Raw genomic sequence first — 57,671 nt, forward strand, 5'->3', positions numbered from 1 at the left:
AATGCCCATTCCCGGCAAAGGAGGGCGGTTTTTCGGGTGGAGGGGTTCATGGGCGATGGGGTTGGTTCTGGATATAACGCGCGACGGGGTCCGGCACCAGACCTTTGATCGGCAGACGACGGCGCAGCCGCTCGCGTATCCGGGTGGCAGATATGTCGTAACGCGAAGGCAGGATGTGAAGTGCCATCCCGCGGCGAGGCCGCGGCACTTCGGTCCGGGGAAAGACGGCGAAATGAACGACCGCCGCCAGACGATCGGGGTGCTTCCAGCGGGGCAGGGCCTCCCACTGGTCTGAGCCCATGATCCAGAACAACTCCGCCCCGGGATAAAGGCCGGAAAAGGCTTCCGCCGTCAGATAGGAATAACAGACCCCGGGACGATCCATGTCCCAGCGTGAAATTTCCGCCCATTTTTCACCCCGCAGCATGGCCTTGAGCATGCGAAGACGACCTGCGGCTGGGGTGGGGCGGGTGCCGGATTTGTGGGGAGAAAGCCTACAGGGCAGAAAAATCACCCGGTCGAGAGAGAGCGCTTCCAAGGCATCCCGGGCGGCAAGGTAGTGTCCCCAGTGCGGAGGATCAAAGGTTCCCCCAAACAGGCCGAGGCGGACCTTGGAGAAGGCAGACGTGTGCGCAGGCATGCGCTAAAAAATACTGCGGTCGACTTGGATGATGTCGTCCGGCAGCAAAGGCACATCTTTGGAGGGATCTTTGAGAACTTCCACCGCATTGATGAGCATGATTTCCTTGCCCCGCAGCAGCTTGACCGCCCGCTTGTTTGAATAGTCGGTGAATCCGCCACAGGTGGCGATCGCGCCCATGACGGTCAGGTCCTTTGCGTAGAAAATACGCTGGGGCGAGCGCACATCCCCGGTGACATTGATGAAGCGGGACTGCTGGCTTGTGACCGTGACGTTCGGGGTGGTGTAAAACCGGCCAAGTTTGTAGAGAGTTTCGATGCGTTCCTTGACCATGACAGTCGTCATGCCCGTGACTTTGATCCCGCCGATGTAGGGCAGGGAGATCGAGCCGCTTTCGTCCACCTTCATCTGCTGGACATAGGCTTCCTCGGCCGGCACACCACTGAGTTGGACTGAGAGCGAGTCCCCGACGCGGAGAAGATCGTTGCCCTCGGAGTCCTGGCCGACTGTAGGCGTGACGGTAGGGAAACTTGAGCTCGAGTCCCGGGATGCACCGCCGCCGAGCCCGGCGCAGCCAGAGAACAGCACCATCAGCAAAACCCAAGCGATACCAAGGGGAGGTTTCATGAGTATTAAAAATCTTCGTTAACCGTGCCACCGGGTGCGGGAGCAGGCGGGCTATCGCCGGAGGCTGGAGGCTCGACGGCGGAAGCTTGGTTCTTTTTGACCTTCTTCTCCAACTGCCGTTTGTTTTCTCTGGCCTTCTTCTTGGCCTCACCGCGTGATCCTGACTTGTAATAACCGTAGTAGCCGTAGTAGCTGGTGTAGTAATAGTAGGAATCGTCGCTCCGGAGGTGGACCTTGTTCAGGATAACCCCGCCGAAACGCCCCCCGACTTCTTCAACCACTTTCTTGGCCCGCCAGGAGATGTTTCGGGGATAGCGGCGGTGCTGGATGGCAAGCAAGGTGGTGTCGACTTCATGTACGATGACCGCGGCGTCCGAAATGCCCAGGATCGGGGGGGCGTCGAAGAGGATGACGTCGTAGTGCGGCTTGAGGGTCTCGACGACCTCCGACATCTTGGCCGGACTGAGCGCACCCATGCATTGGGGCGGCAGCTTGCCCGCGCTGATGACATGCAGGTTGGGGATCTCGGTGGCACGGATGTATTCATGCAGCGGGCCGTAGCCGAGGAGAAAGTCCGCCAGACCCTGGTCGTTGGAGATACCCAGGATCGAATTGAGGGAATGACGCCGGAAGTCGGTGTCCACAATCAGGGTGTTGATGCCGCTGTAGGCACAGACATAGGCCAGATTGAAGAGCGTGGTCGTCTTTCCCTCGCCGGGCCCCCCGCTGACGACGGTGAGGGTGTGGGCCCCATCCGGTTTGGCCTTGAGGTCGATTTTTGCACGTAAGATACGATAGGCTTCGGCATTGGGAGAATCCGGCCCCTCCAAGTTGAGGGCGCTGACCCCTTCGGGCACCACGCCCACCACGGTCGTGTTGAGGTAGCGTTCGACGTCGTCGAGCGACTTCACACTGGTGTCGAGGTATTCGATGAAGAAAGCCAGGGACACGCCCAGGACCAAACCGACCAGCGCGGCCAGGGAAATGTTGAGGGTGAGATTGGGGCGGATCGGTCGCAGATTTTCCTCGGCGGCGTTGACCAGGGTCACCGGACGGGAGGTGATCTGGGCATCGACCGATTCCTGCTTGTAACGGGCCACCAGCAGGGAATAGAGCGAGCTTTGTGTCTCCATCTCGCGAATGGCGTCCTCATAGGGAGCCAGCTTTTCGGAACGGTTGCTTCGGCTGTTGTCGCGCAGTTTCAACACCTCGGCCTCGACACCAGCCACCTTGGCCTCCGAGACACCCAGATCAATCTCGAGGGAGCGCTTCACCCCAACCAAAAGATCATCCAATTGGTTGCGCAGTTTTTTGATCTGGGCCAGGGTGGATTTGATCCTTGGGTGCTCCGATTCGAAGCCCTGCTTTTCCAAGGATTTCAAGTAGGTTTCGTTGGCGTAGAGGTTTTGCTTGGTTTGGGAAATGGTGCCATCTTCCAGACCGAGAGAAGCGATGACCGACTCCATTTCCTGGGGGCTGAGGTCCTTGATTTTATCCAAACGGACCTTGCGCGCCAGCACATCGGACTTCATCTCGCTGAGCATTGCCTCTTTGCGCTGGAGTTCCATGTCCTGCATGGTGGCGACATCGTTGGTGTTGGACATGCCGCCGGGTATATAAGAGTCGGGACCGAGTTCCTTGCGGAGTTTTTCGACTTTGGCCTTGGCCCGGTCGAATTCGGCCTTTTGCTTGTCCATTTCATTCTTGAGCGAGGACAGGCCGGACTCCGAACGTATTTGGATCTCCTCCAGCCGGTAGACCTCGTATTCGTCAGCGATCGTATTGGCGATGAGCTTGCAAAGGGCGGGGTCGGTGCTGTTAACGGCAATTTCGATCAGCTTGGTGTTGCGGTAGGGCTGAACTGCCAGCATACCCCTGCGGAGCATGACGTAAGTCTGGTCCTCCGTCATGAGTTGGTCACCGGTCATGCCGTTCATCTGCGAGAACTTGCGCTGGAGGTCGAGTCGCTTGATGATGCGGTTGAGGACTTTTTTGGATTGGATGAGCTCGAATTCCGTCTGGAAGAAAATGGCGTCGAAGCCCTGCATGCTCGCGCCAAAGACACTCATGTCCTTGTTCTCCATGTCGACCTTGATGACGGACGAGGAGGTGTAGATCTTCGGGAGGGTCTTGGTGTAGAAATAGGCCGTCGTGACCACGAGAACGAAGATGGTCAGGATGATGGGCCAGCGGTTTTTGACGACGCGCCAGTAATCACTGAAATGGAGATTTACCTCCGGGGTCTCGGCCATGTTTTATGTTCGCACCGGCACCACCGGTTGTAAAATAGATAAGTTCGGGACAGGAACGGGGAGCAGGAAGTTCCGGAAGGACGAAGCCGGGAATCAGTATTTGCCGGTGATCCCAAAATAGATCTGATTTCTCCAGTATTCCCGGGAGGCGTCATCAGAATCAACCCCCGATAGGGTGTATCCGACATTGGCGGAGAGGTAGTTGGTGATGGTGTAGCTCAAGCCAAGCGAGGTGGTATAGCTGGTTTCATCGATGGCATCCGAATTAACAGCGCCAAGAGCGCTGGATCGGTCCAGACTTTGAAATTGGCCACGGACGGAACCCGTTGCGGTTAGCTTGGGCGTGATGGCGTGCTGAATTTCCAAGGCCAGGGTGTGTCCGGTGCTGGTACCGGATTGGGCATCATCCGTCAGGTTGGTTGCGTAATTGTAGCTGGCACGGAGGCGGCTACCGGGCAGATAGGTCCAGGCCGTGCTGAGGTCCACGTAGGGGTTGGCCCCATCACTCAGCGCGGTATTGGCACGGTCGACGTATTCACCCCCGAATCGTCCGGTGATCAGCCAGTTGGTGAGGATGTAATGATCGGCCCCAACCGTCCCGCGGTAGACGTCGAAATCACGAGTACCCAAGATATTTCCATCCGTGTAATCGGTGGTGCTGTAATTGAAAGCCGCCACAGCAGTGGTGGTCGGCAAGACAGAAAACTGGAAATCCTGCCTCACACCGTGGGTCATCTGGTCGTTGACCAGATTGATGGAGGAGTCGTCATAGCGGTCAAGGGTATTGGAATAGCCGGTCACGGTCGAAAACCGGTCTGTCCATTTGGCGGTGCCATCGATGCTTGCACTGTTGGAGAAGCCATCACCAAGGAAGCGCTGAATGGCGGTGCCGGAGCGACCCTCAGCTTCCTGGGCGAAGCGGAACTGTTCGCGCAAATCTAACTGAAAGCGGTCGGAAAAATTGTGGCTCACACGGCCCGTGAAAAGTTGGTTGTAATCGAAATCATCGCCAGGACGGTCCCAGTAAAAGATAAGCCCGAAATCGGCGCCGAAGGAGATGGAAGTGTTTTCCATGGGGTAATTGAAAACCACGGAGGGATTGACGATGGTTTTCCATGATCCCTGCTCGTTGTTAGACGAGGTAAAAATGTTGTCGTCATATTCCTGCCTCAGACCCACTGAGATCGTGTAAGGCTTGCCAGAGCCCTCCACGCCCGCACGCAGATTCGCCTGGGCATTCGCCTCACACAGGTCGATCAGCAGCAAAACGAGCAGCGCGAAAAGAGCAGAAAGTCTGTTCATGGAGGTTTAGTATGGCGAAAGTTTCAAAATTCGTAAGTTACGATTGTGCAATTAAAGAATTTAAGTGACATGCACCTAATAAGTCAACCGGGAATTTATTCCACTTAAGTCTCAGAATCATAGCACTTAACAGTTCTTTTTAAGTCCAAAACCATAAGAAAAGATCAACGCCAGCGAATCTTGTCGGAGAAATACATGTAGTCGTCCTTGTTGGGCGGCAGGACGGTGACCTGGGGAAGAGGCAATTCACGGAAATCGGAGCGGCGGATCAGGGGCGCCCAATCACGGAACTCTCCGGTATTGACCTCGGAATAGAGTTTTTTCTCAGAGCTATACGGGGTCAAAAGCATGGCGGAGATTTTCACAGTGAAATCGTTCAACGCGAAGAAATCCTCGCGTTTCAGGGGCAACCATATCGTGGTCCGGTTGGAATACCAAGCCCCGGCCCAAGGGACATCCATGGCTTGGATTTCTTTTTCATCCAGCCATGAACCGACGAGGACAAAAACCGGCGGAAAGTACGGTGGGTAAGAGTATGGAGGCGCGGGTCGCTGGATCAACCTCACTCCCAGCGGGATAATCTGCAGGAGGCAAACCACGGCAAAGATCGGAATCACCAGAATGGTCGAGGGAAGCTGCAGCCTGTTGATCATGACAAAAAGAAAGGCCACGCCGTAGCCGGCCAACACGGGCAGAAAGACCAGGAGCAGGTTGAGATGAAGATGTTCTTCGACAGGGCGCAACTTGATGATGGCGGCATTGCAAAGAATCACGGCAGTGAGTGACGCCACCCAGAACCAGCGAGATTGTTGGCAATGGGATCTGCGGAAAACATGGATCAACCCGGCCAAGAAAAGACACGGAATCACAGCACCTCCAAAAAAGGCGGAAAAGTTCGTGGAAATGTTGGCCAACCCGAGGGCCAAAGCCCGAAGTAATGGCTTCAATCCGTAGGCCCGGGATGGATCTTCCCCAAAAACCCGCCAAATCGAGTCCCCAGGCATGGATCCGTTGTCGACAAAAATTTCGACCCAGGCAAAACCGAACGGATTTCCGGTCAGGTTGATGTTCCGGATGATCCAGGGTATACAGACAAGCACGGGCAGCACCAGGGCAATGGCCACCATGAGGTTGCGGCGCACAAAAACCAAGAAGGCGAAACCCACCATGGCCGGAACGAGCACGAGCATGGGGTAACTGGTCATACCCATGCCCGAAACGGCCAGCGCTGCCGTCGCCCACCATGCGGCCGCTGACGTCTGGGCATCGCTTTCCTCGGCAAGGAGGGATTCGTTGATGCAAAAACCCGCCAAGCACAACAGGAACATCAGAGGAGCAAGAGGTAGGCCGGAAATGGTCAGATCCCATACGAGATCGGAAGCAACGAGCAGACCGCAGGAGATGATGGCCACGCGGTCGTCAAAAGAACGCAACATCCACAAGTAGAAAACAACCACCGCCAGCACCAAAAACAGGATATTGGTGAAAATGATGACTTTCTCGGGCGGATAGACCGAAAAATCCTTGAGTTCGGTGATTTTGACAGAGAAGTCCGTGCCGGTCAACTTAAAGGCCCCACCAAGGAGATAGGGATACAGTGGTGCGTGGATGACATCAGGAGAACGCTGGATATCGCTCGGGATTGCCAGGTTTTTTTTCTCCTTGTTTTCCTTGATGATCATCGGACGGAGGAACTGGGTGCTGAAGCCGTGTCCGAGCGCGATCTGGCGGCCGATCTGGGCCAGGTCCATGGCCATGGGTTCACTCAGGCCATTGAACTGCCGGACCATGTAAAAGATCCCCAGTCCGGCCAGCAATATGATGACGGCCAATCGTAAGATCCAGCGGCGGAGGTTGCCCACCTCGAGTGCGTAAACAATGTCCTGTAGTCCCGGCATATCAGTCCCCGATTTGGTATTCGTTCAATTTGCGATGCAACGTGCGGCGGCTGATGCCCAGCAGGCGGGCCGCTTCGGTACGGTTCCCCGAGCAGGTCTGTAGTGCCTGCTGGATGGAGTGTTTTTCAATCACTTGCAGGTTGAGCGTTTCCACGGACGGGGAATTGTGTTCCATCACGGCCGAACGCAGGTCGGGAGGCAGGTCACCGGGAAGGATTTCTCTTCCACGGCACATCACCACCCCATGTTCCACGGCGGCACGCAACTGGCGCACGTTACCGGGCCAGGTGTATTGCACAAGCATATCTTCCACCCGGGGGCTGAAGTGCAGCCCGGGCTTCCCGTTCTCACGCGCGAATTCCTCCAGAAACGTCCTGGCCAGGAGGGCGATGTCGCCGGTCCGTTCGCGCAAAGGCGGGAGGTCGATGCGGACGACATTGATGCGGTAATACAGGTCCTCCCGGAAGGTCCCTTCCTTGACCATGGCCGCAAGGTCCCGGTTGGTCGCGGCAATCACCCGGACATCGACCTGGATGCGCTTGTTCCCACCGACCCTTTCAAAAGAACGCTCGCCCAGGACCCGGAGCAACTTGACCTGGATCGTGGCGTCAATTTCCCCGATCTCATCCAGGAAGATCGTGCCACCGTCCGCCTCCTCGAAGCGCCCGGTCCTCCGTTCCATCGCCCCGGTAAAGGCCCCTTTTTCGTGGCCAAAAAGCTCACTCTCCAGCAACTGGGCGGACAAGGCCGCGCAATGCACCGCCAGAAACGGGCGGGCTTTGCGCGAGCTGAGTTGGTGGAGGGCCTGGGCCACCAATTCCTTGCCTGTGCCACTCTCGCCCTGCACCAGGACAGTGGCCCGGGTGTCGGCCACCTGACGCAGGGTCTCAAAGATTTCCACCATCCGCGGCGAGCGTCCGACAAACCGTTCCAAACCGTGCTCTTTCTCGATCCGGTCGCGCAGGCGGCGGTTTTCCACCTCCACACGGCGGCCGCGCAGGGCCCGCAAGAGCATCATTTCCAGTTTGTCGATGTTGACCGGCTTGGTCACATAATCCTGCGCTCCGCGTCGCATGGCCTCGACCGCATTCTCCACCGATCCGTAGGCGGTCATCATGAAACAGACCGGTTGGTGCGGCAGGTTCTGGCACCGCTTCAACACGTCCATGCCGCTGTCCGAACCCAGTCGCAGGTCGGTCAGGACCAGGTCCACCGTCTCGGTGGTGAGCACGTTCTCCGCACCCGCCAGGTCCGGGGCCAGATAAACCTCGAAGTGGTCCGCCAAGGCACGGCGCAGCCCCTCGCGGGTGTGTTTTTCATCCTCGACGATCAACAGGGTCGGCTTCAATCCACTCATCCGTTTTTGCCCTTTCTGCCTTCCGCACGGGCCTTGTCCGGGGTGCTTTCCAGCAACCGGACTTGTCGACCGCCGGCCGGGAACTTCAGTCGCACCGCCGTACCGCGGCCCGGATGGCTCTCGATTTCCATCTCACCCCCGTGCTCCCTGACAATCCGTTGGACAATCATCAACCCCAGCCCGGACCCACCCTCCTTGGTGGTGTAATAGGCCTCGGTCACTCGCGGCAAGTCCTCGACCGAGATCCCACAGCCGTTGTCCCGGAAGACCACCACCACCCATTCATCCTGCCTGGCCACTGTGATGTTGAGCAGCCCCTGGGCTCCCATGGCCTGGAAAGCGTTTCGGGAAAGATTGTATATCACCTGCTTGACCTGCACCGGATCGAGCAAAAGATCGGGCAGGTCGGACGCAATGTCAGTTTCCACCAGAACGCCGCGGTCCCGGATCTCCGCATCCAAGGTTTCCAAGGTCTCGCGGATGAGCAGTCCGAGCTGCAGGGGCTGGAAATCCGGCACGGTGGGACGGATGGCCCTGAGAAATTGCTGGATGATGGCATCCAAGCGGTCGATTTCCCGACGGGCGATGCCGATCGACTCTTTCAAGGGGGCCGCCACGTCGGGTTCTAGGCGGCGCAAATCGCGCTGCATCAATTGGAGATGGATGTTCAGACTGTTGATCGGGTTGCCCAACTCATGCGCCACACCCGCCGCCAGCAAGGTCAGGGCCTGCATCCGCTCGGATTCGATCGCCTCACGGGCCGTCGACTCCCGTTCGGTGATGTCATGGAAAATCGCCACCCGCATCCCCTCCCATGCCCCCTCGGTCACTTCCATCGGCAACAGGACCAACTCGACCACCTTCGGCTCGGGGTAATGAATCGACAGCCGCCGGGTCACCCCTTGGGGCTCGTCCAGCCATTCTTTCCATGGCACGTCGCGCAAATAGCGCTCCACGGGCTGGCCCGAGGCCGTTTCGCGCGGAAAAGGCAGGAGCCGCGTGGCTGCACGATTGGTGTATTGGATCACGCCTTTCCCATCCAGGACCACGATGGCGTCCTGGAGCGTGTTGAAGAGGGTTTCCAAATAACCGTGCTCCCGGGCCAGGCGCACCAAATAGCGCTGCAGCTGTTCCGGCTCCAACTGGTCCACCCGTTCCAGCAATTTCCCTAGAAAAGACGCTTTCACAGAGACAAAATGTCTCTTATCCCCTCATTTTCGACAAGAGCGAATTTTGCTGACAAAATGACGCAAATACCCTCGCCTGTCACGATGTCACTGCAGAGGCTTCAAAACCACTTCTTGCGCTTGAGCCAGATGGCCATTCCGATCACGCCCAGGATGTTGAGCAAAAAAGCCATCGGATAGGAAGACGCCCACTTCAACTCCGGCATCTGCTCGAAATTCATCCCGTACCAACTCCCGATCACCACCGGGGGCAGGGTCAAGGCGGTCAGGGCGGTCAGAACTTTGATCCCCTCGTTGGACTGCTGGGCCGTGCGGTTCAGGTAAAGATCAAACGAGGTCAACAACTGTTCGCTCGCCGACAGCGCCGTTTCATCGATCCGCACCAGATTGTCATGAATGTCGCGGAAGTAGGGCAGCAGATTCGGCCGGATGAGCTTGTATTCACCGCGGGCCAGACGGCCGATGATTTCCCGTTGGGGCCGGACGATGCGGCGGAGCAACCCGATGTCCTTCCGGCAGTCCAGGATCATCGGCACCATGTCCTGGGTGTGCGATTTCCCCAAAAGCAGATCTTCCAGTTCCTCCAATTCCTCGTGCAACTCATCCATCACCGGATTGTAATTATCCACCATCAAATCGATGATGGTGTGGGCCAGGCGGTCGGGACCGCGGGCGATCGTGCCGATCTTGTTCACGGATCGTTCGATCGCCGTCTTGAGCGAGCGCAGGGGCAATTCATGGTAGGTGACGAGGTAATCCTTGCCCAAGAACAGGTTCAATTCGGTGGTGGTGAATTTTTCCTGACGGTTGAAATCCACCGCGTGCATGACCATGAAGAGATAGTCCTCATAGTCCTCGATTTTGGGCAGTTGCGAAACCGCCACACAGTCCTCGATCGAGAGCGGGTGGAAATGAAAGAGCCCTTCCAGGACCTCCCGGGTTTCTTCGTCGGTCGGATTGTCCAAGTCGATCCAGATGATCAATCCCTTGTCCGAGCGGACCAGACGCAGGGCGTCGAGGTCGAGATCCTGCGCCGCCAGCTTGCCCTCGTTGAATACAAACGTGCGGATCATCCCTGCTTCTTACGCTCTGGACCCGACCGGGCAAGCCCGATCTTGGCCCCGGGAAACCAACGCCTCATGGCGGACTGCTTCTACCCATCCCTGAAATCAGGCCGGCAAAGCACACCGGAATAGACTCAAGAAATAAAAATCTGATCTCTCGGAAGATTCTGTCAAATTTAGCCAGGCAAATTTCGTTGAAACTACCGCCTCCCGAAAGGAGCTAAGAACCTATCCGGATAGGCTCTTGGTCTCCGAATCTACACCTTGAGGAATTACGGTTTGTCGCCGGCCGCCGTTACTGAATGCTCCAAAGGAAATTTTTTGCCGGATTGATACGTCTGTATGGGCTGCCTCTCGCTCGGCGTTAAGGCGATTCGCGTGGCAGAAGAAAGGAGGGAGCAATTTCCGACGTAAACGATTTCAACATGTCCAGAGTCTGGGCTTCATCTTTACCGTTGAGGACATACCCTTGGGTGACCACGCTCATGACACTGACGTAAGCCCAACGGTGGTTGATTTGGCGGAACACCCGATCCCAACTGGTCAAAAAGAGTCGCTTCCAATGGTGCGGAGTTGTCGTGTCCTTGCCAATGAACCAATAAAGAAAGACCGCGCGCATCTGGTTCTTGCGACCGTTCCCAAAATCGACTTCACGCTGCAGGTCCAGCTTCATTGCTTCGAGATTGCCGCCATCCTTCATCGGGATGTTCACGGTCTGGCCCTTGCGCATGTACCAACCTTGGGCAGGCAGACAGACTTCTGGGCGGTGGATGCTGCGCTTCTCCCCACCCGCCAGCACGATGGAAACCGTGATGCGGTCACCTTTGGTCGAAAAGTAGGCCTTGCGGACAATCTCGGTGTCGCTTGGCAGGAGGAGTTTTTCGCCAGGGGACATTTCCTGGGGTTCCGAGAGCATGCCCAGAGGGAAATCAGGCAAAACCATCCGCACTCCGGGTTGGGAGGCCGTGTTTGGGTTGGGTGTGATCCAGCATATCCCCACCGCCAGAATCGAGAGCCCGAGCAGGACCAGTCCGCGCCCGAGAGCGATGCGGATCGGCCCGGTCTTTGTGCCCGTGATGTCCAGTGTCAGCTCAGTCATCAGAACTCCTTTCCGGGCTGGGGAGGACTCTTTACCGCGCCGATCACTGCGTACAATCCCTTGCTCCTCTCGATCAGTGTTTTGCAGCCTTCATTCAGGAACCAACCCCACGTGAACATTCCTCCCAACGCCACCCCGAATACCAGAAATCCGGAAGCCATGTGGTACGTGCTTGGATGCTCCAAATCCCCGATGGCCACCTTGCTGCCCAATAGAAGAGTGCCGAAGGTGAGCATGAGGATGCGACAAAAGTTGCCCAGCACGGCAAACGGGGCCGCCGAAAGAAAAACCAGCCAACCCCGCCAATGGTCGGTGAAAAAGGCCAGGAATTCGACGCACCCCCTCTGCCAAAACGGCCCCCCAGCCACCTGCTTGCGCCATCCGGCCAGGGTGTCGTCTTTGGTGGTACCGAAATAGGCGAAAAGGGCGGAAACCATGGTCAGGGCAAAGAGCGACCGGATACCGCTGCACGGATCGGCCACATCCAGGGCGAATCGGGCCCCCTGGGCCAGCCCGCGCACCGGATCAGGAGCCGAAACAATCGACGTCCCCACCCGCAGAACGTCGAGGCCGATGAGATTCAGAAACCCATGCGAAAAACGGGCCATGATGTCACGCAGGGGAAATGCGATCGTCGCTTCCAGAAATGGCATCGGCCAGGCAAAAAACAGAAAAGCATAGGGAAAAAAAACCGCCCGCAACAGCGGCCAACCAAACAGCCACACTGCCGTGGCCCCAATCATGAGATGAAAAACCAAAAAGCTGAAAACCACGATGTCGATGAGGTAACCAACCCAGAAGAGCCCCATGCCTAACAGGAAAAGATACAATCCGGAAATCTGCCCCTCCCAAGGAACATCTCGCAATTTCTCACGATCCAACCAAATGATGAAAAGGGAAATCAGCGGCACCAATTGGCAGTGCTCCCATTCTTTTGCGTGCTTCCACATCCAGAGGAGGTTGGAGACCACCGAAGTCGGCTGGTCACCCCAACCCGCCCCATAGGGGAACAAGGCAAACATCAGGGCCAAGCCGGCACCGGCCGCTGCCACAGAAGCCGAAGGCATGAGCCATACCGGAAATCGCGAATGGCTTCCGTTCTGCATGGCCAACAAAGTAGACACATCGCCCGAAGGTTCCAAACGCTTTTTTCAATGTGGCACGCCCCTGCCTTGCCGGAAGTCTCCGCAATCAACGATTGTCCGCCGAAGACGCCTTCACCGCCGCGACCACTTCATCCACTTCCAATTCGCGCAGCAGTGACAACCCCTTGGTCACATAATCCCGCAGGCACCCCTCGGTCATGGGCTTCTTCATGACACGGACATGCGGTCCGCGCGGGGCAAACCAGACATCGGGCATTTCGCCAAAAAGGACCACCGTGTCTTTACCCATGGAAGCCGAGAGATGGGCCGGAAACGAATCCAACCCGATCAACCCCCGGGCTCCCGCCACCAACTCCGCAAAACCGCGCAGCCCGCCCGCTTCAAAGACTTCCTGCCCCGGAGGCAGCTCGACTTCATCATCCATCCCCTGACTCCGCACCCAGACCGTGGACACATCGAGCGCGCGCAAGCGGATTAAGAGCTCCCGCCATTTCTCCCCACTCCAACGCTTGGGCAACAATCTGCCCCCGGAATGCACCACCCAATAAGAGTTGCGGCGGCCCGCAGATTTAAGTCCTGGAGCAGGAACAACCGGCCATGAAAACAACTCATTGACAGAAAACCCCAGCATCCGCGCCATCTCGCCCCAGTTGTCCTGGTGGTGCAGGTCGCGGCGGGGTCGCAACCAGGCTTCGGTCAGCAGGGGACCGGCGAGACCATTCAACAAACGCCCGAAAGCCTGTGTCTCCCGCAGGCAGGGACGAAGGAAAGCAGCCTCGCGGGCGTAACAGTTGTTCGGCACCGCAGGCAGGCCGATGCGTCGATCAAAGCCCGCACGCTTCATCCAAAAATGTGTCCGCGGATCACCCCAGGCACAAACCGCCGTATCCGCTCCATGCTTCTGCCTCCACCCCCCCCAATCGTCTCCCCTCCACCAGTTGTCCACATCCGGGCGGAAAATCCCCACAGCCAGATCCGGAAAAGCCAACTGGATGACAGACGCCGGCCCCGGCGTGGCACAGGCCGTGACCTCGATTCCCGCCTCGCGCGCCCCATGGATGAAGGGCAACGCCATGACCGCATCGCCCATCTGGTGCCATTCCACCACCGTTATCTTTGCAGGCCTCACGCGGTCAACTTATCGGCTCCCGAAGCTGATGTCACCTTTCACCTACCAACGACCATCTCCCGATTCCAGCCACTAGTCACAGACTCGGCAAAGTGCCACCACGGAAAGGCCCGCCAGCCTGTTTTGACAGGCCCAGGAAAGCTCCCACCGGCATACCCGCTCAAGGAGCACCCCCGCCCAGACCGGCAACGTTTTCATATCAGATGACGTGGGATTCCGGTTCAACCACCCGCGCATGCGCACCGGAACCGCCAGTGGCAGTATGCTGGCAAAAAAATAATGAGTCCTCAAGATTTCCAGCCGTCCCTCACTTTCCAGTAACCGCCTCAAACTGGCAATGGTGTAGCGCCGGTAATGACCCAAAAAGCGATCGTGAGAAGAATACAAAAAAGGCAGGGCAGGAACGGTGATAAAGACATAGCCGTTTTTTGACACCCGCGAAACGGAATCCGATAGAACCTTTTGGTCGTCCGGCACGTGCTCAAGCACATCCATCATGATCGCGAGATCGTAAGTCTTTCCCGGCAAAAAAGATGGATGGATTTCGATCCGGCTGTTGAGCGCCGTGGTTACCTGGGCATAGACCGGATCCACCCCGAGGGAGCGCGCGGGAGAAGCCAGACCCACTTGTTCCAGCTTGTGGAGAAACAGGCCCAACCCAGAGCCAACATCGACGCAAGTGAACCGCTCGGGATCGAGGGGCAGCGAACGCAAATGTTCGAGCAACAAGGCAAATTTGGCTTTGTAGTACCAGTGAGCCAAAGCCTCCCCACCGATCATCTGTTCTTTCTCTGTGACATCCATGCCAGCCTTTCCTTCCGGATCTGCCACAGGGAAGTGACCATCCGAATTGTGTCCCTCATCAATCGAACCTTGCTGCCGGGAACATCCTCCCAATCAATGGGCACCTCCAGGACGGGCCAACCGGATGTTTTCAAGGCCGCCAGCAGTTCCACATCAAAGGCAAAACGGTGGCCACGAAGTCTGCCCCTGACCGCCTGGAATCCTGCTTGGGGAATAAATTTTAGACCACACTGGCTGTCATATATCCCCGGGTCGATCATCACACCAACCAGAAAGGCAAAGAACCGCCCCATGAAGTGTCGTGCGGTCGTTCTGGTTATGGAACGCCCCAGCATTTTGATGCGAGAGCCAAAAAAAACCGGATCGCCATCACCACCGAGCAAAGACGCCACCCGACACACTTCTTCCGGAGATACCGCCCCGTCGGCATCGACGAAGCCCAGATAAGGATAATCGTTGCCGCGGTCCCATGCCGTCAGCACGGCCCCGCCTTTGCCTTTGTTTTCTTCCAGCCAGATGGTCTCTAACAGACAACTATACTGGGCTGCGATGGGCTTGATTTTTTCCCGCAGCAGGTTTTGCTCGGCCTCTCCGGATCCGTCATCGACAACCTGGATCCGCGCTCCGGGGAACTGCCTCTCCAAAGCCTCGGCCAACTTCCCCAAGTAAACCGGCAGCCGCCGGCTTTCCCGATAGGCAGGAATAGCCAACAGAAACTTCAAGGGCGCGGTCATAACCAGAAATAGAGGCGGCTTCGGCGGGCACTAGGCACCTACTTGGGAAAGGCTCGTCTCCTGCAAAGAGGAGGGGCAGCCCCTCCCTCCCGGGTTGCGAACCACCGCAAGCCCGATCAAACCCGAGCAGCGGCCCTTCCCCACACGTATGAGCAGTGATAACGCCATGTAGTCGCTTTGCACGGGCATCATGTCCGCAATAGACCGGAAAACAAGCATTCGGTATCCGGAAACCCCGCGGCTCACCAACCTCACTTCACCGCTTCCCCGCCGCTCGACTCCGCAAGCCTATTCCTCACCCGCACTCCGGCCCCGCACCCAGCAGGAATACCACAACAACCCGATAGAAAACAATCCCCCGCATCACGCAGCGCGGCCCAACCCCATCCCTCTGTTCTGAAAAAGCGGCGGTAATTCCCCGGCAGATACCTCCACAAATGCGCGCTGCCCCTGTTCCAATAGGCCAGGTAGGTCAAGTTCTGCAGCAGGGCACAAAATTTGGCGTAACCCCTCCGGGAATTACTCCCGGGACTTTCTGGAGGAAGATGGGGAACGGCCACATCGCCCCTGAATACAGCCCCTTCAACTTGGGCCACCCGCATGGAAAAATCCAAATCTTCGCCCAGCATCCAAAAATCTGTCCGGTGCAGTCCGGCTTTTGACACGGCGGCCACCGACACCAACTGACAGGCCCCGGTGGTCCACAAACAGGGATGCGCCGAGGATCCACATGCCCGGGCCACCGCCACAGGGTCACTCGTGCGGCGAAAAAGTCGCCGCAGCCCGAGTTGCCGTGGCTCGGGGAACCCCCAAATTTTCCCCTCGTGGTCCGTCAACAGCGGAACCGCCATGCCCGCCCCGGCCCCCGCCAGGGCCTCGAGTAAAAGGGCCAGGGTTTCCGGAGGTGGCGCCACATCATCATCCAGAATCCACCAGTGTGTCGGCGTGGGTTCAACAGACGCCGCCCTTTCCAACAAATGTTCCTCGGCCAACCTTAATCCCGCCCCACAACCCAGGTTCGATGCAGCCGCCAGATAAGTGGACTTGACCGGGAGCGTGGACACCGTTTCCCGTGTGGTGGGATCATTGGCATTGTCCACCACCACGATACCCGCCACTGGGTGGGTCTGTCTGGACAGACACTCTCCCAGTCTGCGGATTTCCTGTGGACGACGGTAAGTCGCCACCAATGCCACCACCACCGCCGATCCTCCGGCTTTCACCGCATCCACCTTCCCACACAGGCCCCTATCCGGCGACGTAGCGAATAAAGCCTTGCCCCGCACAAGCGCATCCAGCGTGCTCGTGCGCGGAAAAGCTCCCCCATGCCGTAACGTTCCGTCATTTCAGCCGTTTCATTCCACGCCCGCACCAATTGGGATCCTGTCTTCGAATCTGCATGCAGCCGTTGCACCGCCAAAACTTCGGCCAGATAAAACCAACGGGTATCTCGGGCAATCCTCAACCAGTATTCATGGTCCATGCAATATCGGAGGGCAGAATCCAAGGGACCGAAATGCTCATAAACCCGCCTCCGGATGAAAGTCGCCGGTTGGGAAACAAAATTGTCCCGCAGAAGGCGGGCGACCGAAAACGGTCCCGTCCGTTTTCTCCTCACCCAACCAGAATCCCCTTCCAAAAAAGCAAAGTCTCCGTAAACCACATCCACCTCGGGATTGGACTGGAAAACTTCCGCCACCCGGCCCAGGGCGCAAGGTTGCAGATAATCATCCGCACAAAGATACGATAGGAGGTCTCCTTTCGCCGCAGCGAAGCCCCGATTGATCGCATCCGTCTGCCCCCCATCCGGTTCGCTCACAAAACGGAATTCATATCGGTCCATTACGATGGAAGTCGGGTGATCCCGGAGCAAACCAGAATCCCGCCCCCTTTCAACGCAAGGCGTTTCCCGCTTTTTTGTGTTTTCCTCCAACCACGCCACCGTCCCATCTGTGGAAACTCCGTCCTGAACCAGATGTTCCACGGAAAAATCCGAAACACTGGAACACTGAAATAAAGAGGGGGGCACCTCTCCCCCCTCTCCCCTTTTCAGCGTTTCAGTTTTCAATTTTTCAGCTTTTTCCAGAATCTGCCCCCGCACACTCTCCACACACTCCGGCAAATAAGCCACTTGGTTGAGGCTCGGGGTGATGATCGAAAACTTCAACATACCTTCCACCTTCCGGACCCCACAAAACCATCCACCCCAGCCCGATCAGGGCCTTCGAGCTTCGGCAGATGGCCGGGACCGCGAGTGGTGAAGTGAAAAGTCATGAACGCCCTCCAAATGGGGTTAACCAATGCGCCTGTCAAGTGGAGCCCGCTTTCTCTGCTCGCTTGCTTTGTAGTTCGTGGAATAAATCGCGGTAAAGCCCTGCCACTCGCTCCCAAGAGTATTGTGTCCGGGCGCGTTCCAGGGCGGCCTGGCCCAGTTGATGGCAGAGGACTTTCTGAGCTGCCAAGTGCCGCATTTTGTCCGAGAGATCGGCGCAAAGCGCGTCCGGACTCCCGCAATTTTCACCGCCGAAGGCCATGCCTGCATCGGCCACCACCTCGCGGGTCGCCTCACAATCCTGATAAAGGATGGCCTGCGCCATCCCCATCTGGTCCAGAAGCACCAGCCGGGTGGCCTCAATGGCTGCTGGCATGACAAAGAACAGGGCATTCTGGCTCAGCTCCACGTAGGCTTCGGCATAGCGTCCCCCGGTGAAAATGACCCGGTCCGAAGCCAGATTGCGGAGCTCCCGTTCGTATGCTTTTTCATAGCCAGCCGACCCAACGATCACCAAGGGCGGCACCTCATCCGGGGACAAGTTTCGGTGCGCCCGCAGGAGAAGATCGGTTTCATTTTCCGGACTCAGACGGGAAACATGCAATAGATAGCCCTTGGGAACCAAACCCCAGCGCTCCAATTCTCCCTGGCGGATGGGAACCGTCCGGATCGGGGCACCGTAGCTGATGTACTTCGGGGTATGCCCATACTCCCGTTGATAATGCCGGACGACCTGAAGATTGTCCGCGATGACCGCATCCCCAAGGGAAACGGCCCGCTTTTCCGAACGTCGCAGCCACCAACGGGCCACTGGGCCCCATTTTTTCCGCTTGAAATCTGCCCCATCCACATTGATGACCACCAAGCTGCCGGTCAGGCGGTTGAAGTATCGACCCCACGGGGTATTCCCCACCCCGCACACGTAGATGATGTCGTAACGCCGGAAGAAGGTATCGAGGTAGGACAATGAGGTGTGAACTATGCTTTCCAGATTTTTTGTAGGCAGAGTGGGATACCAACGCAGATGCATCCCGAGATATTCCCGAAGCCGGTCCCGGTAGTGCTGCCAACGGTTGTAAACCACCACCTGGTAGCCGTCTGCTGCCAGACGCCGGCCCAACTCCTCGACCACGGTCTCGAAGCCGGAGTATCTAGCAGGCACCCCGCGCGAACCGATGAAGGCGATGCTCGGTTGGCCAGCCTGCGCAGCGGGCCGTCCGACTCCCAAGCAACCATCCCGGATGAGGTAGTAGACAAAGAGCGCATTGTAGCGCGCGTACCTGCGCCACAGGCGTCGCGGTTCCTGCATCAAGCGATAAAGCCAGGTCAGGGACATCGCCTGCATCCAATCCGGAGCAAAGGGCCGTTGCCCGGCCAACAAGGCAAAGGCGTCGCCTACCGCGAAGAAGACACCCCGGGTGTGGCGTCCCAAATTTTCGACGATCCATGCTTCTTGCCGTTCTCCTCCCAGGGCCACCCAAATGAAATCAGCCCCACACTGGCGGATTCTCCGAGCAAAGTCCTCTTGATCATCCCCGGTCCATGGGCGGAAGGGCGGGGAGCAGGTTCCGGCAATGACAATGTCCGGATTCAATTCGCGGGCTTTTTGTTGCAGAAGCGCGAGCGTTTCTTCCGTACCTCCGAAGAAAAAATGGCGTGTGCCAGGCGCTGCATTCTGGAGTGCGTAGCGCATGAAGTAGGGTCCATAGACACGGTCTTTGAGTCCCGCACCCAGAAAATTCAGGGCCCAAATCAGAGGCATCCCGTCAGGGAGGACCAGATCGAACCGGTCCATGACCTGTCGGAAAGAGGGGCTGTGGCGGGCTTGGGAAACAATATGTGTGTTGCAGGCCGATACCGCGCCCGGCTTCTCCCTGCGGACCATCTCCTGACAAGCCCGCAAGGCCTCCCGATAATCCACGCAGGCGATGCGCGTCCCCAACAAGGAAAGATATTTCACCCGTTCGGGCATGATTCAAGAATGACCGGATTGCAAACCCTTGTCAGCGTCAATTTCCCCAATCCTCCCTGATCTTTTCCCCATGGGAGACACCGCTCATTTACGGGGAAAACGCCCCTCCGGGAACCTTCTCATCGAGACCACCCGGCGCTGGTCTTACAATTTAGAGCCATTCCGGTTTAACTAGATGCATTTCTTGTTCTGGGGTGGAGCGGGCTGCGTGAGGTCGCGTTCTGCTTCCAACGCGGTCACACGACTCTCCGAGCACGCTGGGATCAAGCAACGCTACTTTACCCCGCCCAGTTCCCCTAATTTGCATTACGCGGAATTCTGGACCGCCATAGTCCGGACCCGGCTCCAGGTTTCCTTCATTTTCCTATTTCAGCTTTTCCCTGCCACGTCCTTGGAAAGGGAAAAGGTCGTGAACACACTCATCAGAAATTTGCGGGACTCCAGGGTCACGGCAACCTGTCTGGCTTTGGCCTGGATACCCATATGCCGGATCAGGATCGCCGTCTCGATCGTCTGGCCCGATGGCTTGTCCAAAAAATCCAGATACGCGGCGATCGTCTTGCCCTGTTCGTGGGGATTGGAAAACAGATAAAAATAGGAAAGACTGTTGAGGTCCCCATCTTTTGCTCGTATCAACTCTTTGGCCGAATCATTCATCATCACGATCATGCCGGCCGCATCGGAAAGGATCACCGGCAGGGGCATGGCCATCAGTAGATTGAAAATATCTTTCTTCTGTTGGATCAAAAAAAGCCGGTTGCGGGAAAGCAGGACCAACAACCCACAGGTGATGGCAAAGCCGGACAAGCGGACCGCGACCGTGGCCTTTTCTTCCATGGTGAAATCCGGGCCGTAGTGGGTCAGCAGCCCCCACAGCACCACCAAGACATAAACGAAAGCCCATGCCCGCACCACCCGGGGACGCGAATTCAAAGCCATCAGGCCCAAGAAAATCAGGCACAGCAATGGGGCCATGAGCACTTTCGGCATCAGCCAATCCAACGCGTAGGAGAGGAAGATTGCACCCGCGGGCAGGAGCATGGTAAGGACTGGACGATCCCACATCGGATGGGTCTGGCTGCCTCCTATTTTGTCGATGGCGGTGCTTTGGGAATTCATGGCAGGATATCCTTGTAAATGGAATCCATCTGGCGCAGCCAGCATGCTTCGTTGAATTTTTCTTCCAAGCCTTTCCGGCCCATGAAACCCATGGTAGCGGCCTCTTCAGGATTGGAAAGGATGTGATCCAAAACAGAAGCCCAGACTTCCGGGTCGCCCGCACGTGCCAGCCATCCCGTTTCCCCATGTTGGATCAGCTCGGGCAGGGCCCCGATGTGCGAGGCCAGCACCGCCCGGCCGCGGGCCCAGGATTCCAGCACGGTCATGCCAAATGGCTCCTCCCAAATCGAGGGAACCACGGAAAAAAGCGATTGCTGCCAGATTTCCTGAATATCCGCAGGCTTTTTGAAGCCCTCGAAGATGACCCCCCGTATGCGCTCCTCTCGCACTTTATTGACCAATCCGGTCAATTCAGGGCCTTCGCCGACAATGCGCAGGCGCACCTTGTCCGTTGCCAACCGCTTCCACGCGTCCAAAAGAACACCCACACCTTTTTCCTGTGACAGCCTCCCCACATAAACCACATCTCGGGCCTGCTCGAAAGAAAGGGCGGGCCCCTTGGGCTCGAAGAAATGATGCACGACCCGGATGCGGTCGGAGGGCACGCCCATGCGGATGTGGATGTCTTTCTGGGCCTGGCTGATGGCAATCCAGTATTTCACATGCGAAAAAAGGTCCATCTGGCGGATGCTCGTCAGCACCAACCCCATGATCCCGCTCTTGATATGGCTGTCGTGCCAACAGGCCGTACTCGCCGCCGCGAAAAAGTTTCCCCGGATACACCGCTGGCAGGCTTCCCCATGGTTCAGAAACATGCCGTTGACGCACGACATCCGGTAATTGTGCAAATAATGCACAATCGGAATCCCCCGCTTGAGCGCCTCTCGGTAGACGACAGGTGACATCGCGGGAAACACATTATGGATCTGCCAGACGTGGAACTTGCCCGCCTCTTGGTAGCGCCGCAACGTCTCCAAGACCTGCCGGTTGTAGAATACCGAGGCCAGCCCGTTCAAGACAGAAGACCTCTGATTGAGCAGTTCGGATGTGCTGTACAAAAGGTATTCCACATCGTGCAGTTTTTGCAGCGCATCGCCGATCCGATAAACACTCCCTTCCTCGCCACCGTATTGCAGGTAGCGGTTGAATACTTGGAGGATGCGAAGCCGTTTATTCACCTGCTCCCCTTCCAACGCCAGGAGACGTTTCGGCAGACGAAGGCACTCCGCTGGCCGGGTTTTAGCGGGGTGTAAAGCGCATAGTCGACATGGCGGCGCCGGTAGGCCCCGGCAAACCCCTTCTCCAGCCAGTGCGCGGCTTTGACGAAGGGACGCAGCAGCCCACCCCGCCAGCCCATTCCCGTCCGCCATTGGCGCGCCTCCGCCAGAGCTCCCGGAGTCTGGCCCAGGTTCCCTTCGCCCATGGCGAAAGTAGCCAATGGCTTGGGCAGGACGGCCACCCGGAAACCCGCATGCATTACCCCGTGGACAAAAACCGCATCCCCGATGGCCTTCCATTCCACGGGAAAGCGGTGACCGGCCTCGGCCACCTTCCTGCGGTAAAACATGGCGCAACTCCAAACCCCCAGATGGCACAGACGGATATGCAGTGCCCGCGGCGGCACCACGCGACGATAAGACAAAAGGGACCCATCCTCCCGGGTCAGCAGGGCATCCCCGAAGAGGACATCCGTGGCGGCATCACCCGAAAAAAAGTCGGCCACAACAGCCAGCGTGTCCGGCAGATACTGTTCATCACAATTCAAGTAAGCCAGGATTGCCCCCTCCGCCCGGGAGATCCCCTTGTTGATCGCATCGTACATACCGGTATCCGGCTCTTTGAAAATACGAAGCGCGTAACCGCATCGGGTGCGAAAGTGTAAAAGTTCAAAAGGTTGAAGGCCGGTGATGGCCTCTCCTCCATATTGGGAACGCAGGGTTTCGCCAAGTTCTTGGGCAAATTCCTCAATTCCCGGCGTGCCCCCGTCCTGGATCAAATGCTCCACGGCAAAGCCGTGGGTAGGAAAGGGGGAAGGTAATAAAGTGGGAACGTCCCCCGGTCCAAACTTGTTTACATTCCCACCTTCGCACTTTTTTACCTGCGTACCTTTCGACTTTTCACCTGCGCACTCCCCCCCCCCCTGATCCGCCACACTGGCAATACAAAGCCTCAACTTGTCCAATTGACCGAACGAGGGCGTGATGATGGAAAAGGTCATGGGAATCAGGAAAGTGCTAAGGTGGAAAAGTAGCAAGTCTTCTCGCTCTAATCACGCAAATGCTTGGTAAATGCGGCTATCCGCTTCGACAGTTTTTCAGAAAGCTCGCGCAATTCCACCGTTTTGCTTTCGGACAATACCCGTATGTCCTCTGCTGCGTAAGTCATGCTGCGCACCTCCCCACAGGACCCCTTGGCCATATCCAGAAAATGGGCAAAATCCCGAGAAGTGTGCCGCTCGAATCCTTCGGCGATGTTGTTCATGACGGAGAGGGCCGCCCTCCGCATCTGATCGCGAAAAGAAAAATCCCTGCAAGATTCCAATGCCACATACGCTTGGAAATGAAGTTGTCGCGCTTCCTGCCAAATTTCCAAGTCTTCAAAACGCTGGGCAAACCGCTTCATGCCTCGTAAAAACTACCTAAACCCATTCAGCCTTCAACCTTTCCGATCTTTATTCTTTCCTACTTTTACACCTTCTTACTTCGCTGCCTATGAAACTCCTCTTCGACCACCCCAGCCCGTTTCTTCTGGCCCATGGGGGATTTCAAACCCAGATCGAACAGACCAAGGCCGCCTTGGAAGGACTGGGCGTCGAAGTCGAATACCTCCGATGGTGGGACGACCGCCAGACCGGCAATATCATCCACTACTTCGGCCGCCCCTCCGGCGGTTACATCGACTTCGCCCATGGCAAAGGCATGAAAGTCGTCGTGGGAGAGCTCCACACCGGCCTCGCCTCACGGCCGGGCTGGCAGCGCTTGCTGCAGAAGCAAATCATGCGGACCGCCCAGTTCGCCCTCCCCCATGCTTTCACGGCCAAACTCGCTTGGGAAGCCTATCAAAAAGCAGACGCCTTCATCGCCCTCACCGACTGGGAAAAACATCTCATGGTCGCAATGTTCGATGCCGATCCCGCCAAGGTTCACGTCATCCCGAATGGCGTCGAGGAGGTCTTCTTCCTGCCACCATCCGTAGTCCGCCGTCCATCCTCCGACTATTTGGTAAGCACCGCCACCATCACCCCGCGCAAGCGCGTTCTGGAACTGGCCCAAGCCGCCGTCCTCGCCCAAGTTCCCGTTTGGATCATCGGAAAGCCCTACGCCGAGTCCGACCCTTATCACCAGCGCTTCCTCGAAACCGTTCGCGCCTCTGCGGGAATCGTGAAGTATGAAGGCGGCATTTCGGACCGTAAACGCTTGGCGGAAATTTACCAGAAGGCCAGGGGCTTTGTCCTGTTGAGCAGCATGGAATCCCTGAGCCTGTCCGCGTTGGAAGCATCGGCCAGCGGCTGTCCCCTCCTGCTGGCCGATCTGCCCTGGGCACGGAGCAGCTTCGGAAACGCGGCCACCTACGTCCCGGCAAAGACCACCCCAGAAGCCACCGCCAAACACCTGCTAACCTTCTACCACGCCGCCCCCGACCACCATCACACACCCATCGCCCATTCCTGGCCAGTCATCGCCCAAAAGTTCAAATCCCTGTACGAACAGCTTCTTGTCGGCTGACCCCCCAACCTCTGGCCTGGTTCAGGATTTTCCAATTTCTGGATTTTCCAATTTTTGCCTCTCGTGTTCCGGCAGATCGTCCAGCGCCACATAAAGCACTCCACCATAACAAGCAAGTTGCACAATAGTATTTTGCAGGGCCCCGAACGTGGTAAAGTATGTAATTACTTCAGCAATCACATAAGCGCAGGCCCAAATCTGCACCGGTTTAGCCTGTCTGGCCTTGAACATAAACACACCCGCCTTCAGGAGGAAGGCCAAGCAGAGCAGACAGAAAGCCACTGAACCCACAATCCCGGTCGTGTCATACACGCTGATCCATCCAATGTGGTAGTCCTTCCGCGTGATAAACTCGCGTGATTCGTCCGCAGCATTCAGTCCCACTTGTATACCCCGATTCATGAATTGACTGGGATCAAATTGAAATCCTGTTCCGATCCAGGGGCTCCTCATGGCAAACTCCTCAAGGTAAATTGTCTTCATGCTTTCGCGGAAAGCATTGGAGGCCAGCGCGCTCTTCATGGCGGAATCATCCCACTCTCCAGGAAGAAAGCTGAGGCTTCGCTGGACCATGACGGGCAGGTTGAAGACTCTATTTTGCCCCATTGTTAAAAAAACCATGCCAACAAGACCGATCAATAAGAACGGCAACACCTTCCAACGCAAAGTCATAAAGGCGGCGACAGAATTGACCACAACGTACACAAACAACGCACCGCGAAATCCACTTGCGAGCGTTCCATAAAGACAGAGCACGGATAACAACAGCACCCACAGTCGTCCGGGATGCCACCATGAGGTGATTTTGTAGCGGGTGATCAGCAGCACTTGTAGTGCTGTGGTAAAAGTGGCCAATTCACCCTGTCGCTTCGCCGCTTCGTCCCCCGAAAAACCTGAGACCATCTGCTCGTAGGCCGAAGCGTCGTACATGCCAAACAACTGATAAATCACTCCGGAAGTGGAAGGAAAAAAAGTGGTGATGTAGAGCGGCACAATGGCAACCAGCGTGCTCAGACAGTAAATCAACGGCAGCCTCTCGAGAGACATCATGTCCCCCTTGCGCAGGGTGAGGATCAGGCTAAAGGCCAAGAGTGCGAAGATAAAATTAAGGTTACGTCGCGCACCAAAAGTCTCTCCCCCCAGCAAATTCATTCCAATACCGCCCATGTACCAATGATAGAGAATGATGGAAAAAAGAATCGCGAAGGGAAGCCATATCCAGACCGGACCCACCCGCAGCATGCGCTTTTGGAATGAAAGGTAGGAGGTTAGATAAAAAGCCGTACCAGCCAATATAACAAACTCAAAAACGGTGAACCGCCCGGGAAGGAAGTTGAATTTCCATTTGATCACAATGGCTATGGGTATAAACACCCATGTGTTGTCTTTGACCAAACCGAATATTGCCAACACAACGCTCAACCCAACAAACAGAAGGATGCCCTTGTAATCTCCATCTCCCACATTGATGCCGAAATAAAAAGCCAAGAGAATCCCCGCCAACAGAACGGCACCAATCACCAGTTTTTGCACGTAGTACTGCATGTTGTTTTATGGCGGTGATAAAATTCTAGTTCCCGACCGATCTGTTGGCCATTCCCAAATGCGCCACCCCTTTTTCCACAGGCGAAACGCTTTCCACCCAGGCCTGCAAACTCCCACTGGGCACTTCAAACGAACAATCCGGCCTAGACGGATGAATGTGAAAATCGTGTCTTCCTCCCACACAGCGCATGATGCCCTCATAACAGCCATTGAGAAAGCCCTCCGCACACAATTCCAATACCGCGCAACCGGGCCCCGTCCAAACCAAGTTGGTGAAGGCCGCCCCGTGTTCGCCCACCACAGCCCGCGCCCGGGCAAACCAACCCATCTGCTCGGCAAACGACAAGGTCTCCATATCGACAACCCCCCATCCCTGCGCAGCGAGAGCCGTCCAAAGACTCTCCTGATTGCGGATACCACGTGTTTTACCCCTGCGCCGGATGCAAAAAAAAGGCGGCGATTCCCCGGGTGCGGCAAAGGGAAGAAACCGCCGCCGCAACCACCCGACCGCATAGGGATTGGTGCATCCGGTCATACCCACGGGAGAGGAAAAGAAATACTCCTCGACCAGAAGATGGTCTTCCACTGTCTCGCGGACCCTTTCCAAGAGACCCAGCATCTCCAAGCTCTCTTTCTGGTAGGAGCGCAGGGGACCACGCATCAGGATGCCCACATCAGAAGGCCATTCCTCCAGAGGTGCCAGGCGGGGCAGCGCGTCTGTGATCCAGTGATAGTATCCTTCGGACCAACTGTGGATCACACTGGTCCAACGTCCGGGGAGACGGACCGGTTTCCCCAGCCGGCTGTAGAGGTAGGAAGGGTCACGCCGACAGAATTCCTCGCCGTAGACAGATTCGATCATCAGTTTTTTATCCGGCCCCATGACTGCCAACGAAGGGCCGACCAAACGTGCAGATGGAAGGCGGGACCAGAACACCGGCCAGGGCTGGCGCCCGTTCTGATCCATCCTTGCGCGTTCGATCAAAGAGACAGCCGGAAGCACTGGCAGGGACTGTCCCTCCAGAAGGACTCCACCTTCGGTCCGGCCTTCACGGATGTCAGCCAAACCCGAGTAAAATCCCCGTGCCGCACCCCAACAGGGACCGCAGCCGAAGCGGCGGAAGCTCTCAACCCACACCGTGGACAGGATTCGTCGCACGGCACGCAAAAGCAAATACAGGCCGCCCCATCGCCGCAACCGGTTCAACCAACGGGTTTGAGGGTTGATTTCTGCCATGGATTTAAATGGAGGACGCCCGGCCCAATCTCAACTCGATTCAAGTTGCACCCACCCTGGTCTCCGATGCAGGCAGGCTCCGAATCGATAAAGCCTGTCCGAAACAAGCGAATGTCAACGGCATGGCATACAACCAGAACATCCAGTTGTTGAGATGGAAATGATGTTGGTGCCCTTTGGCGAGGAACAACCAACTGAAGGAAAGTCCCCATGAAATCAACGCGGTCCAAAGAGCAGCATGCACTTTTTGATCCTGATACTTCCCGGAAAGATAGACCCCGGCAGTGTACAGACCCAACATAGCCAGGATCCCTTGGTAGGTGGCCTTAAAGAAGTAAAAATCCCCCCGACCAAAGGGAATCTTGATCCCCACATCCACCGCATCCACCACCAGATATTTCATGATCAGCATCGTATAGAGTTTGACGCCGTGCATCTCTTGAAACATGGGGTGGGCAGGCATAATCGTATTGGAGCTGATGCGTTCCATCACGGCAGAGAAGCCCCCACCATCGGGAAGCACCACCTTCGTCACAAAGACCAGATGGATGGCGAAGGCCACAAAGAACCCGGTGCAGGCCAGGGCGCAGACAAGAGCGCAACTGGGCACGATTTTTTTCCAGAAGGGCAACCCCTCCCTCATTCCCAGGTAAAGGAAAGGCACCGCACAACCCAGAACCAGATTGCTCAAGTATTCATAGCCGCACAAACATTTGACCAAAACAAATAATGGCACGGCCAGCCAAACCCACCGACTACGCAATACGGATGCGAATGAGTCGGCGGATTGTTCATTCCGCAGCCACCTTGAAGCCCCGAAGCATGCGGCGAGTACAGGAAGATAAAACGTAAAAGGCACCCAGTAAAGATTACGCCCCATGCTGGCGGGCAGGGGAGCAAAGAAAATACCCAAGGCCATCAGCACAGCCGCAGCGGTATTGAATTCCAAACCGATCCATCTGACCCAGAGCGCCAAGGTCAGGCAGGTCAATGCGGCGACTATGATCTCATGATAGCGCACCCAAGCTACCGCCGGACCTATGCCAGCCTCCGTGATCCATGCCGTCACGAATCCCTGCAATCCGAACTGCGAGGTATACGGCTTGGTTAACTCATGATCGAGGATGCCCCTGTGTTGGAAAAACGGGACGTTCTGCCTCAAATTGCCTCCCTGCAAGGGAGAAAGACCGCGCTCCGTGTCAATCATGCGGACTTCAACCAAGGATTGGGAATCCTTCTGGAACCCATACCAATAACCCTGCTCGCTGATACGGAAGATATTCCAGCCAGCAGAAGCAAAAAACAATATCCCGAAAACCACGGAAACACTAGTGGCAGAACAATGCCACCGGCGACAGGACCGAACCAAATGAGGTATGTATTTCATGAAAATCATTGGGTCGTTTTATTAAGCGAACGACGGACCTGATTGCAACACTTCACGGTAGATACTGACGTGTCGATCCGCCACCCCCCGAGGATGATAGCGCAGACGGGCCTGGGCACAGGCCCTTGCCGCCATCGCATGTGAGTGCTCCGCGAACAAGGCCATGACGCCGCGAGCCATGGATGCCGCATCAAGCGGGTCGAAAAGGATGCCCGTTAGGTCGTTCTCAATCAAATCCGGCACCCCTCCCACGGACGCCGCCGCCACCGGGACTCCGGCTGCCATCGCCTCCAGAACCACCATCGGGCAATTGTCTTCCAACGATGGCAGCACCACGCCTGAGGCCCGCGAAAACCATTCCTTCAGCACCACACGATTGGCAAAGCCCTCATAACGACACCAGGGGCGCGTCTCGATGAGATTCAGGAACTCCCGTCCGTAGGGGTCTTGTCTTCCCACCCCGCCCAAGAAAACCAAATCGAAGTCCGGCTCGGCTCCATCCAAAGCGCGAATGAGCGCATTCTGGTTTTTGCGTGGGCAAATGTTCCCCACACAAAGGATCAAGGGCCGCTCCCCCGCATCTGCACCGGGCTCGATCTCGAAAAAAGAGGGATCAACAGCATTGGGCACAATCCAGGTTTTCCGGGCCAGACCAGCCACGGCCTGTTGCGTGTAGGAAGTGATACAGACCACCCCGTCCGCGCGCGGAAGCGTCCAACCTTCCAGACGGGCGGCCAGCCACTCGAAGCTCAGGGGACGGGCCCGGTTCAAGGCAGCCACCAGGCGCATGTTTCCATGCAAGGTCAGTACATTGGGGAAACCGGAGAGTACCGCACTGATGGCACAATCGCGTTCGGTGCCCTGGCCGTGGACAATGTCCGGCTGTATTTCCCTCAGCTTCCTTCGTACCGCCCGAATGCAGCCTTGGTAGCCGGTTTTCAGCCAACCGATCGAGGAAACCGCCAACCCATGGTAATGGATGTTATCCGCCAGCTTGGGCGGAGACACCATAGGACGATGAAGACAAGAAAGGACGTGAACTTCAACAGCTTCCATGCCCTTGAAACCCTCCAACAAGGCCTCTGGGGCAGTCCCAAAATAAGGGTCATTCCGGTCATACTGACCAAAGTGATCCCGGCTGTCGGTGGTCAGTATGGCGATGCGCATGTCAGGCGATTTTCTGGAAAACCCGGTTGTGGCCGACTTGCAGGATTTCCTGGAAGCGAGTCCGATCCACTTCGGCCGCCAGACGCGAGGGCCCCGGATGACCGCCCGTGGCAAAGGCGGGGGGACGGTAGCTCGTCGTCAGCCCGGAATCATCCAGAACCACGATCCCTCCTTTCCTCAAGCTCACCGAACAATGCTCCCAATCCTGCAGGGCCACCTCGTAATCATGGTTGCCATCGATGTAAATGGCATCCCATTCCTGGGATCGAAGACGGGCGATGGCCGCCGGATCGGTGGAGAAGGCTTGGACCAATTCCGGCTTGGACAAACCAAAATGACTGAAGTTCTTCAAGGTATCTTCAAGGTAATGGATATCGGTTCGATAACGACTGACGGCGTCCCCAGCAGGGACGAAGGGGGAAATCCCGGTGACACTTCCTGATATGTCGTGTTGCTGCTGCAACATGGCAGCCAGCGAAAGGATCTGTCCCCGATAAACTCCGATTTCAAGGAAGCGCGCCGGGCGGAATTCCCGGAACAACATCCACCACAGAACATGGAAGGCATCCTCCCCAAAGCCCCTGCCCTCTTGTTGAAAATAATTCCGGTGGCTTACCAAACGTCGATCCAATTTCCGGTGAAAAAAGCGGAAACAATCCAAATAAAAGTCTGTAGAGGAATGAAGACTGTTTGCCCAACCCGCCAATAATGCTTCTGGATCGGGGGCAGGCGCCGCATTGAGGGCGCGCACTTTGTCCCGTCCTGCGAGAAACTGCTTCAAACGGCCGCCAAGGACCGACCGGATTTTTTTAATCATGTTCATTTCAATGGATTGATGGTGAATCCGAGCGAAACAAAAACCGAGGCGAAGCGGTGCGCCCAGGTGTGTTGGTCCTTGGCCCGCAAATAGCCCGCTTCCGCAATTTTCCTGCAGAGTTCAGGACGTCTCCGATAATACGCGAAGATTTCACAAAAGTCATGCACATCGCGGTAACACAGGATTTCCTTTCCCACCTCGAAACAATCGGCAAGCTCCCAATCAAACGTCGTGAGGTAACATCCCCCGGAGCCCGGGCACTCAAAATCCCGGTTTTTAAGATTGGTGAACTGGCTGCCCGGCAGATTGTAACCGATCCCCAAATTGATCAGCGAACGCCGATAGACCGACGGCCCCTCGTCCGTGAATTCAGCACCCTCCCAACCTCCGCCGAAAAGTTTGACTTCAATCCCCATATCTTGAAGCGCACCAACAAACTTCCGACGTTCGTGCTTGCAACTGCCGACAAAACTCAGCTCATAGTCAAACGAGCCCTGCGGCTGGAAACGATGAACCTCCGGATTGAAATGAAACCCAGTCGGAAGATAGAGGCACGGATGACCGTCGTCGTTGTAAATGTCAACCAAGGACCTGCTATTGCTTAGATTGCAATCAAAGTGTCGGGCCCAGTTCCGGTAATTCTGCGGGGACGTGCGAAAGGCCGTAAATTCAGAATAACTGGTTTTATCATCTAAATTCAAACCCAGAAGCAGCCCGTCCGTTTTTCTGCGCACCTCTTGCAATAAGTCCAAATTGAGTAGTGCGGCATTGAGATATACCACCGAAACATCGTAGCTCCTCTCTCCGGAGGACTTCCACGAATTTCGTAATGCTTCGAAATCCAACCGATCGTCGGCATTTACCTGGCCTTGAAGGATAAATGGACTGACATCCATGAAGTCGACCTCAGCCAATTTGCGCAGTTCCGGCAGCAGCTCTCTCTTCTCCCACATGTTTGCACAAAGAAATAGAATTCGTTTCAGACTGCGCACACTGGAAACACGCGCCTGGCAGGGGACGGGTTTGGCGCGCGATGATGCCGCCAGAACAAAGCAAGAGTATTCTGCAGCCAGACGACGGGTCTGTCTCCACAACCAAACGTCCATGACTTTACCCTTGAGAATAAAGTGGGCCGCCGTGCGACGGATGAAATAAAGAACGCGCTTGATCATATTTTGGCGGGGACCCGGGACTGTAGAGAAAGCAACAACTTTTCCTGGGCATCCAACACCCGGCCCCAGTTGTATTGTGCCTCGGCTGCCCGACGGCCCTGCCGTCCCAATTCCGCTGCCCAATCAGGTTTATCCAGCATCTGCCTCATCATCTCGGTCATTTCCGTCTCCCCTGAAACCACCACCCCGCCCGGAAGATTGCGGACACACCCGGTGTCCGTGCTGATCCACGGCTTTCCTGCCGCCATACTTTCAATCAGGACAATAGGCTGGGTTTCCTCACGCGCTGAAAGCAGGGTCATGTCGCATTCCAGATAAGCCTCCAAAACATCCTCTCGCGACAGCCTTTCCATCATAAACACACGTCTCCGCTCATTTCCCGGAAAGAGATCTCCCACTAACTTCAGCAAATACGATGAATACTCGTTGAATTCGCTTCCAACCAACACCAAGGAGGCTTCCGTCTGTTCCAGGCGATGGAAAGCACGGATAGCCACCTCTTGATTTTTGCGGGTGCTGAAATTCGCCACACATAAAAGCATCGGGCCCAAGCCTATCCCAAAGCGCTCTCGAAAGGAGGTTTTTTTTAGATCGAATGCCCTCAGGTCAGTGCCATTCGGAATCACCTCAACGCGTGGATGACAAAAAAGCCGGGCCAACGTGTGGTCAAAGAATCGATTCCAATCCCTCTGTTGACTGAGAAATACCAGGGCGTCGAAACGCCATAAAATCAGCGGCAGGAACCAAACGAGGGGCTGAAATCTCAACCAGTAACCCAGCCCCCAAGGAAAAGTCCCAACGGGTTTCCAGCATTGCAATGAAAAGCCATGACTTATCTGGATCTTGACCGCCCGCATGCGGGGAAAAACGGACAGCGCCAGACAAGTCGGCCAAGTGTCCGCACCACAGTGGCAAACGAGATAATCAGGATTCTCTTCCTCCAGAAGCCGTTTGTATTCTTCGACCTGTCCAGAGACTCCACCCTTGAGAAGGGGATGCCCTCCGACATGAAACTGCATGATCCGAAGATTGGGCATTGGTGAAAAATCAAGCCGACTTGGATCGTAGGAAGTGGCCACAACAACATCCCAACCCCGTTCTGCCAGGCCTTCCGCCATAGCACGCGCAGCTTCCGAAACCCCATCTTTGCTGGGCGGAAAAGTGAATGTGGTGATGAGAATTTTCATGAGCCCAACCTTATCAAACCACCCTTCCACTTGCACACATGGAAGCAACAGCACCTTGTCGAAGCGACGACGTATGCAGCCCCTCTTTGCGCGCCACAACCATCAGAACGGCAATAGCAAGTTAGTTTCGAAGGGCATAGGCCAAGGCCGTGCCCTGCACTCTTTGTGGCATCCACCCACATTCCTTGACAAACTTGACCACCTCGGGATGACTGGGGACGCAGTCATGCCAGACGAGGATTCCACCCGGGCGAAGCATCTCCCAACCCTTTTTAGAATCGTTTTTGACATACTCGTAGCTGTGCGCCCCATCAACAAAGACCAGATCCATCGAACCCGCATATGGAGCCACCTCAAAAGAGGCCGAATCGCTTTTCAGAAAAGTCACTTTATGCCGCAGGTCCGCCGGGACCAGGACACCCTTGCCACCCTCGGCGGCGATCATCCTTTCTTCCTCCTTGGTGATGGCCAGGGAGTAGCAGGGATGATCCTCCGGAAGATCCAAGGTAATGATCTGACCATCTTCGGGTAAATTCAGGGCAAACTGGGTGGTGGACACTCCTTTGTACGTTCCGAATTCAAATATGCGCTTGGCCCGGACTGAACGACACAAAGCCGCCAGCGCGGCAGCTTCAGCCAGTGAGACGGAGGCTCCCACGCCGGGGAAGGTCTGGACCACGGTTCGACCGGGTGCGCCGGGAAGTTCCTGCATGTCCACAACCGGGATCGTGCGCGTGTCCGCAGCCGCATCAACAATCTGACCCGCTGCATGACGGGCAATACCCAGTACATGTCCGATGTCCGCCGGTTGTCGCAGGCCGATGATGAAGAGATCCCGAAGGAAGGTCGTCAGTTTTTTCATAGGAAGATGTCAAACTTATCGTTCACTTGACGGGCGGGAACGGGAACCAGCGCCGCATTCGGCCGAGCAGGTCACCCCTTAGATTGTAGGGAAACAGATAAAACCAGGCAAGCAGGCAGGAAAGCATCGCTGTCAGAGGCAGCAGGAAGATCGTGCTCAGGGGTGAAATACCCGCCCTCAGGCCCAACCATCCGGCCACAGATCCCAGAGCCAGAATTCCCAGAGCCACGACAAACGGCCGCCTGAGTGTCCGCAGACTTCCCAGGTACGGCACCGCCGCACGCATCGCATTCCATGCCGTGGTGGACAAATGGGCCAGAAGCATGGCCACCAGAATCCCCCACAGTCCAAAGCCGCGGCCCGCCAGAATTGCCAAGAGCACAAAAACGGAACCTTCCAGCAGGTAGAGGTAACGCACCGGCTGCAATTGGCCCACGATGCCAAAAACCCCGACGAAACAGCGGCTGACGCCAATCACGAGGATGAGTGCGGCCAGGAAGACATCACCTCCCCATGTCCAGGAAACCGCCCCCGAAGTCCAAAGCGAGATCAAGGACCGGTTGCCCATGGCCAGACACGAGCCCCCGACCGCAGACAGTGCCAGTGTCAGCAGGATCACTTGTTCCAGACGTTCCCGGAAGCGGCTGGTTTCCCCACGCACGAACATCTCCGTCAGCGTGGGGGCGGCGCCTTCCAATACCTTGGCGACAAACTGCTGGCCCAGGGTATAAAACTTCGTGGCCACGGCGAAAGTCCCCGCCGCTTCCAGACCGATAAAGCGGCCGATGATCAGGATCTGGCTGGCATTGACCAGCTGCGAGCCCAAAGTCATCAGGACCACGTCTTTACCAAATCCAAAAACTTTCCGGAACACGGCCCACTGAGGACGCCCCCAGCGTCCAGGGCGGGCGTAGTAACCATTCCTCCAGCAAATGACAAGGGCGATGGCCGTTCCGGCGACAGTGCCCGGCACTCCGGCCGCCGCCAGACTGTAAATACCCCAGCCCCGGCCGAAGGCCCACCAGATCCATCCCAACGAGAGCAGGAGGGAAAGCGCGGCGCAGCCATTGACGACATCCAGCCGCTGGAAAGCCCAAAGCGGGGAACCGATGGAACGCAGCATCACCGATACACCCGCCACGATTGAGAGCAAGGACAAGACCAGGGTGAAATCGAGACGCAACTCGGCCGGCACAGCAAAGAGGAACGGTGCAGCCCAAGACAGCCCCACTCCCACGAGGGCAATCACCATCCCCTGAATCAAAAAAACCAAGGAACCGGTGAGGAGCATGCTCCCATAGCGGTCTCCCTCGGCCTCGTCCTTGTGATCGGCAAGAAACCGGCTGAGGGCGGAAGACATCCCGAAATCCAAAAGCATCAAATATCCTGAAATTTGCTGGGCCAGGGCCCACAGGCCGAATTCTTCCTTGCCCAGATAGTGCAGCGCAAGGGGGATGCTGGCCATGGTGTAGCCGATATTGACCGCCATGGCCAGATAGCCCGTGGCCATGGAAGCGGCAAATTTCTTGACCCGGCCCATAAGGAGATGAGCATAGCGTTCTTACATGAATACAACATGAAAAAGTCTTTTGAAATGGCGGTGATCGGCGGGGGAATCGTGGGTTTGGGCACCGCTCTGGCCCTGTTGAAGAAGCGACCTTCTTGCCGCCTGGTCCTCTTTGAAAAAGAAAAATCCTGCGGCACCCACCAAAGTACGCACAACAGCGGCGTCCTCCACGCCGGATTGTATTACAAACCCGGATCCCTCAAGGCCCGGCTGGCCGTGGAGGGCATACGTAGAATGACCGCATTCTGCGCTGAGCATGCCGTCCCCCACGAGATTTGTGGCAAAGTGGTGGTGGCGACGAATCCGGAGGAAATCATCCGACTCAACGCCCTCTATGACCGCGGGCAACAAAATGGTTTGTCCGGACTCCGGTTGCTCTCCCAACCCGAGTTATTGCAACGCGAACCCCACGCAGCCGGCCAGGCCGCCCTCCTGGTTCCAGAGGAAGGCATTGTGGACTATGAATCCGTTTGCGCCGCCCTGGTCGCGGAGATCCGGCAACTCGGCGGTGAAATCGCGACTTCGTCACGGGTGCTAAAGGCCACGGAACATCACTCGGAATGGATATTGCAAACCACCTCCGGGGACTACGCTGCCTCGTTTCTCATCAATTGCGCAGGCCTGCATTCGGATCGCGTGGCCACCCTCTCCGGAGAAAAACCGGATTCCCGGATCATTCCCTTCAGGGGCGAGTACTACAAACTTAAACCTTCGGCTTTCCACTTGGTCAACCACCTCATCTATCCGGTTCCCGACCCCACATTCCCTTTTTTGGGGGTTCACTTCACCCGGCTCATCCACGGAGGCATCGAAGCCGGACCCAATGCAGTCCTGGCCCTGGCCCGCGAAGGCTACCGCAAGACCGACATCCATCTCCGAGATCTGGCCGGGTCCCTGGCCTATAAGGGTCTTTGGAAGTTTTTATTCCGGCACCCATCCATGTGCTGGCAGGAATGGGCCCAATCGCTCAGCCCCACTCTTTTTGTCAGGGCTCTGCAAAAACTGGTTCCGAGTATCCAGCTTTCCGACATCGAACCGGGCGGCGCGGGCGTTCGGGCCCAAGCCATGGGCGGAGACGGAACCCTGGTGCAGGATTTTGCCCTCATCGCACGTCCCCGAGCCCTCCACGTCCTGAACGCCCCCAGCCCGGCAGCCACCGCATCTTTGTCCATCGGAGAGGAAATCGCCCGCCGAGTTCTCGACTGATTTCTCCTGCTGGCCAGTTTCTTGTTTCCGCGTGATGGCGTGCCCGCCAAACGCGGCCTTCAGCCCTTCCCGGTTTACGCGTCACGGCACGGGCAAACTTTGGCTTTCCGCTTTCCGCTTTCCGCTTTTCGACTTTTCGACTTTTCGAAATTTCAGCTTTTCGCTATTTTAGAATCTTTCAACCCCAGCGCCATTTCGTAGCAGAGCCGGGTCTGTTCGCGATAGGTGGCTTCGTTGTAATTCTCGGCAATCCGTTTGCTCGCCTGGTTTCCCAATTGCATGAGCCGGACCCGATCCTGATCGAGATCCAGGATCGCCTCCGCGATCGCCGACGCCATGGTCTCGGGCCGGGTCACGGGAATCTTGATGCCACAATCCTCCGTGACGATCTCCGAAGGCCCGCACCAATCCGCCACCACCGGGGCACAACCGGCCAGCATCGCTTCCATCATGGTTTGCCCCGCCCCTTCCCTCAGGCTGGGCAGAAGGTAAATGTCGGAGGATTGAAGGGTTTTGAAAAAATCCTCGCGGGACAGGGTGTTCCCGATCGACACCTCGCGCTCCAAACCCAATCGTGCGGCCAAGGCCACCAGATGCTCCAGTTCCGGACCGCGGCTGGTGATGGTATAAGAAAAACGCAGCCCCCGGGCTTTCAACTGGGCCAGGGCGTGGAGGGCAATGGCCACGCCTTTGCGCCCTTCGAGGTTGCCGCTGCCAAAAATTCGCAGCGGACCCAGGGGGGGAGATGATGTTCCCGGACGACGCAATTGCGCGATATGCGCATCAGCAAAGAAAACATTGCAGAAGACAAACACGCCCTCCGCCCTTCCTCGCAGGGGGACCAAAGCCTCCAAGGCCTGTCCATGGGTCACCGGCACCACCGCGGCATGGCGGGCAGTGGCCCTCACCCCTGGGTTGAACCGGCTCCACACTCCGGACAGACGACGGAACTGCTCGAACAAGTACGCCGATGGACTGAGGATCCCATAGCAACTCGAAGGAAAAACTTCAGTTCCGCTGATCGGCCCCCAGACCAGTGGAACGGGCAACCGCCACAGGTCACATCCCACCCTCCAGGTGGTGTACGTGACGAGGTGGGAAAGATCGAAACCCACCTCCGCGTGCCATCGGCTGGCCTCGGGAAGGATTGCGGCGTTGAAATCCATGTAACCCTTCCAGCTTTGGAGCCGTGCCACCATCCGGTTCTCCGAACACTTGGCCTGTCGGCCGAGAAATCGGAAATGAAGGTTCGTCGGGATCAAGCCCTCACTGCGGGCCCGCTCCAGGGGTGCGGCGTTGTCGCCAGAAGTGATGACATAGATTTCATGATCTTCCGCCAAGGCCCGGCAGGCACGCCAACCATAGGCCCCTTCGGAGCCCGCGTAGGGATTGCAGGCGATGGCCGAAACGAGGACTTTCATGACAATTGCAAATGAATGAGCCGGGTCCCGTCATCCTCAAAGGCCGCGCCAGCCACCACCAAGGGTTCGAGTGCCTTCGTCACGGCGGCATGACTCTCTGGCGGAGCCAGCACCAGCAGAAATCCGCCGCCACCCGCCCCCAGGAGTTTTCCGCCGTAAGCTCCGGCCTTTCTGGCCCGGTCATAGGCTTCATTGACAGAGGAATTGCTGATCTTGGAAGAAAGCCGCTGTTTGGACTCCCAAGCCTCATGCAGCAGCCGTCCAAAATCACGGACATGGAAAGCATTCCCGCATAGCATTTCGGAGGCTGCCGCCACTTGTTCCCGCATCGCCGCAAGGGTGGCCAAATTGACTTGGGTACGTTTCTTTTGTTCATCCAGCACATCCTCCGAAAAACGGGTGATGCCGGTGAAGAAGAGAAGCATGTGGCGTTGCAATTCCGCCTTGCGCTCCAAGGAGAGCGGAAGCGGATCGGCGCGGAAGACCGGTGAACGCGCAAAGGTGATCCGGCGGAAGCCCCCCAGTGCCGCGGCCACCTGATCCTGGCTGCCCACTTTTTCCCCGATGACCTTTTGCTCCAAATGGATGGCGTCCAAGGCCAGTTGTTCCTGACTGACCAGCTTTCCCTTGAAGGCATAGAGTGCGTGAAGCAAGCCAACGGTGAAGGACGAGGAGGACCCCAGTCCACTGCGGGCCGGAAGATCGGTCGTGACTGAAATCTCAATGCCGGAATCGATACCGAGCCACTCAAGGGCGTTGCGCACACAGGGATGGGCGATCTCGGAAACGGTGCGGACCAATTCGGTTTTGGAATAAGCCACGCGGATTCGATGCTCAAACAAAGGATTCAGGCGCGAAACCGTGACATACACGTACTGATTGATGCTGGTGCTCAACACCTCCCCACCGTGTTCCTCATAGTATTCCGGATAGTCGGTGCCACCCCCAAAAAAACTGACACGTAGGGGGGTTTTGGAGATCACCATGAGATGATCTTTACTATACCCACGGGTTCTTTTAGAAAAGTCGAAATTTATGAGTTATAGCCTAGAGAAGAAACGGGTTCTCGTAACCGGAGCAAAGGGCTTCGTTGGACGCAACCTGGTCCCGCGATTGGCCGCATCGGGTTGCGAATTGATCACCCCGGGCCGCAAAGATTACGACCTCTTGGAACAGGATCAGGTGCGCGCCTTGTTCCGCGATACCCGTCCCCAGGTGGTCTTCCATCTGGCCGCTTATGTGGGCGGGATTCTGGCCAACCGCGATTACCCGGCGGATTTCTGCTACCGCAACATGGCCTTGGCGGCCCATCCCCTTCATGAAGCTTGGAAGAGCGGAGTGGAAAAGTTTGTCGGGCTCATGGGCGGATGCAGTTATCCGGCGACCGCCCCCAGTCCCATCCGCGAGGACCAGTTGTGGAATGGCTATCCGCAACCGGAAAGCGCCCCTTACTCCCTGGCCAAGGCCATGGGCCACGAACTGGCAAAGGCCTACCGACGGCAATACGGCTTCGATGCCATTGTCCTCGTGCCGGGCAACATCTACGGACCGTGGGACAACTTTGATCTCAACGCTTCCCATGTCATCCCCGCGCTCATCCGCAAATATGTGGAGGCCCGTGAATCCGGCACAAATGAGATCACGGCCTGGGGAACCGGGGCACCCAAGCGCGATTTCGTTTACATCGAGGACGTCTGTCGCGCCGTGGTCCATGCCGCGCAGGTTTACAGCGGCCCTGAAATCATCAACATTTCCTCCGGCACCCGGGTGACCATCCGCGAATTGGTCGAACTCATCTCAAATTTGGCCGGCTACCAGGGAAAAATCCTCTGGGACAGCACCAAGCCGGACGGACAGATGGACAAGGGCTTCGATGTCGGACGGATGCGTGATATCCTCGGCTTCGAATGCACCACCCCGTTGCGTGAGGGCCTTGAAAAAACGTTCGCCTGGTTCACCCAAAACCGCAAAGCCGCCCTCCGACTATCCTGAAAGCCCGACCAGATATCGGCGTATCTAGTTTCTAGTTTCCGTTCGGGTATTCACCCATCCAGCTTTTCCCCTGCCCGCTTTGCGACAATTGAGGGTTCGAAGTTTTGGCTTTCTCCAAAAAACCGATTCTTCAGATTTTCCGAGCAATAAATTCAGCGACGGTATCCACGGAGCGGGGAACCGGAAGGATTCCGAGGAGTTTATCCACCGAAACGTCGACGATCCGGGGTTTGGCATCGGGGGGCAGTGCGGAAAGGTCCATGGTTCTGCCTGCCATTTCGGCAACCCGCCTGGGGGTCACGGTGCCCTGACCACAGATATTCACCACTTCACCGGCTGCTCCTTTCTCGAAAAGCGTCCAAGAAAGACGGGCGGCATCCTCCGTCGAAAGGAACTGATAACGCGAGTCCGGATGGATGCGGAGCGGTAGACCGTGGAGGATGTCATAGACCGGGTTCTTGCGCAGGCCCGGGCCGACCATGCCGGCGAGGCGGACGATCAACCATCCCTTGGCGTATTTTCGAACCAATTCTTCGGCCATCCATTTGTGCAACCCATAGTAGGAAGTTTGTTCCGCGGGTATGACCGTGCTTTCCCGGGTGGTTGAGGGGGAAGTGAGATCGGCGTAAACATCGACACTGGAAACATGGAGATGGAAGGCGGCGGGGAAATCACGGAGGGTGCGGAGCCGGTGTCCCACCGAGGTATCGAATTCTTCGAAAGGTTTTTCCTCGGCGAAAAATTTCTTCGAGTTACAGGCCGCCTCAATGACCAAGTCAGCCGGGGTGCCGACGTGAGCGGCGTAATTCGCGCGGGTGACGGGAATCAATTCATGTGCACCGCTGGCAAGCAGCCGATGGAATGCCGAGCCGACAAAGCCATTTGCACCGATTAGGATGATTTTCATGCGAGCACACTCCGGTTCCGTTGGATAAATGCTCCGGCCCGGGCCAAGCTTTCCGGCAGTCCGATGTCGAGAAACTCCCCTTCGACGCGGGCTACCCGGATATTTTTTCCGGAGGCGATCAATCCGGGAAATACTTCCGTTTCAAAACTCAGGGGATTTTTGGTGGGGAATTCCATCAATAGAGCGCTTCTAAAAAGATACACCCCGGCGTTGATCCAAGCCGCACCAGGTTTCTTTTCGCGGAAACCCCGCAACCGCCCCTCGGTGTCGGTGTCCAGGCTGCCATAGCGCGAAGCATCTTCCTGCCACAAAGCCAGCACTCCCGCGTCCACTTCAGGATCTGCAAACAGGGAAAGGAGCGGATCCAGAGGGGCAGCGACGAGGGAATCTCCATTACAGACCAGCCAACTCCCCGGATGGAATCCTGATTGGGCCGCGGCGTGCAGAAATCCACCGGCCGTTCCAAGCGGAGAGGACTCGGCCACACAAACGAAGCGGGCTTGGGGAAGGATTCCATCGTGGAAATGTTCCTCCACTTTGTGGGCCAAATAGCCGGTTGACAGGACGAAGTCGCGGATGCCCTGATGGTGGAGCGCCCGCGCTATCCACTCAACAAATGGACGACCTTCCACGGGAGCCATCGGTTTGGGCAGATCTTTCAAAACACCTTGCAGACGCGTGCCAAAACCACCCGCCAGAATGACGGTAGCAAACATCGGAAATTTTTTAGGATCAGATGACATGTTCAGGCGACGGGAGAAGAAAACGGGGGTTGGATGAATGACGGCAGGCGACAGGCCAATATGAAGGCAACCGATGGCAACAGCCCAGAATAGTCCATAGATCGGAAAATGAAGTCAAACCGATCGGAACCCCGCCAAAATGCAACCCAAGCATTGATCCCGACGGGCTTCACCATGAGGAATTTTGCATCCTGATATTCCGGTCCTCCGTCAAACGGGATGTATGGACAGCAATGTAGTCGCCACATTCTGGAATCGCAGGGATCATTTTGTTTCCCGAGAAGGCAAAAAATGTATACCCGGCGTCGCGAAGCAGATCGATCAATGCTCCAACTGTATGACCGGCCCGTTCACAGGACGGAGGGATCAGCTCAAAAATGATCGTGGGAGTGGCCGCAGAAAGTGTTTTCAGCGCCCCGAGTAAAATGCTCCGCTCATGCCCCTCCACGTCCAGTTTGATCACCGTGGGAAGGGGGAATCGATGCTGGGCCCATAAATCGTCTAGCCTCTTTTTCTCCACTTTTACTGTGGCAATCGTCTCGCTGGCATCCAAGGCCAGCGAATTGCGGCCAGGGTCATCATGGACCCCCAACCGGGCTTCCCCGTTTTCATCTGAGAGAGCCACTTGAAAAAGCTCCACGTTATCCAAGCGATTACGGTCGATATTTTTGACAACCAGTTCGTGGGATTCAGGAAATGGCTCAAACGCGAAAACGCGGCCAGCACTTCCCAGGTGGCGTGCCGCCATGATCGTGTACAGTCCAAAGTTTGCCCCTCCATCGACAAAGACATCTCCCTCCCTGAGATAAGATTCCAAGAATTTGATCTCAGGTTCATAGTCCCGCCCGAAAACATAGAAAACCTTGGCGGGGCTTCGAAAGACACTCGGCAACAGATAGGAAGCGTTCCAAGCCCCAACTTTCATCGTTGGATTCCTTCCGGTCAACACCAGGAGATACCAGGCAAAAACCCGCCAGACACACCGCAAGGGGTGTGAGGAAAAGCCTTCATGCCCGACGAGGAACCGGAAACTGGATTCCAGTCCGCTGAATAGCTTACGGCTCATTGGGTCTACACGTTACCGAATTTATTGTTTCGGATGATCGTGTAGGCTTTGATCAACTCTTGGATGCCCCGGTCCAACGACCACTCCGGCTTGAAGCCCGTGGACGCAATGCGCGCATTGGAAACAATGTAGTCGCGTTTGTCCGGGTCCTCGCCAATGGGGGCTTCCAGATAGACAAATTGGGGCAGGTATTCCTGGATTTTCGCGCACAATTCCAGTTTGGAAAGATTGGCATCGTCCAAGCCCACGTTGTACGGCTTGCCCTTCATGGCCTCAAAATTCCGGATGGCATGGGAAAAGACCTTGGCCACATCACGAATGTGGATGTAATTGCGCTTGAAATGGCCTTCAAAGATCACCACCGCCCGGTCATTCACCGCCCGGTGGACAAAGTCATTCACCAAGAGGTCCAACCGCATCCGGGGCGACGCCCCGAAAACGGTCGCCAGGCGGAAGCTCAAACCGTTCGGCCGTTCCAAGACCGCAGCCTCGGCCTCACATTTGCTGGTGCCGTAGAGTGAAATCGGACGCAGGGGTGTTTCTTCCGTGCAGAATTTCCCTTTTTCTCCAATGCCATAACCGCTGTTGGTGACAGGGACAAGGATCCACTGCGATGGGCTGGCCAGACGGCACAACATTTTCACCGCATCGGCATTGGTGGATTGGGCCGCCAGCTTGTCCAGCTTGCACATGGGCGCCCCCACCAAGGCGGCAAGAGGAATGACGATGTCTGCCTTGGCCAGGAGAGGCTTGACGATGGATTCGTCGCGACAATCGCCACGGACGACCTCGAAAATCGGATTCTGAACACAATCAAGCAGGGGAGCCTGACCGAACAGGAAGCTGTCCAGAACGGTCACATGGTGACCTTCGGACAAGAGCGAGGGAACGAGAACGGAACCGATGTAACCGGCTCCACCGGTGATGAGAATATGAGCCATGGCGGGCTTAAAAATACCCGGGATGATGAAGCCTCGGCAAGGATCGTTTTATCCCAAGGCTTGCTCTACTCTTCCAAATTATACATTCCCGATGTAAGAAGTTGTTTGTTTTCAGGACTGGTGTGTGACACGGAAATAACAGAAACCCACATTTTATGCCCAGCTTAACTATTCCCAAAAAAACCCTTCAACTGGCCTGGGTGCCCTGGGTGCTTATGTCCGCCCTCCTATTGCTGGCCGTCTCGCTGCAACGGGGGATCGTATTGGATTTTCTGGGCACAGACGGAGATCTCCAAAACTGGAATCCGGTCCACCGGTTGATCCAAGGTCAAAGGATCGGTGCTGATTTCGATCCCTACTTGGGCTGGCTGCTCAGTTACGTCATGTTCCTCGTCACACTAGTCTTCGGCCCAAACTTCGCCGGATCGAAGATTGCCGCGTATTTGTTGAGTAGCGGAAGCTTTGTCTTTATCGCTGCACTCGGTCTCTATTGGGGCGGAATGCGCCTGCGGACGAGCTTGTTTTATCCCACGCTTTTGGTCTTTCTCTATTCGCTGCCGGACGTACAAATCATCATCTACCGATTGCTTGAAATGTCCCCAGCGCCTTCAGGTGCGAAACCCCTGCGCCTTCTTTTATCCCATCTGACCTACATTGACCCGGGAACTTCACTCCGCACCGTGCGACCCGTCTGTTTGTTTGTATCGTTCGCCCTGCTGATTGGTTTGGAATCGCACCTGCATCGGTCAAACGGGAAGAGCAGACCTCTGATGGTCGCGCTTGCGGGAGGAGTGCTGGCCGGGTTCTGTGCGCTCTGGTCAACGGATTACGGTCTACCCGCCTCATTGGCCACCCTCGCACTTACAGTATTGCTTGCACAATACCGGAGCCCGATCTTCCCGGACTTCAAGTCCGTTTTCCTAACAGGAATCCTGGGCGCATCAACGGCTTTCACGACCTTCTATCTGGCATCCTTCAGCTTATCCGGACGATGGGATGCTCCATTGATTTATTTCGGCTATCTCAAGGACATCTCCGAGACATCATACTGGTATTTCGATGTGTCTGCCAAAAAAGCTTACTCTTGGAACACGCTCCATTGGGCGCGTATCACTTTGGAATGCGGGGCCTGCGCGCTTTCGCTCTACTTATTTCTTAAGAAGAAAAAAATTACTTTCCTGGCCACGTCACTGGCTCTGGCCTGCTTGGTTACATCCGGCACCCTTGCCTCTATCGTCAATGTCAACCAAGTGGACAATTTCAGGGACAGCATCCTATTCGGTTTTTTTTGGGTAGCCGGCCTGGGAATTCATCATTTTACCACCGCGCTCCAAAAGCGCCTCCCAGTTCATCCTGCCCCCGAATGGCCCCATCGGATTATGGCTATTGTTATGGCAGTAATCGTCTCCCTTTCCTGGACGGAATGGTGGCACCTGCACAAGGGAGTCGATGCCAGACTGCTTTTGGCGAACAGCAGCCCGGCCCCCACCCATCCCGCAAAAATGACCGAATTCTGGCATTCCCGATACCGGGCCCCCCTTATCAGCGTGCCGGAATTGGGCGGCTACCTTTCGACGGCTTTCACCTCTGACGTCAAAATTGCCCGCTCTCTTCGGGATACTGAAAATGTGAAGTCCCTTTGGTGCAGTTACGGAGGATTTTATGATACCCTGATCGGCACGCGCAATTCATTGCGGACCGATTACCTCATCCATGCCTTGGGCCCAAAAAATGAGGAGAGGGTCATTTCACACCTCATCCAACATCCCCCCGATCGCATCATTACGATCAATCCCGCTTATATTGCCTTCGAAAGCTGGCTGCGTGCGCAGAACTGGCACGTCTACGAAACCCTCCTGCTGGAGGGTTATGAAAAAGTTAAGGAAACCGGCATGGTCTTTGTTTGGAAAAAAAACAATGTTTCCCAGGCTGAGATTATTCCGGGCGGAGAAGCTGCCGTGCGGCAGATTTCACCAACCGAATCGCTTGTCAACATGCCCCAAGCCGACCGCGAGCGCCTCATGTTGAGGCGAACTCCGCTCTCGAAACCCTTTTACATACTCTTCGATATTGAATACAGCGCACTACCTAAACACCATCTACTCCTCAAAACCCACGCCCAAGTAGAACCGACTGAAAGCAACATGGGTTTCGGACTCGAAACCGGATCACACGTGAAGCGAAGAATACCCTTTCTTTACCACGAACTGACAAACCCGGAAATCAGGCTGAAAGTCCGGCCTTCGGACTCAAAACTTACCATACACTCGGCAACGTGGTCCTTACTGACTTATTGATCCACCGAACCCTTCATGGACACGCATGTTGTTTTTTTAGAAAAGACAAATACTGCGAAAGTGAGGAAGCCGGGTTTACCGCCGCCAACAAACCTTCGCGTGCACTGAAAAACTCCTTCCAGTCCAAGTCGCTCCAGGCACATATTCGGGCGATGGCCGCGGACAGTGTTCCCCTGTCCCCATAGTCGAACAATTCTCCCAGTTTGCCAAATCTGGCGAAACACTCAATGCCGTCCGGGAAGCGCGAGGACACCACTGGCAGTCCACACGCAATTGATTGCAAAAAAAGCGCACTCATTGCCGGGAATGTCCCCGCGTAAGCGATCAGACTGGCATCAGCCCGGGCGAACAGCTCAAGCCAAGCCCCACCAGTGAAGTATCCGGATATGCCCGTCAACTTGACCGATGGGCATGTCGCCAATCGATCCCGCAATGGCTGGAGCTTTTCAGCATTGAGTTCGGGATCATGGATGATGATCTCGTTGAGACCGGCAAAATCCTCCAAACGTTCCAAATGGCCCACCGGTGAGCGCCTCGCATTGTCCCATCCCGTGGCCAATAATCTGCGAATTTTTCGCTCAGTAATCTTTTCAGGGCCGGGCAAGGCGATGAATTCAGGAATGCAGACCGTAGCCCCAGGACCCACTGACTGATCAAATGTCGTTTGCATCAATTCATTAAAGCAAACCAATCGCCCTCCATTACGCACCAAGCATTTCCATGCAAGAGCTCGCCTCCGAACAATCCCCCATCCCCCGGAAACAGGGAAAAGTCCCGGGTGGATCATGCGCTGTAGGTAGGCAGCCGGAGGATGACAAAAAAAGGAGGCGAATACGGGACCGTAAGGTCCGGATGAAGTCATGCCGATGACCCCCATTTTTCCGCTACGAGAAGCGATAAATGCCGTGAGATAGACCCAAAACTCAATATACAAAGTGGTGAGTTTTCGAGGTATCCATCCGGCCACGTGCCGCACAAAAGACGGAGGACACACGTAATCATCGAGAACAACATCCGGTGGCGGTGTTTCCGCCCAACCCACCAAGGTCACGCCGACTCCAAGCTCACGCAGACTTACCGCAGCAAGGAGTATTTTTTCCCGCATATGTCCGGACAAATGATGTCCGCCCGGCTCCACAAGGATCAGTTTCACCAACACTCCCGCTTGCCTTCCGAAGCCGACAAGTCGCTTGCCACTTTATCACAGGAGAGGATCATATTTACCCCTAACTGCATCAAAGAGCGTCTTCAAGACCAACCAATTCCCTTTCAGTCCGCTTATTTTGGTGGGGGTTTTCCCGTGCCGGGGATAAACCCGGCTGACGGGCGTTTCCACGCACCGGAACCCCAATCTTGCCGCACGGATGGCCAGGTAGTAGTGCAGTTCATACGAGACAAAACAGTCCCGGAAAGGCCGCACCCGCTCATCCACCAAGAACTTCCGGCTGTAGGCTCGGAAGCCATTGGTGGTGTCGGTGTAACGAAACCTTGCGGCCAGGCTGATCAATGGGGCATGGAGCAGTTGGACCCCCCAGTGCCGCAGGAATGGTGTGTTCTCATGATGTCCCCCGGCAATGTACCGCGATCCCTGGACGTGGTCATATCCGGCTTCCAATAATTTGATAAATTGGGGGATGGCCCCGATCCCATCCTTTCCATTCCCATCAATGGTCACCACGCCCTCATAACCCTGCTGCAGGCACCAAGCCAAGCCCATCCGCATTTGGGCGCTCAATCTCCCCGGGCCGGTTTTGACCAAAAGCGCCGTCACGCCGGCCTCCTCCAGGATGTCTCCGTCAAAGGACCCGTCCGTGCTCCCCCCATCGGCAATCACGACATCCACCCCGTCGGTCAGGGGCTTCATGCGCTGAAGCTGCGCCCTCACACGTTCACCTTCATTGATGACAAAGACACACACCGCATAGCGGTTGCGCCCGGGCTTCCCCCACGCCACCTGGTAGGTCGGCACTTGCCAGGCGGGGTTCATATTGCCTTGGCCTCGTTCAGGATATTCTTTTCGATCGAAGTTTCCAGGAGCACGGAGCTGGTCTGCTCGGCGGCCACGTAATACAGGGGCCGCTCCTGGGTTTCTTCCAAAATCCGTCCCACATATTCACACAGCACGGCGAGGATCAGGAACAGGAAAAAAAACATCCCGGTCATCTGCATGGAGAGCGTGGTCCATCCCCGGGCCACATCGGGTTTCAAAAAATAGATGGCCACAATGTATCCCGCATAGAGGACATTCAATACGCTCATGAGCAGACCCAACCGGCTTACCACGCGCAGGGGATGGCGGGATTGGGCAATGACAATCTCTATGGCGTGTTCCACCCGTTCCTGCAACCCGCCCCGGCTTTGGTTGACTGCCGTCCTCGGCTGGTAGGTGAAGCACTCCTGCTGGTACCCCAAGGTGGCGGCAAAAATCCGCAGGTATCGCCGACGATCCCGGATGCGGGTGACGGCATTGACCGCCTGGCGGCTGAGGACGCGGAAATCGGTGGAGTTTTCCCGATAATCGATATCCAACACCTTCCGACAATAGGTGTGAAAGAGTCGCGTGGCCCAGGCGGTCAGCAGACCGGACTTTTCAGGCTCACTGGATATCCCGCAGAGCACACCGCTGCCCAAACGACAGCGCGCCACCAGGTCCGGAATCATGGCCGGCGGATCGGTCAGGGCATCCATGACCACGACAAAATCCCCAATGGCGGTTTCCAAGCCGGCCGCCGTGGCAATCTCCCGCCCGTAGGGCCGCGAAAGCTGGAGGAAGCGGACGCGCTCCTGCACGCGCAGCAATTCCGCCACCACCCTGGGCGTGCGATCGGTGGAGCCATCGTCCACCAGGATGATTTCGTAGAAGTAATAGGCCTCTTTCAGAACCCCGGCCAACTCCCCGAGAAAGGCAGGCAGTATCTCCGCCCCATTTCTCAGGGGCACAACCACCGAAACAACCAGGCTTTTATCCATAATCCGTTTCTTTCTCTCTGTTTACATTCCCAACCCCAAGGCCGCCAGTTCTTGGGGGATGTCGTAGATGTTGTCCAATTTCCCCCCCATGAGGCTCACCAAACCGCGCATTTCCGGATCCCTATGAAAGAGGATCGGCCGACCATCGTCGAGTTCGCTTTGCGGGAGGACGGTCTTCACCTCCCACAACGACCCCTCCTGACGACACTTGGACATGGCAGGAAGGTAGCGGGCGGCATCGCGGATCATGAGGGGACCGTCGGTGCTTTTGACTGCACGGTCAAAATGTTCATACGCGTCCTGCCAGGCTTCCGTTCCGCTTTGCGAGCCTCCTTCCTTCCAAGCATGGTGCGGGGTGTAGCGCACGTGGCTCAGGGTCCAAAGTCCGCGGTCGGGAAAAGGCATCAAGGAAAAAAACGGACCACACATGACCGTGACCGCCAGATTTTGCAATTCCTGCGGAGGCTGGACCAGTGCCATCTCGGTCAATTCGTGTTTGAGGGGAAGGAGGGGCAGTCCGGAATGGTACCGCAGCCGATTCAGTCCGCTGTAGGTGCAATTGAATACCCAAGGGGTTCCGTACAAACGCCGACCCCCATTGGTTTCCACGGCCAATTCCATCGCCCCATCAGCTCTATGGGTCAGGCACCGGGCGTCGGCCTCAAAATAAAACTCGACCCCCGCCTCCTCCAAGCGCTTCCGCATGGTGAGGCGTAGCTTGCCGGCATCAAAGGCCACTTCCCGGACTTTCCAGACTTTCTCAATCAACGGCGAGCTGAACAAGCGGGAGACGCGTTCTGGGGCTGGTTGTAGGGGAGCCCCGACCCGGGCCATGAAGGTTTCAAACTGGTCCGCCGTCACCTTTCCGAGCACGCGGCCCACGGCGTAGTATTTGTCGAAATCCTCGACAATTGATTCCGGGAAATCCTGGAGGAAGTGGGGAAAGTTGACCCGGGAGCGGACGGCGGTCATGAGGCTGCGCGGATAATGGTAGCCATTGTGAACGCGTGCTTGGTTGTGGTAGGAGGCCCGGAGCATGAAATCCGGACCACGCTCCAGGATCACCGGCGAAAGACCCCGCGCCTTGAGCAACAAGGCCAGATACATGCCAAAAAATCCCCCGCCCACAACCACGGCATCGGCAGACTGCGTCATACGGGGAGTTTCCATGAAAAGGGCCTGGCTGGTTCAGGGCAGGTAGATACGGCTCACGTGTTCCACGGCCTCCCGCACGGATTCCAAGCCGGCCGGCTGTCGCTTCATTTCAATCGAAAGGGTGCCCGCGTAACCGATCTGTTCCAGGCAACGCGCCACTTTGGCATGCCCCTCCCAAGGAGATGCAAATCCATCCAGGTTGGCCTCACTGACGTGAACCGATCCGACCCAGGGCGCGTGTTCAAGGATGGTTTCGGGAAGCTTTTCCGCATTCATCGCCAGTTCACCGGCATCGAGATGCCATCGGAAACCCGGTGAATCCACTTCGCGCACCAACCCCACCGTGTCTGCGACATGGGTGCAGAAATTGCAGCCGTAGGAAGCGGGATTGGCTTCCATCCCGAATACCACCCCCAGGCCGGCGGCCTCACGGCCCAACTCACGGAAAAAATCCACCGCCTCCCGTCGGGCCGAAGACGCGTCCAACGAATCGGGAACCCAACGATTCTTGGGGGCACCAAATACCAGATAACGCCCTCCCACCATGGCACACACCCGTGCCAATCCCTTCAAGTGTTCCATCAGCCTGGGTCGTGTTTGATCATCAAAAAGCAATAGTTCGCTTTTTTGATAGAGGATGGCTTGGAATCCAGAAACCGAAAGCCCACGCGCGACAATTGGCCCCAGGGCTTGGCGCACCTCCACATCCGTGGCCTCCGCTGGCTGCGGCCAAAGACGCCCGGGGGCACATTCCACCTGGCTTACTCCGAGTTTCCCCAAAAGGTCATAGGCCGGAAGATCCTCCTCCGGAGACCAGGCGATATTGGAAAAGGCCAGACAGGGCTGGGGTTTCATGAGTTTGAAGACACAGAACGCACGCCGTGCCGTCCCAGAAAAACTTCCAACTGACCGAGCACATCCCCACGGCTGAAAAGATACCCCGGCCGCTTCGATCCCCAAGCGTCGGCATACTTGCTGTGCATGTCGTAAGACGCCTTGAACGCGGTTTCCGGCCCCACCTGCTTGTCGGGGAAAAAGCGCCCGATAATTTCACGGGTGCTGACGGGCTCAGCGGAAAAATTCACCAAAGGAATGCCCATGGCGACAGCTTTGTCGATGTCCGCTTGGATGCGGTCGAGGCTGTAATACTGGTATACCCCGGCGGGGTTGATCTTGTGCAATTCATGATCGTGAAGGAGATCATGAATGACATTCTTTTTGATCCCCTCTCCGAAAAGGCCGGGAAGACGGACCACCACGTGGGAGGGGAAAAGGGCGCGGATGGATTGCTCCGCCTCGAAGCGATTCCGTCCATAGGCGTGATTGATCCCGGGGTCGATGGGGGAATCTTCATCAACCCCGGAAGGCTGGGGGTAGACATCGACCGTCGAAATGAGGACCATGCAACCGGCACGCACCGTGGCCAGAACGTCCAACAAGCGGCGGATGCCTTGGCGGTCTTCTTCGGCATGGTCGTTGGCCCACCACTTTTTGGCCTGGATGCCGGCACAGACGACGAGGTCGTAGGACTGACCGGCCATGTCTTCGATGTTCCGGCTGCGAAAAAAGGCGTCATAGGAACCCTGGGCGGCGAGGTTCGATCCGACGAAGCCGGTGTGTCCGATGAGAGCTCGTTTCATGAGGGACACAATTTTTCCACGATGCCCGTAGAGGGTCACGAGTAATTCTCGGGTAATTTTTCGGAAACAACTATCCGACAGGCCAGAGGCCTTTGAGCAGGCGGGTCAAGGAAGCCGTTCCCAGATATCCCACCAACACGATCCTTCCCTGATTTTGCTCACGACAGGCACCGAAGACCGTAACCGGTAGCGGCCCGAACCGACAGGAGGAGACGCCTCGGACGCATCGGGTTTTCTCTTGAGCACGACCCAGTCCAACCCATCCATCCCGTCCGAATGGAACCGCACCTGGCGTCTGCCAAAAGGTCGCCAAAGGGATACTTCCGAATCATCGCCCGAACCGGCAAAACCGACCACCCGGACCCCGCTTGGCAGGGCTTCGCGCACGGGCGCAAGCGCATCCCACCTCCGCGAGTACACCTCATAGACTTGCTTCACTCTCTCCCAGGTTTTCCCTTCGGCGCGGTTCCCCAAGCATTCCCTCACAATGACCTCCACTGGCACGAGGGGACGCGACGGGGTCAGGGCAAGCGGAATCCAGGCGGTGGCGGCGACCCCCACTCCGCACCAGGAAATCCACCGGCAGTCAGGAACAGGACCGGACAAACGCAACACCGCCGCAATCAGAAGGGGGTAATAGGGCGCCAGAAGCCTGGCCGTGCATTCGCTCCCCATCTTGGCGGCATAGACCGCAGCCGCCAAAAACCCAGTTAGGCAAACCCCTATCACCAGCCAGTCCAGCAGGCCCTTCGATGTCCCGGGCTGTTCCGCCTTCCCGAACCGCCTCCACAATCGAAGACGGGTGGCCATCGCGGTGGCACCAGAAAGCCCCAGAAACAGGGTCAATCCCAGTCCCAGTCCGGCTCCTTCTTCGTTGGGCAATTCCCCCATGTTCAGGCTCAGGCGGGGAAAGTCCGTTTTCAGTTGCCCCACCCCCAAAGAGTCCGCCAACCGGTTCACGGGTCCGTTCCACCATGCAGGCAGGGGTAGGAGCGGAGGCTGAAGGCTCCCCACAGCCAGTTGGAGGACATTGCCCGCCACTCCCGCTGCGGGATTATCCAGTTTCATTTTGCCGTTGTTGTCGGGATCTCCACTCCAGTCGCCGACATGAAGATGATTGAGAACAGCCAGGGGCAGGAATGACACCCCTGCCGCGACCACTCCTAGGCTGACCCAGCGAAGGGGTTGCCGAAATGGTTCTTTCCACAGAGGCAAAAGGGGGAGAAGACAGGGCAGAAGCAACGGCAGGTTCGAGGCCTTTGCCCCGGTCAGCAGGGCGGCAGAAAGAACCGACAAGGCCGCGGGAAGAAACACTCCCGGACCCGGGCCTGCACTCCAGAGATCCCGGGCCATGAATCCGAAATGCAGCGCCGCCAGAACATAGACGACCGCGTAGCTGTCATTTCCCGCGCTCCCGGCCTGCATGGCATAGCAATAGCCGGAGGGCAGGAGCCACATCCAAACCCAGGCGGTTTTCCGGCCCAATCCCAAACGCTTGAAAACGGAATAAACCAATCCCGGCATCAGGAGGTAGGGAATCCAGTTGAGGAGAAAGAATAGGCGGTCGCTCCGGGTGAACTGGAAGAGGGGCATGACCATCCATTCAAAACCGGTTCCACTGTAGTTGAGGCGGTCGTTCCCGGTCACAATCCAATGCCACCCCCCCTCCCACCACCAATGAAGTATCCGGGGAAAGCGGTAGGTCAGAAAATCGTAGTTGTTGGGATGGTACAACAGACCTCCCGCCAGTGCGAACAAGGAAGTCACCAACCAAATAAATGGCAGCCAGTTCGGCAACGTACCTGGATTTTTGAGTGCCCGTAAAAAACGAAGGCGCCTTGGAAACCAGTCCGCCCCTCCTGCCAAACCCAGATCACGCCGTCTCCAAATGCAACATCCGACGAACCCAGCCAGGAAGCAGGCATACCCCGGTCGGCTCATCCAACCCGGCAGAGAAAGCAACCAGCCCGTCAGCGTGGCCCAAGCCGAGAAGAGCAACCAGCAAACAGACCCCTTCTCCGTGCCGCCAAAGACTCGGGTCATCGGAAAAGGTTGTAGCGGACGATGCACCACAAGGCCCTCACCCCGTCTTTCCAGCCGATTTTTTTCCCCTCTTCGTAGGTACGCCCGTAGTAAGAGATGGGAACCTCGTAAATGCGCAGCCTGGGTTGGTGGCGCGCCACTTTGGCGGTGATCTCAGGCTCAAATCCAAATCGCTCTTCCTCGATCTTCATCCCTTGGATGATTTCCCGTTTGAAGACTTTGTAGCACGTTTCCATATCGGTGAGGTTGAGATTGGTGAACATGTTCGAAAGCAGGGTGAGGAACGTATTCCCCACGTAGTGCCAAAAATACAGCACCCGGTGGGTACCCGATCCCATGAAACGCGACCCGAAAACCACATCGGCCCGGTCATCCCAGAGGGGACGCAAGAGGGTGGGATAATCCTCCGGGGTGTATTCCAAATCGGCATCCTGAATCAACACATAGGGTGCCGTGGCGTGTCCGAAGCCGCTCCGCAGGGCGGCACCCTTTCCCCGGTTCACCTCGTGCCGGAAAATCCGAATACGGCGATCGCCCTCGGCCAGTTTCTCCATCACCCTCCAAGTCCCGTCCCGCGAGCAATCATCCACCAGAATCAGTTCCGCCACTTCGGGACGGACCAAAACGGCTTCCACCACCCGGGAAAGGGTGGATTCCTCATTGAACACAGGCATGACGACAGAAACAGTTCTCTGGACATCTTCAGGTGTCATCTTGCCGGGAATTTATCGGATTCTTGTTCCATTGCCAACGAAAGCTTCCCACTTCGCGGCATCTTCATTCTCCCCTTCGTAACGCCCGGAACATAGCGCTTCGCCCCGTTCTTGACTCTGGCGTGTTACACAACACGGAACAAACTGGACCTGTGAAGTTTGGGGGTAGTGTCAAAAGGCAATTGATGGCCACTTCCTCCTGCTTGTCTGGTCCGATCAGGCTTATACCAAGTTGAATGGATTAAGCGGAAAATGAGGCAAACGCGCTCGGCTTGTCCCGCCATAGGCCCGGCGACGGCGGAAGTGCGCGTTCCGCCTTGGATGCCTTTGGTGGAGCGGGCCGTGTGAGGTCGCGTTCTCCCGTGACCACGTCACCGTGGAACGGGACACGTGGCGCTTCCAACGCGGTCACGCGAACCTCCGCGTGAGCGGCACGTTGCCGCAACGGGGCTCACAGTGCCGGGCACGTTGGGTTCCCGCCCATTCAGTTAGATTTGATATTAGAGCCTGCGGAACCTTCTGATCGGCTCAAATTCCCAATCCCTCCTATTGAAAAACCACTCTCTGAACCTTCCTTCATAAAAAGACTCCCCGGCCATATCCTCTCATGGGCCGGCTCTGAACATCGTATGTGTTTGCCGCGCCTTGAACACCGGGACCTCAATGCCTTCCACCGACTACTGCAAGATTGACCATGAAAAGGATCGGCATGGATTTACTTTCCATTTTTTGGCGCAGGATCTCAATCCAAGGGCAGATGAAAGGGCAGCCATTTCACGCGATAAAAGAGACGTCCAGCGCCGGCGGGGTCATGGTCCGTCAGGACTTCGGCCCCTGCCCCTTGGATGACAGAACCCAGCGAAGTCCAAGTCACCAGGTCCGGTGATGACTCTACCTGATAACCATTTTTATTCACTCCAGGAAAACGCAGACGGACTTGCAAGCCCGGAAGGATTTCCAAAGAAGGCTTAAGTTCGGGGAGGGAGGGATTGAATACCACGGTGCCATGATTAAAGACGACCGGCGAATCCATCAACACAGGCGCGTTCCAGTTTGCCCAATCATTGGTCGATTCAACGTAAGACATTCTACTGTAAATAGCATCGGCAAAGTAAAACCGCCAATTCGTGCCGCCCAGGTGGACCATGGTGCCGCCTTCCTTATAAGCACCAATGCCCTGCCAATTCCCGCCACGGACCACTGCATAGGGACCGGTCAGGGCATTAGACTTGGCCCATTGGATACAACTTGTCGATACATCAAAGTAAAACAAGTGGTACTCTCCTCCCCGCTTCACCACATAGGCATCATAATACCCCACGAATGTGGTGCTCCCCGGGGGATGGGTGAATGAGGGGAAAGCACTTCCAGTCAATTCCGTCGGAGCAGACCAGGAGGACCATTGCCCGGATGATGTGGGATGGATCTCATACAAACGATGCTCGCGGGTTATCAGCGGTGAAACACTGAATAATATGTGCAGCGATCCATCGTCGTCGCGAAACCACTCCGGAGCCCAGGTGTAGTTTGTGTTCGGAATACCTGCGGTACTGACATCGATCACCTTGGTCCAGTTGACCAAGTCGGTAGACCTTAGGATGGTGAAGTAGGCCGCGTTCCCCAAATTACTCCCAGCGGTGTGGCAGACATACCAAGCATCCGGCAATTTGATAATCGAAGGGTCGCGCAGGGTTTCGGGTGAAGTCGTTGTAAAAACCGGCCCCCCGGTGAGCGGATCAAAGCGCCTGCCATCAAATGAGGAAGCGAGATAAAGTTGTGTCTGAGCCGAATTGGAAAACGTGGCAAAGTAATAGCGCGGCGTTGTTGCGTCGAGAGACCAAGCCCGCGTCATGCCGCAAAAAACCGCCGTGCCGGCAGCCGCACAGCGCATCAAAGACTTGATGTCCAGATGAATCACTCTGCCATGGTATCCAAGCCCGGGATCGCCTTCAATACTTATTATTGCTAAGTTAGGTGTCTCTTTCCCCCATTCTTTTAGAGAAACAAGCAACCAGGACCAAGACATGCCGGCCCCTGATGTCCCTCACGAGGAGACCCAAGAGAACTTGCGTCAAAAGAACCGTTCTCACACATGTCCAACTGCGCGTTCCCGCCTCGTTTCGCTCGAGGTGTAAACGCACACCAATCAACCAGACAGGGCGGATCAATCAAACAAAGAAAAAACACGAGAGCCCCATTGCAGAAGCGTCCGTGGCCATCCCGCCCTACGTCCCCGCATTTGGATTAGAATCAACCGCTCACTTGTCGCTCTGTACCAACAAAACCCCTGATCACCCTCACCATGCGGTCGATCTGGGCCGGGGTCAGGCCGGGATAGACTCCGATGAAGATCGCCTCATTCATGATTCTATCCGCACCCGGGAGAAGGCTTGTTGCTCCTTGTTTGCCCCGGCTTCCCCCGACGACGCGGAACGCGTCCGGGTTGTCATGACGCAACTGGACGAATGCCGGCTGGCGGACGAGGTTGCCACCAAAGAGCATGCGGTTGCCGATCTTGTGTTCGTCCAAATGCCGGGCCAGATCTGTGCGGGAAAAAGGAGCCCCGGGCTTCACCAGCATCATGAAGCCGAACCAGGACGGACTGCAGCGCAGCCCGTGTTCATGTGACATGTCTGAGTTTAAGGGAGAAAGACCGTCGGATTTCCATCCGAATGAGGCCTCCTGCCATTCGTCTTTTCTTGAACTTAAACCTTCAACTTCAACTCCCAACCATGCGGATGCATGGGTGGGCAGGGCAAACTCCAGCACATCCTCCAGCCCGGCCAATCCCCGGCGCAACAATTCCCAGTTGCGTTTGCGGGCCTCGATGAAGGCGGGCATCTTCTTCAATTGGGCCCGGCCGATGGCCGCCTGCGGATCGAGCGGCTTCAGGTTGTAGCCGATGTGGCTGTAGATGTATTTGTGGTCGTAGCCCTCGGGCAGTTCACCCAGTTGCCAGCCGAACCGTTTCCGGCAGGTGTTATCGACCCCGCTGGCGCACCAGCAATCCCGGCCCCAGTCCCGGAAGCTCTCCACCAGCACCTTGAGCTTCATGTCCTTGACGATGTTGATGGCCCCACCCTCGCCCATGGTCAGGTGGTGCGGCGGGTAGAAGGACTGTGTGCTGAGGTCACCGAAAGTGCCGGTGTAGGCGGTCAAAATCCCGTCCACGATACGGGGGATTTTGAGTGCCTGGTTCTGTGTGTTTGATTCTGGGTTGGCTCTCGCGCGCTGGAGAAGATGCTGCAATCCCAAGGATTCGGCCAACGCGACGGGAAGCGAATATGTGCAACCCAGGGCATCACAATTGTCCTCGATCAGCCAGAGGTCGTGTTTTTTGCAGAAGGCC

The 57,671-nt window shown here is 56.6% G+C and carries 49 protein-coding genes (2 of these 49 cut by a window edge); 4 read left to right on the forward strand and 45 right to left on the reverse strand.

Annotated elements, in window-relative coordinates; translation table 11 throughout:
• The 20 genes from rsfS to SFU85_13265 all read right to left on the reverse strand — a co-directional run.
• A protein-coding gene (rsfS, locus tag SFU85_13170; GenBank protein MDX6767727.1) for a ribosome silencing factor crosses the window boundary here: on the reverse strand, window positions 1–50 show its beginning. It extends 295 nt beyond the left edge of the window; 50 of the gene's 345 nt are visible here — the first part of the coding sequence; its start codon is at window positions 48–50; its stop codon lies beyond the left edge, outside the window.
• On the reverse strand, window positions 47–640 hold the full coding sequence (gene nadD, locus SFU85_13175) for a nicotinate (nicotinamide) nucleotide adenylyltransferase (GenBank protein ID MDX6767728.1): 594 nt from the start codon (window positions 638–640) through the stop codon (window positions 47–49). The genes rsfS and nadD overlap by 4 nt, the downstream gene beginning before the upstream one ends.
• Window positions 641–643: 3 nt before the next feature.
• Complete coding sequence (locus SFU85_13180) at window positions 644–1,267, reverse strand: polysaccharide biosynthesis/export family protein (GenBank protein ID MDX6767729.1); 624 nt, start codon at window positions 1,265–1,267, stop codon at window positions 644–646.
• 5 nt (window positions 1,268–1,272) lie between these two features.
• Entirely contained in the window at window positions 1,273–3,519 is a 2,247-nt protein-coding gene (locus tag SFU85_13185; protein ID MDX6767730.1) for a polysaccharide biosynthesis tyrosine autokinase, read from the reverse strand.
• A 93-nt stretch (window positions 3,520–3,612) separates the two neighbouring features.
• Entirely contained in the window at window positions 3,613–4,821 is a 1,209-nt protein-coding gene (locus tag SFU85_13190) for an outer membrane beta-barrel protein (protein ID MDX6767731.1), read from the reverse strand.
• Window positions 4,822–4,985: 164 nt separating this feature from the next.
• Window positions 4,986–6,719 carry a glycosyltransferase family 39 protein gene (locus SFU85_13195; protein ID MDX6767732.1) on the reverse strand — a complete coding sequence of 578 codons (1,734 nt, stop codon included), beginning with the start codon at window positions 6,717–6,719 and terminating at the stop codon, window positions 4,986–4,988.
• A 1-nt stretch (window position 6,720) separates the two neighbouring features.
• A complete protein-coding gene (locus SFU85_13200) occupies window positions 6,721–8,076 on the reverse strand; it encodes a sigma-54 dependent transcriptional regulator (GenBank protein MDX6767733.1) in 1,356 nt (451 codons plus the stop codon).
• The gene (locus SFU85_13205) at window positions 8,073–9,263 is read right to left on the reverse strand and encodes an ATP-binding protein (GenBank protein ID MDX6767734.1); all 1,191 of its coding nucleotides are present in this window, start codon (window positions 9,261–9,263) and stop codon (window positions 8,073–8,075) included. The genes SFU85_13200 and SFU85_13205 overlap by 4 nt, the downstream gene beginning before the upstream one ends.
• A gap of 101 nt (window positions 9,264–9,364) precedes the next feature.
• Complete coding sequence (gene corA, locus SFU85_13210; protein ID MDX6767735.1) at window positions 9,365–10,336, reverse strand: magnesium/cobalt transporter CorA; 972 nt, start codon at window positions 10,334–10,336, stop codon at window positions 9,365–9,367.
• A 355-nt stretch (window positions 10,337–10,691) separates the two neighbouring features.
• Window positions 10,692–11,426 carry an EpsI family protein gene (locus SFU85_13215; protein ID MDX6767736.1) on the reverse strand — a complete coding sequence of 245 codons (735 nt, stop codon included), beginning with the start codon at window positions 11,424–11,426 and terminating at the stop codon, window positions 10,692–10,694.
• On the reverse strand, window positions 11,426–12,493 hold the full coding sequence (locus SFU85_13220; GenBank protein ID MDX6767737.1) for an exosortase/archaeosortase family protein: 1,068 nt from the start codon (window positions 12,491–12,493) through the stop codon (window positions 11,426–11,428). The genes SFU85_13215 and SFU85_13220 overlap by 1 nt, the downstream gene beginning before the upstream one ends.
• Window positions 12,494–12,617: 124 nt before the next feature.
• Complete coding sequence (locus SFU85_13225) at window positions 12,618–13,661, reverse strand: glycosyltransferase family 9 protein (GenBank protein MDX6767738.1); 1,044 nt, start codon at window positions 13,659–13,661, stop codon at window positions 12,618–12,620.
• A gap of 72 nt (window positions 13,662–13,733) precedes the next feature.
• Window positions 13,734–14,465 carry a class I SAM-dependent methyltransferase gene (locus SFU85_13230; protein ID MDX6767739.1) on the reverse strand — a complete coding sequence of 244 codons (732 nt, stop codon included), beginning with the start codon at window positions 14,463–14,465 and terminating at the stop codon, window positions 13,734–13,736.
• Window positions 14,438–15,199: a glycosyltransferase gene (locus tag SFU85_13235; protein ID MDX6767740.1), complete on the reverse strand. Its 762-nt coding sequence runs from the start codon at window positions 15,197–15,199 to the stop codon at window positions 14,438–14,440. The genes SFU85_13230 and SFU85_13235 overlap by 28 nt, the downstream gene beginning before the upstream one ends.
• Before the next feature lie 251 nt (window positions 15,200–15,450).
• Window positions 15,451–16,422, reverse strand: a complete 972-nt coding sequence (locus SFU85_13240) for a glycosyltransferase (GenBank protein MDX6767741.1) — start codon at window positions 16,420–16,422, stop codon at window positions 15,451–15,453.
• Window positions 16,423–17,508: 1,086 nt separating this feature from the next.
• Window positions 17,509–19,443: a WecB/TagA/CpsF family glycosyltransferase gene (locus SFU85_13245; GenBank protein MDX6767742.1), complete on the reverse strand. Its 1,935-nt coding sequence runs from the start codon at window positions 19,441–19,443 to the stop codon at window positions 17,509–17,511.
• 369 nt (window positions 19,444–19,812) lie between these two features.
• Window positions 19,813–20,562, reverse strand: a complete 750-nt coding sequence (locus SFU85_13250) for a PAS domain-containing protein (GenBank protein MDX6767743.1) — start codon at window positions 20,560–20,562, stop codon at window positions 19,813–19,815.
• Window positions 20,559–21,740 (reverse strand): glycosyltransferase family 4 protein, encoded by a 1,182-nt coding sequence (locus SFU85_13255; protein ID MDX6767744.1) that lies wholly within the window; start codon window positions 21,738–21,740, stop codon window positions 20,559–20,561. Before SFU85_13255 ends, SFU85_13250 begins: the two co-directional genes overlap by 4 nt.
• The gene (locus tag SFU85_13260; protein ID MDX6767745.1) at window positions 21,737–22,567 is read right to left on the reverse strand and encodes a hypothetical protein; all 831 of its coding nucleotides are present in this window, start codon (window positions 22,565–22,567) and stop codon (window positions 21,737–21,739) included. Before SFU85_13260 ends, SFU85_13255 begins: the two co-directional genes overlap by 4 nt.
• A gap of 260 nt (window positions 22,568–22,827) precedes the next feature.
• The gene (locus tag SFU85_13265; protein ID MDX6767746.1) at window positions 22,828–23,184 is read right to left on the reverse strand and encodes a four helix bundle protein; all 357 of its coding nucleotides are present in this window, start codon (window positions 23,182–23,184) and stop codon (window positions 22,828–22,830) included.
• 89 nt (window positions 23,185–23,273) lie between these two features.
• Between SFU85_13265 and SFU85_13270 the strand changes: the two genes are divergently transcribed.
• Window positions 23,274–24,287, forward strand: a complete 1,014-nt coding sequence (locus SFU85_13270; protein ID MDX6767747.1) for a glycosyltransferase — start codon at window positions 23,274–23,276, stop codon at window positions 24,285–24,287.
• 21 nt (window positions 24,288–24,308) lie between these two features.
• Here SFU85_13270 and SFU85_13275 read toward each other — a convergent pair whose 3' ends face one another.
• From SFU85_13275 to SFU85_13315, 9 genes are all read right to left on the reverse strand, one after another.
• Window positions 24,309–25,832 carry a hypothetical protein gene (locus tag SFU85_13275; GenBank protein ID MDX6767748.1) on the reverse strand — a complete coding sequence of 508 codons (1,524 nt, stop codon included), beginning with the start codon at window positions 25,830–25,832 and terminating at the stop codon, window positions 24,309–24,311.
• A 25-nt stretch (window positions 25,833–25,857) separates the two neighbouring features.
• Complete coding sequence (locus SFU85_13280; protein MDX6767749.1) at window positions 25,858–27,069, reverse strand: glycosyltransferase family 61 protein; 1,212 nt, start codon at window positions 27,067–27,069, stop codon at window positions 25,858–25,860.
• Window positions 27,070–27,109: 40 nt separating this feature from the next.
• Window positions 27,110–28,465 (reverse strand): hypothetical protein, encoded by a 1,356-nt coding sequence (locus tag SFU85_13285; protein ID MDX6767750.1) that lies wholly within the window; start codon window positions 28,463–28,465, stop codon window positions 27,110–27,112.
• 12 nt (window positions 28,466–28,477) lie between these two features.
• Window positions 28,478–29,623 carry a glycosyltransferase family 4 protein gene (locus SFU85_13290; protein ID MDX6767751.1) on the reverse strand — a complete coding sequence of 382 codons (1,146 nt, stop codon included), beginning with the start codon at window positions 29,621–29,623 and terminating at the stop codon, window positions 28,478–28,480.
• A gap of 1 nt (window position 29,624) precedes the next feature.
• The gene (locus SFU85_13295; GenBank protein MDX6767752.1) at window positions 29,625–30,167 is read right to left on the reverse strand and encodes a class I SAM-dependent methyltransferase; all 543 of its coding nucleotides are present in this window, start codon (window positions 30,165–30,167) and stop codon (window positions 29,625–29,627) included.
• A gap of 275 nt (window positions 30,168–30,442) precedes the next feature.
• Complete coding sequence (locus tag SFU85_13300) at window positions 30,443–31,612, reverse strand: glycosyltransferase (protein ID MDX6767753.1); 1,170 nt, start codon at window positions 31,610–31,612, stop codon at window positions 30,443–30,445.
• Complete coding sequence (locus SFU85_13305; protein ID MDX6767754.1) at window positions 31,609–32,799, reverse strand: glycosyltransferase family 4 protein; 1,191 nt, start codon at window positions 32,797–32,799, stop codon at window positions 31,609–31,611. Before SFU85_13305 ends, SFU85_13300 begins: the two co-directional genes overlap by 4 nt.
• Window positions 32,800–32,920: 121 nt before the next feature.
• Window positions 32,921–33,661: a class I SAM-dependent methyltransferase gene (locus SFU85_13310; GenBank protein MDX6767755.1), complete on the reverse strand. Its 741-nt coding sequence runs from the start codon at window positions 33,659–33,661 to the stop codon at window positions 32,921–32,923.
• Window positions 33,662–33,683: 22 nt separating this feature from the next.
• Window positions 33,684–35,201 carry an oligosaccharide flippase family protein gene (locus SFU85_13315; GenBank protein MDX6767756.1) on the reverse strand — a complete coding sequence of 506 codons (1,518 nt, stop codon included), beginning with the start codon at window positions 35,199–35,201 and terminating at the stop codon, window positions 33,684–33,686.
• Window positions 35,202–35,237: 36 nt separating this feature from the next.
• Here SFU85_13315 and lhgO point away from each other — a divergent pair, with 36 nt between their 5' ends.
• On the forward strand, window positions 35,238–36,434 hold the full coding sequence (gene lhgO / locus SFU85_13320; protein ID MDX6767757.1) for an L-2-hydroxyglutarate oxidase: 1,197 nt from the start codon (window positions 35,238–35,240) through the stop codon (window positions 36,432–36,434).
• 152 nt (window positions 36,435–36,586) lie between these two features.
• Here lhgO and SFU85_13325 read toward each other — a convergent pair whose 3' ends face one another.
• Together SFU85_13325 and SFU85_13330 are read right to left on the reverse strand one after the other, a co-directional pair.
• Window positions 36,587–37,855, reverse strand: coding sequence for a glycosyltransferase (locus tag SFU85_13325; GenBank protein ID MDX6767758.1), 1,269 nt, complete (start codon window positions 37,853–37,855; stop codon window positions 36,587–36,589).
• Complete coding sequence (locus tag SFU85_13330; GenBank protein MDX6767759.1) at window positions 37,852–38,841, reverse strand: hypothetical protein; 990 nt, start codon at window positions 38,839–38,841, stop codon at window positions 37,852–37,854. The genes SFU85_13325 and SFU85_13330 overlap by 4 nt, the downstream gene beginning before the upstream one ends.
• A 49-nt stretch (window positions 38,842–38,890) precedes the next feature.
• On the opposite strand from SFU85_13330, the gene SFU85_13335 reads away from it, so the two are divergent.
• A complete protein-coding gene (locus tag SFU85_13335; protein MDX6767760.1) occupies window positions 38,891–39,847 on the forward strand; it encodes a GDP-L-fucose synthase in 957 nt (318 codons plus the stop codon).
• 130 nt (window positions 39,848–39,977) lie between these two features.
• On the opposite strand, the gene SFU85_13340 is transcribed toward SFU85_13335, so the two are convergent.
• The 4 genes from SFU85_13340 to SFU85_13355 form a co-directional block, all read right to left on the reverse strand.
• Window positions 39,978–40,754 (reverse strand): NAD(P)-dependent oxidoreductase, encoded by a 777-nt coding sequence (locus SFU85_13340; protein ID MDX6767761.1) that lies wholly within the window; start codon window positions 40,752–40,754, stop codon window positions 39,978–39,980.
• On the reverse strand, window positions 40,751–41,470 hold the full coding sequence (locus SFU85_13345) for a nucleotidyltransferase family protein (GenBank protein MDX6767762.1): 720 nt from the start codon (window positions 41,468–41,470) through the stop codon (window positions 40,751–40,753). Before SFU85_13345 ends, SFU85_13340 begins: the two co-directional genes overlap by 4 nt.
• A 196-nt stretch (window positions 41,471–41,666) precedes the next feature.
• Window positions 41,667–42,563, reverse strand: a complete 897-nt coding sequence (locus tag SFU85_13350) for an FkbM family methyltransferase (GenBank protein ID MDX6767763.1) — start codon at window positions 42,561–42,563, stop codon at window positions 41,667–41,669.
• Between the two features lie 5 nt (window positions 42,564–42,568).
• Window positions 42,569–43,504: an NAD(P)-dependent oxidoreductase gene (locus SFU85_13355; GenBank protein ID MDX6767764.1), complete on the reverse strand. Its 936-nt coding sequence runs from the start codon at window positions 43,502–43,504 to the stop codon at window positions 42,569–42,571.
• Window positions 43,505–43,659: 155 nt separating this feature from the next.
• Here SFU85_13355 and SFU85_13360 point away from each other — a divergent pair, with 155 nt between their 5' ends.
• Entirely contained in the window at window positions 43,660–45,801 is a 2,142-nt protein-coding gene (locus SFU85_13360; protein ID MDX6767765.1) for a hypothetical protein, read from the forward strand.
• 13 nt (window positions 45,802–45,814) lie between these two features.
• Here SFU85_13360 and SFU85_13365 read toward each other — a convergent pair whose 3' ends face one another.
• The 10 genes from SFU85_13365 to rfbH all read right to left on the reverse strand — a co-directional run.
• Entirely contained in the window at window positions 45,815–46,954 is a 1,140-nt protein-coding gene (locus tag SFU85_13365; protein MDX6767766.1) for a glycosyltransferase, read from the reverse strand.
• 48 nt (window positions 46,955–47,002) lie between these two features.
• A complete protein-coding gene (locus SFU85_13370) occupies window positions 47,003–47,788 on the reverse strand; it encodes a glycosyltransferase family 2 protein (GenBank protein ID MDX6767767.1) in 786 nt (261 codons plus the stop codon).
• Window positions 47,785–48,771 (reverse strand): glycosyltransferase, encoded by a 987-nt coding sequence (locus SFU85_13375; protein ID MDX6767768.1) that lies wholly within the window; start codon window positions 48,769–48,771, stop codon window positions 47,785–47,787. Before SFU85_13375 ends, SFU85_13370 begins: the two co-directional genes overlap by 4 nt.
• Window positions 48,772–48,792: 21 nt before the next feature.
• A complete protein-coding gene (locus tag SFU85_13380; GenBank protein ID MDX6767769.1) occupies window positions 48,793–49,926 on the reverse strand; it encodes an FAD-dependent oxidoreductase in 1,134 nt (377 codons plus the stop codon).
• A 33-nt stretch (window positions 49,927–49,959) separates the two neighbouring features.
• Complete coding sequence (locus SFU85_13385) at window positions 49,960–50,781, reverse strand: sugar phosphate isomerase/epimerase (GenBank protein ID MDX6767770.1); 822 nt, start codon at window positions 50,779–50,781, stop codon at window positions 49,960–49,962.
• Entirely contained in the window at window positions 50,778–51,566 is a 789-nt protein-coding gene (locus SFU85_13390) for a hypothetical protein (protein ID MDX6767771.1), read from the reverse strand. The genes SFU85_13385 and SFU85_13390 overlap by 4 nt, the downstream gene beginning before the upstream one ends.
• A gap of 105 nt (window positions 51,567–51,671) precedes the next feature.
• On the reverse strand, window positions 51,672–53,333 hold the full coding sequence (locus SFU85_13395; protein ID MDX6767772.1) for a hypothetical protein: 1,662 nt from the start codon (window positions 53,331–53,333) through the stop codon (window positions 51,672–51,674).
• Between the two features lie 272 nt (window positions 53,334–53,605).
• Entirely contained in the window at window positions 53,606–54,322 is a 717-nt protein-coding gene (locus SFU85_13400) for a glycosyltransferase family 2 protein (protein ID MDX6767773.1), read from the reverse strand.
• 742 nt (window positions 54,323–55,064) lie between these two features.
• Entirely contained in the window at window positions 55,065–56,348 is a 1,284-nt protein-coding gene (locus SFU85_13405; GenBank protein ID MDX6767774.1) for a hypothetical protein, read from the reverse strand.
• A gap of 224 nt (window positions 56,349–56,572) precedes the next feature.
• A protein-coding gene (gene rfbH, locus SFU85_13410) for a lipopolysaccharide biosynthesis protein RfbH (protein MDX6767775.1) crosses the window boundary here: on the reverse strand, window positions 56,573–57,671 show its 3' portion. 899 nt of this gene lie beyond the right edge of the window; 1,099 of the gene's 1,998 nt are visible here — the last part of the coding sequence; the start codon falls outside the window, past its right edge; its stop codon occupies window positions 56,573–56,575.

The organism is Candidatus Methylacidiphilales bacterium, assembly GCA_033875315.1.
In the GTDB taxonomy this organism is placed as follows: domain Bacteria; phylum Verrucomicrobiota; class Verrucomicrobiia; order Methylacidiphilales; family CAZTYG01; genus JANRJG01.

What these genes read in the sequence shown, in the direction of transcription:
- nadD (MDX6767728.1), bottom strand. Translation starts at nt 640, where the DNA reads ATGCCTGCGCACACGTCTGCCTTCTCCAAGGTCCGCCTCGGCCTGTTT.
- SFU85_13180 (MDX6767729.1), bottom strand. Translation starts at nt 1,267, where the DNA reads ATGAAACCTCCCCTTGGTATCGCTTGGGTTTTGCTGATGGTGCTGTTC.
- SFU85_13185 (MDX6767730.1), bottom strand. Translation starts at nt 3,519, where the DNA reads ATGGCCGAGACCCCGGAGGTAAATCTCCATTTCAGTGATTACTGGCGC.
- SFU85_13190 (MDX6767731.1), bottom strand. Translation starts at nt 4,821, where the DNA reads ATGAACAGACTTTCTGCTCTTTTCGCGCTGCTCGTTTTGCTGCTGATC.
- SFU85_13195 (MDX6767732.1), bottom strand. Translation starts at nt 6,719, where the DNA reads ATGCCGGGACTACAGGACATTGTTTACGCACTCGAGGTGGGCAACCTC.
- SFU85_13200 (MDX6767733.1), bottom strand. Translation starts at nt 8,076, where the DNA reads ATGAGTGGATTGAAGCCGACCCTGTTGATCGTCGAGGATGAAAAACAC.
- corA (MDX6767735.1), bottom strand. Translation starts at nt 10,336, where the DNA reads ATGATCCGCACGTTTGTATTCAACGAGGGCAAGCTGGCGGCGCAGGAT.
- SFU85_13215 (MDX6767736.1), bottom strand. Translation starts at nt 11,426, where the DNA reads ATGACTGAGCTGACACTGGACATCACGGGCACAAAGACCGGGCCGATC.
- SFU85_13220 (MDX6767737.1), bottom strand. Translation starts at nt 12,493, where the DNA reads ATGCCTTCGGCTTCTGTGGCAGCGGCCGGTGCCGGCTTGGCCCTGATG.
- SFU85_13230 (MDX6767739.1), bottom strand. Translation starts at nt 14,465, where the DNA reads ATGGATGTCACAGAGAAAGAACAGATGATCGGTGGGGAGGCTTTGGCT.
- SFU85_13235 (MDX6767740.1), bottom strand. Translation starts at nt 15,199, where the DNA reads ATGACCGCGCCCTTGAAGTTTCTGTTGGCTATTCCTGCCTATCGGGAA.
- SFU85_13245 (MDX6767742.1), bottom strand. Translation starts at nt 19,443, where the DNA reads ATGCCCGAACGGGTGAAATATCTTTCCTTGTTGGGGACGCGCATCGCC.
- SFU85_13250 (MDX6767743.1), bottom strand. Translation starts at nt 20,562, where the DNA reads ATGAATTCCCAAAGCACCGCCATCGACAAAATAGGAGGCAGCCAGACC.
- SFU85_13265 (MDX6767746.1), bottom strand. Translation starts at nt 23,184, where the DNA reads ATGAAGCGGTTTGCCCAGCGTTTTGAAGACTTGGAAATTTGGCAGGAA.
- SFU85_13270 (MDX6767747.1), top strand. Translation starts at nt 23,274, where the DNA reads ATGAAACTCCTCTTCGACCACCCCAGCCCGTTTCTTCTGGCCCATGGG.
- SFU85_13275 (MDX6767748.1), bottom strand. Translation starts at nt 25,832, where the DNA reads ATGCAGTACTACGTGCAAAAACTGGTGATTGGTGCCGTTCTGTTGGCG.
- SFU85_13280 (MDX6767749.1), bottom strand. Translation starts at nt 27,069, where the DNA reads ATGGCAGAAATCAACCCTCAAACCCGTTGGTTGAACCGGTTGCGGCGA.
- SFU85_13285 (MDX6767750.1), bottom strand. Translation starts at nt 28,465, where the DNA reads ATGATTTTCATGAAATACATACCTCATTTGGTTCGGTCCTGTCGCCGG.
- SFU85_13290 (MDX6767751.1), bottom strand. Translation starts at nt 29,623, where the DNA reads ATGCGCATCGCCATACTGACCACCGACAGCCGGGATCACTTTGGTCAG.
- SFU85_13295 (MDX6767752.1), bottom strand. Translation starts at nt 30,167, where the DNA reads ATGTTGTTCCGGGAATTCCGCCCGGCGCGCTTCCTTGAAATCGGAGTT.
- SFU85_13300 (MDX6767753.1), bottom strand. Translation starts at nt 31,612, where the DNA reads ATGATCAAGCGCGTTCTTTATTTCATCCGTCGCACGGCGGCCCACTTT.
- SFU85_13305 (MDX6767754.1), bottom strand. Translation starts at nt 32,799, where the DNA reads ATGAAAATTCTCATCACCACATTCACTTTTCCGCCCAGCAAAGATGGG.
- SFU85_13310 (MDX6767755.1), bottom strand. Translation starts at nt 33,661, where the DNA reads ATGAAAAAACTGACGACCTTCCTTCGGGATCTCTTCATCATCGGCCTG.
- SFU85_13315 (MDX6767756.1), bottom strand. Translation starts at nt 35,201, where the DNA reads ATGGGCCGGGTCAAGAAATTTGCCGCTTCCATGGCCACGGGCTATCTG.
- lhgO (MDX6767757.1), top strand. Translation starts at nt 35,238, where the DNA reads ATGAAAAAGTCTTTTGAAATGGCGGTGATCGGCGGGGGAATCGTGGGT.
- SFU85_13325 (MDX6767758.1), bottom strand. Translation starts at nt 37,855, where the DNA reads ATGAAAGTCCTCGTTTCGGCCATCGCCTGCAATCCCTACGCGGGCTCC.
- SFU85_13330 (MDX6767759.1), bottom strand. Translation starts at nt 38,841, where the DNA reads ATGGTGATCTCCAAAACCCCCCTACGTGTCAGTTTTTTTGGGGGTGGC.
- SFU85_13335 (MDX6767760.1), top strand. Translation starts at nt 38,891, where the DNA reads ATGAGTTATAGCCTAGAGAAGAAACGGGTTCTCGTAACCGGAGCAAAG.
- SFU85_13340 (MDX6767761.1), bottom strand. Translation starts at nt 40,754, where the DNA reads ATGAAAATCATCCTAATCGGTGCAAATGGCTTTGTCGGCTCGGCATTC.
- SFU85_13345 (MDX6767762.1), bottom strand. Translation starts at nt 41,470, where the DNA reads ATGTTTGCTACCGTCATTCTGGCGGGTGGTTTTGGCACGCGTCTGCAA.
- SFU85_13350 (MDX6767763.1), bottom strand. Translation starts at nt 42,563, where the DNA reads ATGAGCCGTAAGCTATTCAGCGGACTGGAATCCAGTTTCCGGTTCCTC.
- SFU85_13355 (MDX6767764.1), bottom strand. Translation starts at nt 43,504, where the DNA reads ATGGCTCATATTCTCATCACCGGTGGAGCCGGTTACATCGGTTCCGTT.
- SFU85_13360 (MDX6767765.1), top strand. Translation starts at nt 43,660, where the DNA reads ATGCCCAGCTTAACTATTCCCAAAAAAACCCTTCAACTGGCCTGGGTG.
- SFU85_13370 (MDX6767767.1), bottom strand. Translation starts at nt 47,788, where the DNA reads ATGAACCCCGCCTGGCAAGTGCCGACCTACCAGGTGGCGTGGGGGAAG.
- SFU85_13375 (MDX6767768.1), bottom strand. Translation starts at nt 48,771, where the DNA reads ATGGATAAAAGCCTGGTTGTTTCGGTGGTTGTGCCCCTGAGAAATGGG.
- SFU85_13380 (MDX6767769.1), bottom strand. Translation starts at nt 49,926, where the DNA reads ATGACGCAGTCTGCCGATGCCGTGGTTGTGGGCGGGGGATTTTTTGGC.
- SFU85_13385 (MDX6767770.1), bottom strand. Translation starts at nt 50,781, where the DNA reads ATGAAACCCCAGCCCTGTCTGGCCTTTTCCAATATCGCCTGGTCTCCG.
- SFU85_13390 (MDX6767771.1), bottom strand. Translation starts at nt 51,566, where the DNA reads ATGAAACGAGCTCTCATCGGACACACCGGCTTCGTCGGATCGAACCTC.
- SFU85_13400 (MDX6767773.1), bottom strand. Translation starts at nt 54,322, where the DNA reads ATGACACCTGAAGATGTCCAGAGAACTGTTTCTGTCGTCATGCCTGTG.
- SFU85_13405 (MDX6767774.1), bottom strand. Translation starts at nt 56,348, where the DNA reads ATGTCTTGGTCCTGGTTGCTTGTTTCTCTAAAAGAATGGGGGAAAGAG.